Below are 55,278 nucleotides of genomic sequence, written 5' to 3'. Positions count from 1 at the left end.
CTTCGGTATTAGACCATTTTGCTGGCACGTCAGCCCAAAGAAACGGCTTCAAAGTCTTCGCCGAATAGATGCAGACGCCATCGACAGCGGCATGTTCGGCTTCGACATAACGCTCGAACCACCCTGCGGGCCAGCCATTCAGTTCGACCATCGGCGCAAGCTTCTGCCCGCCAAGAGGAACGCCGCTCAAGATGAGGTGTTCGAAGCCGAGATTTCGCACGGTCTCCAGCAGGTCGCCCAGCAGCGGCCCCGTCGCCGTGTGGTTTCTGCAGCGCTCGACAAAATCAAATACGTCTGCATCGATCATGTAAGCGATCCCTGCGGCACCCAATCCATATAAGTCTAACCTGAATTAGGAAATCCGAATACAGGATTTACAGAAATGTTCTCACGCGTGGAGAACTGCAGCTGCCTTAGAGACTAGTGCCGGCTCCAACCACTGCCGATCGCCTTTCTGACGACGCTGGCGCCAAGAGGAGGTATGCTCTCTATATCTTCGATGGTCCGCAGGACTGTATAGTGGTCGATAAATTCGGAGTAACGCCCGGGATTGACTCCAAACCCATAGAATACAGTAAATATGTGGTTTTCATTATGATAATCATCCTCATCGAACGTCACTATCAACAGACTGTTGTTTTTCCTCGACCAATTGGCGTAGCCACCCAGGTGATCTTTCAGCCAGGTATCGGCCTGCTTTATCGTGCCATCGTGCATGTCATTTTTGAGATTGGGGATCACGAAGCTAACGGATGGCAGCCTCGCATAATCGTACGGGAAGTCAGTCAAAGACGTCTCAAATCCCTTTGCGTCTGCAAACGATTCCCAAGGATTGTGTTTTCGCGGCGATCCGGCTTCGATATAACCTGCAAATGTCTTGCCATGGGCACGAAGACGAGCGGCCAAGTTCGGCCCAGCAAAGCTGTGCATGCCATCGTCATGGACCCCATGTGTCAAGCCGCTGAAGAGTGCGAAGTAATTGGGTTGGCTGGGATGAGCGACGCCATAGGAGTTCTCAAAAATCGCGCCACCCTTCGCTAGTCTTCCCAAATAGGCAGCTGATCCTGCCTGAGAAATCTGATCAAAGGAGTGGTTCTCCAGGATGACGACGACGACGTGGTCATATTTTGGGGGCCGGCTCGGCGAAGCGACAGCAATACCAGCGGCGCTCAGCGCGATGCTGATCGTTAGGACAACTATAGAGAACCGTTGAAGTGACGGGTACTCACTCTGCTCGCACATGGAATTCCCTCTCGATGATGCAGGTCGACGCGGTAATGCTGCTATGCATTGCCATTCATTTCGCGGTTCTCTTCGATTGTTTCCAACCACTCGCGAAACACTATCCGAATGAGATGTAACCTGGCAATTTTCGTTTCGGCAGCAATGGAGCTGAGGACGCTCTCAGTCGCCGGTTCCAACGGTAAGGCGCGGACATTTCTGGGCGGAGCGCCGATGCCGCTGAATCCGCCCTTCTGGGCTCGCACCAATCTTTCCGGGACTTCGCTCGCGTTTGCAGCGCAACGGCTGCCAGTTCTTTAGCGTCAGTGGATGTGAAAAGATGTCCCATGCCGGGTATGCCCTCCATCATTCGAACGCGAAGCCCCCCTCCTCGAAAAACTCTCGTGCCGTTTCATCGAAATGACCGTCCGCGATCGCATCGAGGTCTAGATGGCCGCCTCCCACAGCTGCCTGCAGATCACCCATCAAGGTAAGCTTCTCCGCCGCCCAACCAAGGCTGGGAAAGAGCTGTCCGCGCTTGAATTTCTTGCCCAGCTTGCGCCAGGTCGAATACACCTCCTTCAATAGCCAGCGTTTAGGATGACGCGAGTAGAAATCGACCCGATCGAAGATCGACCACTCAGCGAACCGCAATCTTGGTGGCAAAGCCCGGTTCATGAGCTTTGCAAACTCGATGGCCGCACCCGGTCCACTGCGCTGGTCGTCGTCTGTCGACGGAGGCATGAACCGCTCATCCAGAGCCGCCTGAAGAATGAAGGCATGCCGATGGTCAATAGTGTCCTGCGTCTGCTTGGCGCTTTCCTCGTCGAACGGCCCGATGATGAGTGCGCCGCTCTCGTCGTCGAAGATGATGTCGTCGGGGTGCGGTACAATAATAGGTTCGCTCTCACCTTTTGCCCTTGCTTCGGCAATGAGCTCACGGGCAACCCGTTGGTAGGTCCGCCAATAATCGCGAGATTCCCTGATCTCTCGAGCCTTGACTTCGTCGGCCGTTCGCAACCAATCACCCAATAGGCCTTGAGAGCGAGCATTGCCATTTAGGGCGTTGGCATACACCGAGTGTACAAACGCCGCACGCGCGGGAACCTGCGTGACCTTGCCACCCTCGCGCATAGTGACCTTTTTGTCGGCCCCTTTGAGCACGGCTTCAAGCATGGGTTGCTCAGCAAGTGACAGATCGGGCGGTGCCTTACGTGGTCGACCCTTTGGGTTTGGCGAGGGGGCGCCTTTCTTGAAACGCGTATGTTCTGGTGGACTGCCGTAGCCGGCGCCGAAGATAATGCGTTGCGTGATCTCATTCTGGACATCCTGGCTGAGCTCAGCCGATTTTGCCTTCTTGGAGGCGCCTTTTCCCTTCTCAGCGGACATTGGAGCGCCTCCGTTTCGAGACTTGGCCGTTGGCGCTGATAGGAGACACTCCGCGCTGGCTCGCAACAGTGTCGAAGTCGGCGCCATTGTCGCCCGTCAACGCTCGTTTGCCGGTGTAGTTTTGCCAGCGCGTGATGATGGTGTCGCAATAGGCGGGATCGTACTCGATGAGCCTAGCCTGCCGTCCGCAGCTCTCCGCGGCAATCAAAGTGCTGCCTGAGCCGCCGAATAGATCGAGGACGATCTCGTTGCGCCGCGAGCAGTCCTTGATCGCATCCGCGACCAGTGCGACCGGCTTTACGGTCGGGTGCATAGAGAGTTCGTCAAGGCGATTGGCCCCCAGGCTGCTGATACCTGCATAGTCCCAGACATTCGTGCGGTATCGCCCCGTCTCGCCAAGGCCAAAGCTGTTGGTGTGCGGAGCAGTGCCTATCTTGAAGACGAACACCAGCTCATGCTTCGAACGATAGAAGCTGCCCATGCCGCCATTCGACTTATTCCAAACACAGAGGTTTTTCAGTTCGGTGAACGCCACCTCGCCCGCATCCTGAAGCTCGCGCATATGGCGCCAGTCCATACAGACAAAGGCGATGGCGCCATCCTTGGCAACACGCGAGGCATTCGACAGCGTCGCTGTCAGGAACTCGGTGAATTCGGCACGGCTCATTTCGCCGGAGGCGAAGGCAAACTCGCGGTGTCGGACGGATCCGAGGCCACCGACATTGCCATCGATGGCGACGTTATATGGTGGGTCTGTGAAGATCAGATCCGCTGTCTCGCCTCTCATCAAGCGAGTGACATCGTCGCTCGACCGGGCATCGCCGCAGATCAGCCGGTGGCGGCCGAGCAGCCAAAGGTCACCCTGCTTCGAGACCGCCTCGCCTAGAAGTTCGGGAATGAGATCGGCAGCATCATTTGCGGCCGCGGAAGCCTGTTTCGCCTGGTCGAGTGTCAGGTCGATTTCCGCGAGCGAGAAGCCGGTCAGCGTTAGATCGAACTCAATATCGATCAGTGCCTGCAACTCGATTGCCAGGATCTCCGTGTCCCAGCCGGCGTTCAATGCAAGTTTGTTGTCAGCCAGAACGTAGGCGCGGCGTTCCTCGGTACTAAGGTGTGAAAGCCTGAGCGTCGGTACAGCTGCAATACCCAACTCCTTCGCGGCCATGACACGGCCATGACCCGCGATGATCTCACCGGCGTCACTCACCAGGACCGGATTGGTGAAGCCGAAGCGCGAGATGCTTTCGGCAATTTGTCGGATCTGCTTCTTTGAATGCGTTCGAGCGTTGCCGGCATAGGGCCGAAGGGCCGCAACAGGCTGCATTTCGATCGATGGAGAATTCATCTCTAAATATCCGCTCGGCTGATTACATAGTAGATGCGGAAATGGAGACGAGGGCGGCGGAAAAAATCAAGGCTTACTGATCAAGATGGCGCCAAAAGGTTGATTTTTACTGTATTGCCCGTTTAATACCGATTTAAGAACACCTTCTCGCCACGTTTAATGAGTGCAATTGTTGCACTCATTTCAAAAATGCGACCTAAGCCGAATCAGTCACCTGACTTCTCCCCGGCGCTCGTTTCAAAAACGCTGCTGGAAAACAAGCAGAGGAGGCACTGCACCGGGGCGCAACACCTGGACGGAAGCTATTCCTTTTTCGGTCGAACGCCTGATCCGATCGAGATCCTCCTTTGTAACAGGATCGCACGATTTTGGGTCGGTTTCGTCCCATAGGTTCTTGGCGACAAAAGAGTCCACGGCGGTATAGATCGCCGAGGGCGCCGCCTCTCGCTTCGGCACCACATTCTGTTTGATGAGCGCAGAGATCACCCCAGCGAGTAGATCAGCAGATTGCCTGAATGTCACTTTCGAGACGATCTTGGCCTCCTCAGCATCTCGTGGATCCAGTGCCCCAGCCTGACTGGTGGACAGACAGTGGTGAGCTGCGAACAACCAGTCATGGACAATGTAAGCCGGACCGTAGCCCCAGGGTGATAGCCCCGCGAGACCCCGCACCAGGGGCGGGATTGAACCTCCGTCGGTGTAGTGCAAACCGGCTCGGATTTCAGAGACATTGAGATCCTGTCGTAGTTTCTCCGGGAGGTGATAAATGAGGGGTTCGCCATTGTAGGGGTAGTAGACGAATCTGTCTTCGCCGACCCAAAAGATCATCAAATTCCCGGATATCTTGCCCGGGTCCTTCAGATCGATGCTTGGGCTCGCGCAGCTGACAAGCGCGGTCAGGGCAGTCGCGAACCACCAAAGCTTTCTGGATCGCAATACAGTTAGCTTGGACAACACCCTTAACTTCGACATTGAGCCTCCGAAAACAATCGCATTCCAGAAATTTTGCGACAGTTTCGTTTTTCTTGCTCAATTTCACAATACGACAAATACATCCCAGTCAGCCGCACTCCCCATTCGGGAGTGCGCAAACAGATTCCACCAATATTCAATTCGCAACCGCACTCGTCCAAAGGTTGCTCGCGAAACAGTAATGGATTCCCAGCTAAGGACAATTCGATCCCGCGAAACGACAATGGCATCCCGCGGAATGGCAACGCATTTTCCCTGTTAAATGCTGCAGCCCACAGAATTTGCCTGATATCCAATCGAATTTCCCCGATTGGCGGCGCAGGAATTCCCCGCTAAATGATTGAAATCAAACAGTAATATCACAAACTTATCCGCGGCGGGTAGTGTGTTTCGCAGAAATTCCCTGTTTTTTCCTGTTATCAGGGAATATCAAACGGAGACTGGTTCGCCCGTGACTGCTCGGTTCACCAACGTTTTCAAACACTTAGCGAAATTGTCGCCGTACTTTTTTGCGAAGTTTTTGCGAAATAAGTACGGCGAATTTCGTGGACCTTCAGACTCCGGACACGCAGCTTGCCGGGTCGTGAAGACCGCCTACTCATTCGACGCTCCCTTGAACATCGTGGTCGGTCTGCCGATTTCCTGGTCAGAAGCCTTGATCCCAGTCAAGAATTCGGTGAGTGCTGTTACTAAACTCGACATCGGCTATTTGTGCTTCGCCACCCGCAGTCTGTATTGACGCGCGCCGGCCGTTTGGGTCCAGGAGACTTCCGCTACGCCAATAGCAGAAGAATGCCTCTTAGTGGGCCTTGAGATGTAGCGCTCTCCAGCTACCACACTTCCCCAAGATGATCCCTGGCCGTCATGCTTTTCAGCGGCGCAAAAGCCAAGGCCTGAACGCCAATAGACTTAGGTCTCGCGCGACCTCATCCGCTCCGACCGACGGTGGCATGTGCAAGGCTGGTTGTACGAGATTGCGCACCTTGCCGGCCATGACAATCGCGTTGCGATCCGACACGCCGCGAACATCGAGCAGCCTTACGTCAGCCCAAACATTGTTCAATTTTGCGGCGACGCGATCGGGCATCAGATCAAGGTCATGGCCCGCATGAACATTGGCGAACAAACAGCCGGAAGCATTTTTCAGGCGCGTCTGAACAAGGCCGAAAAATGTCTCGGCGCATAGGTGCTCTGGAATGCGTCTTCCGGAGTACGCATCGAGGACAATCGCGTCGTAGCGATGCCGGTCGGCACGCAGGAAATTGCGCCCGTCAGCAGCATGACAATCGACCTCACGAGGAAGCCCGAAATACTTGTGAGCGATCCGAAAGGCGCTTGGATTGATGTCAATTATCGTCACGTGCACGCCGGCTCTGTCCAACATAGTGGCCAGACTGCCGCCGCCACAACCGATCATCAACACATCCGATGCTTGCATTTGCGCGAGAAGGCCAAAGATCGCGTGTATGTAAGGGACGACACTTACGCCATCTGGGTCGCACTCGCTTTGATAACAGCCACCCTGCCGATAAATGAACGAGCCGGTGTCCTTCGCGCGAAGAACTTCGATATTGCCGAAATCGCTGTGATATTTTGCTATCCGGATCATGATTTAGCCATCGTAGCCAGGGTTCCAAATCCTGAAGTTCAACCAAGCATGGTCTTGATCTTGAGGAAGACTTTTGAGGGCTGGGGTCCTTCAAGGGTACGCGCCCCGGTTTGCGCCGTCTGCCTGGAATAGCCAGCCATCCAGGACTGACATCAAAAAATGATATCTAAAACATCATTTATTGACTGTAGCACATTTCAATGTATGCTGCAACGCGTAGGGCTTATGTCTCAGAGCTGAGAAAGGGGCGATTTGTGATAACTGCTCCGCAGTTGCGCGCCGCCAGGGCGCTGCTCGGCATCGATCAGCGCAGACTTGCCGAATTGTCCGGCCTTTCGGTGCCGACAATTCAGCGCATGGAAGCCAGCGAGTGGATGATCCGGGGTAATGTCGATTCCCTGATGAAATTGATCGCGGCGCTTGAGGCTGCCGGCATCGAGTTGATCGGGGAAGGTGCGACCAGCCAGGCTGGCGGGCGTGGGGTGCGGCTCAAGGTGGGCTTCAACCCAGCCAGGATTTCCGGCGCCGACGATGCGGAGACCGGCTCCGGCGAGAGCCTGCCGTGACGCCGATCGTTGCCCTTCCCTTGTGGGGCGTCGCCGCGCTTCTGGGAACCGCCATAGGGGCTGTCGCGGTCAGCCGGCGCGGTTCGGCGACACGTCTGGTCTATGGCGCAACGCTTGGCATCTCGGCCGCCCTGTTCGTGATCGTCACAAGCGCGCTGGCAGGCGATCCTGCCGGCGTCTCAACCGTCACGCTGCCACTTGGACTGCCATGGATCGGTGCTCACTTCCGTCTGGATGCGCTGTCGACTTTTTTTCTCGTCGTCGTCAACCTCGGCGGTGCGCTCGCCAGCCTCTACGGACTGGGCTACGGTCGCCATGAGGCTACTCCACACCGGGTGCTGCCGTTCTTCCCGGCGTTCCTTGCCGGCATGAACCTTGTCGTGCTGGCCGATGACGCCTTCACCTTCCTGTTGTGCTGGGAATTCATGTCGCTCGCGTCGTGGGCGCTCGTCATGGCGCAGCATCGCGAACAGGACAATACGCGGGCAGGTTACATCTATCTGGTGATGGCAGGCTTCGGCACGTTGGCGCTGCTGCTCGCCTTCGGTCTGCTGGCCGGACCGGCCGGAACCTACACATTCGACGCGATGCGTGCCGGCGAGCCAAGCCGGTTCGTCGCCGCCGCGGTCCTTGGCCTCATGCTACTCGGCGCCGGCTCCAAGGCCGGCCTTGTCCCTTTGCATGTCTGGCTGCCGCTCGCGCATCCGGCGGCGCCGAGCCATGTCTCCGCCCTGATGAGCGGCGTCATGACCAAGGTCGCCGTCTATGGCTTCATACGCGTCGTTTTCGACCTGCTCGGCGAGCCGGCCTGGTGGTCGGGCGTCGTCGTGCTCTTCCTCGGCGGCCTGACCGCGGTTCTCGGCATCCTCTACGCATTGATGGAAAAGGATCTCAAGCGGCTCCTCGCCTACAGCACGATCGAAAACATCGGCGTCATCTTCATAAGCCTTGGCCTCGCGCTTGCCTTCAAGGCGAACGCGATGCCGTTGGCTGCGGCGCTGGCGCTTACCGCCGCGCTGTTCCACGTTCTCAACCATTCCTTGTTCAAGAGCCTGCTGTTTTTCGGCGCCGGCGCCGTGCTCACGGCGACCGGCGAGCGCAACATGGAGAAACTGGGCGGTCTTATCCACCGCATGCCGCTGACCAGTTTTGCCTTTCTCGTCGGTTGCGTTTCGATCTCCGCGCTTCCGCCCTTCAACGGCTTCGTCTCCGAATGGCTGGCCTTCCAGGCCATCCTGCAGAGCCCTGACCTGCCGCAGTGGGGTCTGAAGGTCATGGTGCCTGCCGTTGGTGGCCTGCTGGCATTGTCGGCGGCGCTGGCGGCGGCATGTTTCGTGAAGGCGTTCGGAATTACATTTCTCGGCCGGCCCCGGACCGCCGTGGTGGAGCGTGCGCACGAGGTCGATCGCTATTCGCTCGCGGCAATGTTCATCCTCGCGGCACTTTGCCTGCTTGCCGGCATTCTGCCGGGCCTCGTCATAGACGGTCTTTCACCGGTAACGCTTTCGCTCATCGGCAACCGCATGCCGGTGCAGATGGCCCAGCCCTGGCTGTCGATCGTACCGGTCGCCGAGAGTCGCAGCTCCTACAATGGCCTGCTGGTGTTCCTTTTCATCGCTGCTTCCGCATCGGTCGCGGCAGTCGTGATCCACCGCTTCGCCTCGCATGCGCTCCGCCGAGCCCCCGCCTGGGGCTGTGGTTTCCCGGACGTTACGCCGGCCGCGCAATACACGGCAGTCAGCTTCGCGCAGCCCATTCGCCGCGTCTTCGGCACATTCGCGTTCCGGGCCAGGGAAACGGTAGAGATGCCACCGCCCGGCGCGACTGGCCCGGCGCGTTTGACTGTCGAAATGCACGATGTGGTCTGGGAGGCTTTTTATCAGCCGATCGCTGGCGCCATCGATTTTGCAACCCTGAGGCTGAACCGCCTGCAGTTCCTGACCATTCGACGCTATCTGACTCTCGTTTTCCTCTATCTCGTCACCTTGCTCACGGTGCTCGCGCTATGGCCCTGATCCTTCAGTTGGCTGTCCAGGGCGCACAGATGATGCTCGTGCTTTTGCTTGCACCGCTGCTGACCGGCTTCGTGCGCAAGGTGAAGGCGAGACTGCTGCGGCGCCAGGGGCCCTCCCTGATCCAGCCCTACCGCGATCTGTTGCGGCTTATGCGTAAGGAAGTCGTCCTGGCGGACAACGCATCCTGGCTGTTTCGCGTCATACCCTACCTGATCTTCGCCGCCACCTGGCTCGCTGCCGCGCTCATCCCGACATTCGCAACCGGCCTCACCTTCAGCTGGACCGCCGATCTGATAGCCATCGTCGCGCTGCTTGGCAGCGCACGCTTCTTCCTAGCTCTGGCAGGGATGGATGTCGGCACCAGTTTCGGCGGCATCGGTGCAAGCCGCGAGGTCATGATCGCTTCGCTGGCCGAGCCCGCTATGCTTCTGATCGTGTTCAGCCTGGCGCTCGTCGCCGGCGCGACACAACTTTCCACGGTCGCCACCTTCATGAGTTCACCCGAGGTTGGTCTGCGGGTATCGCTCGGCATGTCGCTCATCGCCCTCGTAATGGTGGCGATCGCCGAAAACGCCCGCATACCCGTCGACAATCCGGCGACCCACCTGGAACTGACGATGGTCCATGAGGCGATGATCCTGGAGTATTCCGGCCGCCATCTGGCGATGATCGAGTTCGCCGCATTCCTCAAGCTGCTGCTCTATGTCTCGCTGATTTCCTGCGTCTTCGTTCCCTGGGGACTGGTGACTGCTCAGCCCGGGCCGGCGTCCTACGGCCTGGGCATCGTCGCCTATGTCGGCAAGCTTGCCGTCTGCGGCATTCTCCTTGCCGTATTCGAAACCGCCATCGCCAAGATGCGTGTCTTCCGCGTTCCGGATTTCCTCGGCGCGGCGCTCATGCTTGCCCTGCTCGGCACACTCTTGCTGTTCGTCTCACGGAGCCTTTGATGAACGGTCTCACCTTCGACATCGCTCATCTGCTTGCCGGCGGCCTGGTGCTGGTCAGTTTCATGATGCTGTATCAGGATCGCCTCTTTGCGCTGATCAACGTGTTTGCATTGCATGCGGTCGTCCTCGCTCTGTCCGTGGCCTGGCAGGCATACATCCAGGACGCCCATCATCTCTACGTGACCGCCGCGATCGCCCTCGTGTTCAAGGCGATCGTCATTCCCGTCGGGCTTCACCGCATCATTCAGCGGCTCGGCATCCATCGCGACATCGAGACCGCCGTCGGCATCGGTCCGACCATGCTGGCGGGAATTGGTCTGGTGACGCTCTCCATGGTCCTGATGCTGCGGGTCACCCCTGAGGCCGATCCGCTGGCGCGCGAGGATCTGGCCTTCGCGCTGTCCATCATTCTGCTCGGGCTGCTGGTGATGGTCACCCGCCGAAATGCAGTCAGCCAGGTTGTCGGCTTCATGTCGCTCGAGAACGGCCTGGTGCTGGCCGCCACGGGCGCCAAGGGCATGCCGCTGGTCGTCGAGATCAGCGTCGCTTTCTCGATTCTGATCGCCTTCATCGTCATCGGCGTCTTCCTGTTCCGCATCCGCGAAAGGTTCGACTCGGTGGATGTTGGTGCGCTCGACGACTACCGGGGAGAACGCCATTGACTGGGTTTTCCTTCGATGCGGTGGCCGCCATTTTGCTGATACCGCCAGCGGCTGCGGCACTCATGGCCATGCTACCGAACTATCGGGTGACGGCACGCCTGAATGTCGTCGCCAGCTTCCTGACCTTGCTTGCCGCGCTGTCGCTTCTTGTCACCGACCGGCCGCAGCCGGGGCAGTATCTGCTGGTCGACGATCTCAACATCGTTTTCATCGTGCTCAACACATTCGTCGGCTTCACCACCAGTGTGTTCAGTGCCTCCTACATTGCGCACGAGTTGGACACCGGCCGGCTGACCGCAACGAACTTGCGGTTCTACCACGCCATGTACCAGGTCATGATGTTCGGCATGAACCTGGCGTTCGTGTCGAACAACATCGGTCTGATGTGGGTGGCGGTGGAACTTGCCACGCTGACCACCGTGCTCATGGTCGGCATCTATCGCACTCATGAAGCGCTGGAAGCCGCCTGGAAATATTTCATTCTGGGAAGCGTTGGCATTGCGCTCGCCCTCTTCGGCACCATTCTCGTCTACATGGCCGCACAACCAGTGGTCGGCGAGGGCACGAACGCCATGGTGTGGACCGTGCTGATCGAGCATGCCGCCCGCTTCGACCCGGCTCTGCTCAACGTCGCCTTCGTCTTTCTGCTGCTCGGCTACGGCACCAAGGTCGGCCTTGCCCCCTTGCATGCCTGGCTGCCCGACGCGCACGCGGAAGGCCCAACGCCGATTTCCGCGGTGCTGTCGGGCTTGCTGCTGAATGTCGCGCTCTATGCCGTGCTGCGCTTCAAGCTGTTGCTGGCCGCAAGCCCGCAGGCGATACCCCCGGGACCGTTGATGGTCACGATGGGGCTCACCTCCCTCATCTTCGCCGCTTTCATGCTCTACCGCCGCCGCGACATCAAACGCCTGTTCGCCTACTCTTCGATCGAACATATGGGCATCATCGTCTTTGCTTTCGGCATGGGTGGTCCGCTCGCGAACTTTGCAGGCCTGCTGCATATGGTCATGCACAGTCTGACCAAGTCGGCGATCTTCTTTGCGGTCGGCCACATCGCGCAGGTCAAGGGGACACAAAAGATCGCCGACATAAGAGGGCTGACGGAAAGCCATCCCGGGCTTGGCTGGGCGCTGGTCATCGGTGTCGTCGCCATCGCCGGCCTGCCGCCGCTCGGCATCTTCATGAGCGAATTCCTGGTCGTGAGTTCGACTTTTGCCAGGCAACCGCTTCTGGCGATCCCTTTGGTGTTCGGGCTTCTGCTCGCCTTCGGCGCCCTGCTGCTGCGGCTGACCGGCGTCGCCTTCGGCGAGCCGCGCGGCGGCACCGCGCCCGTCGAGGCATCCTACGTGCCGATGTATTCCCATCTGGCGTTGGTATTTGGCGCCGGCGTATATCTGCCATCACCCCTGGTCACGTGGTTTCAGCATGTCGCGGCCATTCTGGGATGAAGCGGATGAGCAAAAGAAGCATGCCGGCGCTGGTTGACCTCATCGAGGCCGGCCGCTCCGCCAAACATCACGCGCCTTCAAGGCGGGCCGTGGTGCCCCCGAAAATCTGGAGCCTTGCCGTCGAGCAGCTCGCTGAGGGCCGCTGGAGCCTCCTCGGCCTCTGGGGGGAGCCGAACACCGTCCACATGGCGCTTCTCGACGAGGTTCGCGACATCGGCGTCATTAGTCTGCAATGCCTTGGCGGCCGCTACCCATCGGTCGGCCAGCGGCATCCGCCCGCTTTGCGGCTTGAGCGTGCTGCCGCGGACCTTTTCGGGTTGCTGCCGCAGGGGCTTCCCGATACCCGTCGCTGGCTTGACCATGGCCATTGGGGGGGCAGCCATCCCCTGGCGACTCGGCCACAGCCTCCAGCCGCGGCGTCTTCCTACCGCTTCCTTGCCGCGGACGGCGACGGCCTCCACCAGATTCCGGTCGGGCCCGTGCATGCCGGCATCATCGAGCCTGGGCATTTCCGATTCACCGCAAGCGGCGAAACGGTGGTGCGGCTGGAAGAGCGTCTCGGCTATGTTCACAAGGGCATAGAAGGTTTAATGGCGGGTTCGCCCATCGATCGCGCCGCCGGACTGGCAGGCAGGACCTCCGGCGACAGCACAGTGGCCTATTCGCTTGCCTTTGCCCGCGCGGTCGAAGCAGCGCTCGGTGTCGAGGTCCCGCCGCGTGCCCTCTGGCTGCGGGCACTGATGGCCGAGCTGGAGCGGCTTGCCAACCATCTCGGCGATATCGGCGCCATCTGCAACGACGCGGCCTTCGCACTCATGCACGCCCATTGCGGCGTGCTGCGCGAACGCGTTTTGCGCGCCAGCGATGCCGCCTTCGGCCATCGTTTGATGCGCGATTGCATCGTGCCTGGAGGGGTGGCAAGCAACCTGCGCGAAGAGGGAGAGCGCGCGGTTCGGTCGGTGATCGCGGAGATCAGGCAACGCTTTCCTCGCCTGATTGAACTCTACGACAACACCGCCTCGCTGCAGGACCGCACCGTCGGAACCGGCCGACTCAAGGTGGAGCTTGCCCGGCAATATGCAGCCGGCGGCTATGTCGGCCGCGCCTCCGGCCGTCACTTCGATGCACGGCGCAGTCCGGGCTACCCCCCTTACGACGAACTCACTTTCGACGTACCTGTCCTTGAGGAGGGCGACGTGAATGCCCGCGTCTGGATCCGCATTCGCGAAGTCGAGCAGAGCTTGTCGCTGGTCGAGCAGATCCTGCAACGGCTGCCGGGTGGCGCCGCGGCGCGCGCCAATGTCCCCTCTACGAACGGCCCGCGTGAAGGTATGGCGCTGGTCGAAGGATTCCGCGGCGACATCCTGGCCTGGCTGCGCATCGGCGAAGGCGGCCTGGTCGAGCGCTGCCACTTGCGTGACCCGTCATGGTTTCAATGGCCGCTTCTTGAAGCGGCGATCGAAGGCAACATCGTTGCCGACTTTCCGCTCTGCAACAAGTCGTTCAACTGCTCCTATTCCGGCCATGATCTCTAAAGGCACGCCATCATGCGCAAGCTTCTCTTCGACAGCCTGATACGCCCCCCGCTCACCGAGCGCCCACCCTTGGCACGGGAAGCCGCGATCGACGAGCTCGCCCACGCCCTTGATGGTGCCGCTCGCAAACGGCTGGGACGTAGCCTGTCGATCCGGGCGGTCGACGCCGGTTCCTGCAACGGTTGTGAACTCGAAATGCACGCGCTCAACAACGCTTTCTACGACATCGAGCGCTTTGGATTCCGTTTCGTCGCGTCGCCGCGCCATGCCGATGTGCTGCTTGTCACAGGGCCGGTCACAAAGAACATGCGCGAGGCATTGAAGAGGACCTGGGATGCGACACCCAACCCCAAATGGGTTGTGGCACTCGGCGACTGCGCCAGGAACGGCGGCTGTTTCGCCGGCAGCTATGCCGTCGTGGGCGGCGTGTCGGAGGTGCTGCCAGTCGATCTGCATATTCCAGGCTGCCCGCCGCCCCCAATCGAGATTCTGAAGGGTCTGCTCGCCTTGATTGAGGTGTGAATGCAACGACTGGTGCGCGGCAACGAAGAAGATAACGCAGATCATCTGAACGTGGGGAAAGGCGGTAGCGCTCTACCGACCCGAACCCCGGAACACGTTTGAAGCCGTTAGTCCTTCCTGATCATCAGTTCAGAAGGCATGCGTCTGGCTGGAAGCGTGGGCCAAGCGGCAGTGCGAAGCTCCGATTCCTTCTGTCGTGAGCGACCCGCGTCGAGCAATCTGTAGGTCACAGGTTCGATTCCTGTCTGAATCGACAATATTTTCAATCGCTTAGCGAACTACCGCCGTACTTTTCTGCGAAATAGGTACGGCGAATTTCGAGGACCTTCAGACTTTGGGCACGCCTGCCCTAGGGACGAAATGGCCGAAATCTGAGATTCAGTCTGAAGAGTGGAGTGTCAGCTTTTGGCCAGAGCTTCCGCGCTTTCAAACCTCCGCCGGTATTGAGATTGATCTCGCACAAGGACGAAAGGCTCTTGATGGCTACGTTCCGCGCATGATCCTAAATCTGTTCATCGGCACCATCGTCATAAGCCTGACGGTCTTGATCCATACCTTTGGTCTGATCGCCGTCACACACGCGATGGGACACCTAGTCGCCCGGTTTCGCATGCACGGGCGCCGCAGCCGGATTGTCGCGATGATCAGCGTCGTTATGGGGCTCTTCACCGTCATGACCGCAGAGGTGTGGCTCTGGGCAGGACTGTACCGGTTGCTTGATATCTTCGCCGATTTCGAAACCGCACTGTACTTTTCGACCATCACCTTCTCGACGGTCGGCTACGGCGACATTGTGCCGGCCCATGCGTGGCGTGTCCTGGCGGCGCTCGAGGGCGTAAACGGGTTCTTGCTCATCGGCTGGTCGACCGCCTATCTGGTCGCGGCAGGCACCCGCATCGGCCCATTCAAGGCCGGCGAACATTTCTGACCGCAGCCGATGCTCGGGTTTGCTCCTGATCAATGAACGCGCGCCATTCTGTTGGTAGACTTTCTCGATGGAGCAGCCGTCGATTGGCCAATGATGGGCAAGAGGGAGAGATCTGCGTCTACTTCTTTCGACGAATTGACTATGTGCCGATCGAACCGCAGACCGGTCGGACCGGGAGGAACGACACCAGGGCTGGGAGGATAAGTATGGGCGAAGATCTATACGGTCATCATGCTGACCGCATCCAGGCCGCGATCGCCTCGGATGCTGCAGCGAAGTCCGCGCTGGTTGCCTCCTGGCGCCGGTCTTCCAATTTGCATCGGCTCGATCCGGCCGACTGTAGCCCCCCACATTATCTGACAGAGGCGGAACTGGGGGAGGCCCGGCAACATCTCGAACCACTCATCCGGGTTGCCCAATCGAGTCTCGACCGTCTCTATTTGGCGGTAGGCGGCGTCGGATGCTGTGTCCTGCTCGCTAATCGTGACGGTGTGCCGGTCGAACGGCGCGGCGCGCCCGTCGATGACGAGACGTTTCATTCCTGGGGTTTGTGGACTGGTTCCGTCTGGAATGAGGAAAGCCAGGGGACGAACGGAATCGGCACCTGTCTGGTCGAGCGGCGCGCACTGACAATCCACCGTGACCAGCATTTCCACACGCGCAACACGGGCCTGAGCTGCACCACTGCTCCGATCTACGATCATGAGGGGGATCTTGTAGCCGCGCTTGACGTCTCCTCCTGCCGGGCAGATCTGACCGAAGCCTTCGCCAATCTCATTTCAGTGGCCGTGACCGACGCGGCGCGTCGGATCGAGGCGGAGAACTTCAGGATGGCGTTCCCCAAGGCGCGAATTCTTTTGGCGCCGGTGACCGACAAGGGCTCCGGCGCGCTGATCGCGATTGATGCGGACGACCTTGTGGTCGGTGCGACCCGATCGGCTCGCCTGGCGCTTGGAATGACGCAACACTGTCTCGACAAGCCGATGCCTGCGGCCGATCTGCTCGGTTGGGCCCAAAGCGGCCCCGAAGTTCTCGCCGAGGCGGAGCGCGGCGTTCTCCAGCGGGCGCTTGCGCGGGCAGACGGAAATGTCTCCGCTGCGGCTCAGGCGCTTGGCATCAGCCGCGCGACGCTTCACCGCAAGCTCAACCGTTTGGATGTCCACCGGTCTCACTGACCTTCCAGGCTCTCGTGACTGTCGCAATTCTGCGACACATCATGCCCGACCGCGGTGACCGGTGGGGTGACAACTACAGGCGGAAATCGCAAGTCTCTTCCGAAGCGTCGCATCCCGCGACGTCAGCTTTGGGAGGAATGCACATGAACAAGGTTGAATTCTCACGCTCGGTCAAGGCGCCCTTCGACAAGCGCTATGGCAATTTCATCGGCGGCAAATGGGCCGAGCCGCAGTCCGGCCGCTACTTCGAGAACTACTCGCCGGTGAACGGTCAACTGTTGTGCGAGGTGGCACGCTCGGATGCCCAGGACATCGAGGCGGCCCTGGATGCGGCGCATGCCGCCAAGGACGCCTGGGCACGCACGAGCGTGGCCGAGCGCTCGCTCATCCTCAACCGCATCGCCGATCGCATGGAGGAAAACCTCGATCTCCTCGCATGCGCCGAAACCTGGGACAACGGCAAGCCGATCCGCGAAACGACCGCGGCCGACCTGCCTTTGGCCATCGACCATTTCCGCTATTTCGCCGGAGCCTTGCGTGGCCAGGAAGGCAGCCTTTCCCAGATCGACGACGACACCGTCGCCTATCATTTCCATGAGCCGCTCGGCGTGGTCGGCCAGATTATCCCCTGGAACTTCCCGCTGTTGATGGCATGCTGGAAGCTTGCTCCCGCGCTTGCGGCCGGGAACTGCGTGATACTGAAGCCTGCCGAACAGACTCCGGCTGCCATCTTGCTCTGGGCGGATCTTATTGGCGATCTGCTGCCGCCAGGCGTGCTCAACATCGTGAACGGCTTCGGCCTCGAGGCCGGCAAGCCGCTGGCATCCTCGCCGCGCATTGCCAAGATCGCCTTTACCGGCGAGACCACGACCGGCCGGCTGATTATGCAATATGCCAGCCAGAATCTGATCCCCGTCACGTTGGAACTGGGCGGCAAGTCGCCCAATATCTTCTTCAAGGATGTCGTCGCCGAGGACGACGATTTCTTCGACAAGGCGATCGAAGGCTTCGTCATGTTCGCGCTGAACCAGGGCGAGGTCTGCACCTGCCCGAGCCGCGCGCTCATCCATGAATCGATCTACGATACGTTCATGGAACGCGCCCTCAAGCGTGTCGAGGCGATCGTGCAGGGCGATCCGCTCGACCCGGCAACGATGATCGGTGCACAAGCCTCGTCCGAGCAGCTGGAAAAGATCCTGTCCTACATCGACATCGGCCGCCAGGAAGGCGCCGAACTGCTGACTGGCGGCGAACGCAATGTTCTGCCCGGTGATCTGGCCGGCGGCTACTACGTCAAGCCGACGGTGTTCAAGGGCCACAACAAGATGCGCATCTTCCAGGAGGAGATCTTCGGGCCGGTGGTATCGGTTACGACCTTCAAGGACGACGACGAAGCGCTCAGCATAGCCAACGATACGCTCTACGGGCTCGGTGCCGGCGTCTGGACGCGTGACGGCAACCGCGCCTACCGCTTCGGCCGGGCAATCCAGGCCGGCCGCGTCTGGACCAACTGCTATCACGCCTATCCCGCGCATGCGGCCTTCGGCGGCTACAAGCAGTCCGGTATTGGCCGCGAGACGCACAAGATGATGCTCGACCACTACCAGCAGACCAAGAACATGCTGGTCAGCTATAGCCCGAAGAAGCTGGGCTTCTTCTGACAGCTGCTTTGACTTACAGGCGCGGCTCCGTGAGGAGCCGCGCCCCAGGCTGGAAATCGGAAAACACAATGCAAACCAAGGTCACAGCGACCCCGGCAGCCCTTGACCTGATCGCGGAGATTGTCGCCGAGCACGGTCCGGTTCTGTTTCATCAATCGGGCGGCTGCTGCGATGGCTCTTCGCCAATGTGCTATCCGCGTGCCGGTTTCATCGTCGGCGACCACGATGTGCTGCTCGGCCACATCGGCGACGCGCCTTTCTACATCGGGGCCTCGCAATTCGAGGCCTGGAAACATACCGATCTCATCATCGATGTGGTGCCTGGCCGCGGCGGCATGTTCTCGCTCGATAACGGGCGGGAGAAGCGATTCCTGACGCGGTCGACGATCTGCGCTGTTCAGATCGGGATGTAGGCCTTCCCATCCGACTGCAGCCGATGCTCAGACCGCTACCGAATGCCTGGCCTTGCCGGTTTCGAAATATTTGTCGAACTTTGCCGCGATGCTCCTGACAAAGGGCCGGCTTTCGGTCGGTACGACGAAGCGGTCTCCGTCAAGCTCAAGCAACCGCGCAGGATCGTGGAGGGCCGTGGAGCTCGCTTTGACGAGAAGTCTTTGGCCGGCATCACCAAAGCGCTCAACCAAGTCGATGGCCGAGAAGGCAAAGTCACACATCAGCCGCTCGATGACCCAACCGCGAACGCGGTCGTCGTCGGAAAACGCGATGCCCCGAACAGCGGCCAGCCCGCCGTCATCAACCATGCGTCTATATTCGCTGGTTGAAGGCATGTTCTGCGCATAGCCCTGCCGAAACTGGCTGATGGATGACGGGCCGAGCCCGATCAAGGTTTCGCAGCAGTCGTCCGTGTAACCCTGAAAGTTCCGGTGCAATGTTCCGGCGCGGGCGGCAAGGGCCAGGGCATCGCCCGGTTTGGCGAAATGGTCGAGGCCGATTGCTTCGTATCCCTGGTCCATGATCGCCCGCGCCGCAAGTTGCGATTGAGCAAACCGCTCCGCGGGACCGGGCAGCCATGCCTCATCGATCATCGTCTGATGTTTCTTGAACCACGGCACATGCGCATAGCCAAAAAGCGCTATCCGGTCCGGCTCCAGGGTCAGTGCCTGCGCGACCGTGGAGGAGACGCTCTCCCGGGTCTGGTGCGGCAGGCCATAGAGCAGGTCCAGATTGACCGATTCGACACCGCGCGAGCGAACCCCGTCCACAACCGCCTTGGTCTGCAGAAAGCTCTGCTCGCGGTTGATTGCCTTTTGCACCTTCGGATCGAAATCCTGGACGCCGAGGCTCGCCCTTGTCATGCCGATCTCGGCCAGTGCATCGAGGCGAGCATCGTCCATATCGTTGGGTTCGATTTCGACACTGATCTTTGCACCGGGAACGAACGCGAAGCTGTTGCGCAGGACGGTTCCCAGCGCCACCATATCCTCGGGCTTGAGCATCGTCGGCGAACCGCCGCCGAAATGGACGGCACGCACGCGCCCCTTACCTGTGACAAGACTGGCGACGGTGGCGATCTCATCATGCAATGACCGCAGATACGCAGTCACCGGTTCGTAGTGGCGTGTCTGCTTGGTATGGCAGGCACAGAACCAGCAGAGCTTGTCGCAGTAGGGGATGTGCAGATAGAGCGAGATCTCGGCGCCCTCTTCGAGCGCCTGCAGCCAGTCACGACAAACGGCAGCGTCAACGCTTGCATTAAAATGCGGCGCGGTCGGGTAGCTCGTATAACGCGGCACGTTCTCACCAAGTCTGGCAACTAATTCTGGCCGCATGTCTTTGTCCGCTCCACTTTGCATGGAGCGACATTGGTCACATTGGACGCCGGCAGCCTTGATTTCGGTCAAAGCACTCTACGGACAAACTGCCGCAAGGATTTTCCTGCCGCCGATGCTATCTTGCCGGCACTTTGGGTCCTCGGACGATCATGATGACAATGCGTCAGGATGTTCACAACGCTGGCATTCCCGTGCTTTGCCAATCATGCGAAGCACGCCACCATGGCGTCTGCGGCGCGCTCGATCCTGATCAACTGGTGGGGCTGGCCAAGACCTCGTCGAAACACAAGGTTGAGCCGGGCGTAGAACTGATTGGCGACACCGAGACCGTCGACAGTTATTCGAACGTGCTTTCCGGCGTGGTGAAGCTCACAAAGAGCCTTTCAGACGGACGCCAGCAGATTGTCGGCCTCCAGTTCGCCCCCGATTTTCTAGGCCGGCCGTTCAAGGTAGAAAGCGCGATCAATGCCGAAGCCGCCACCGCCGTTTCCGTGTGTTCGTTTCCAAAGGCCGCCATCGAACGGATGATGAAGGAATCACCGGAACTCGAGCATCGTCTGCTCAAGCAGACGCTGAACGAACTCGACGAAGCCCGCGACTGGATGGTGACGCTGGGCCGCAAGAACGCTTCGGAAAAGGTGGCGAGCTTTCTCCTGATGATCGCCAGGAACATCGACCCCACGCTCGACCCAACCGCCCAGTCGACAAGCTTCGATCTGCCGCTGACCCGCGCCGACATCGCCGATTTCCTGGGTCTGACGATCGAGACGGTGAGCCGCCAGCTGACCAGGCTACGATCGGATGGCGTGATACGGATCGAGAACAACCGGGAAGTCACAGTCGACAACTTGACCCGGCTGCAGCGACGCTCTGGCGTCTAGGATCAATCGACGACCCCGATCATCGGCAAGACGTGCTCGCGTTCAAAGGCGATATGCCGGCGCAAGCTTTCGAAGAAGCCGCGCAGCATGAAGCCGACAGCTTCGGCATTGTCGACCGTCTCGCCATGGCCGATCGCCAGCAGGATTTCAGTCAACTCGCCGGCAAAACATTCATCCTCGACGTGTTCGGCGCGCAATCGCCGGATTGAAGCAAGGTTGGCGTTACCGCCGGAGGCAGCTTCATAGGCGGGAAAGATAATTGTCTCTTCGTACTGATGGATACTGCGCAATAACGGAACGATCGCGTTGGCCGCGCCAATACATTTCAGGCGATCCGCGGCCGGCAGCGCATCGGCGATCATTTCCAGGGCGTCACAGAGCCGCAGCTTTTCCCCATGGGCACGTTTCATCACCGCGCCAGGAAGGATCTCTCCATCGGACCGTCCGGCAGGCATGAAAATCTCACGGCGGGACAGTGATGATTTCCGCTCCTTCTCCCTGTTCAACGGAAGCCTCCTAATCTTTTTTCGAGATTGGACGCTGCCCAATCCAAAAGGACGTGGCTTTGACATGGATCAAGGCAGCCAGGCGGCGACTGCTGAATTGGTGTTAGGCGGATTGGCGTCCGCGCATCGGAATCGACGTCGGGGACATGTCATGAAGTTCGGCACGCAAATCTTCGCTTTGGCCCTTTTTACATTTGCGGCTCTTGTGGCTGCCGGGTTCGGTGTGGACGAGCCCTTCCGGCAGCATATGTGGGTGCTGTTCTTCGTGCTGCTGGGTTTTGTCGCCATCCTCATCCGCAACACGAATTTCGTAGTGCCCGCTCCGATCGACCCGTCCGCTTACATGGACGGCCCAATCCGCTACGGCGCCATCGCCACCATGTTTTGGGGTGTCGTCGGCATGCTGGTCGGCGTGGTCATCGCGCTGCAGCTTGCTTATCCCGATCTCAACATCCAGCCCTGGTTCAACTTTGGCCGTTTGCGGCCACTGCATACGTCGGGTGTCGTTTTCGCCTTTGGCGGCAACGCGCTGCTTTGCACGTCCCTCTATGTCGTCCAACGCACCTGCCGCGCCCGGCTGTTCGGCGGCGATCTCGCCTGGTTTGTGTTCTGGGGTTACCAGCTCTTCATCGTCATGGCCGCGACCGGCTACCTGCTCGGCATCACCGAGAGCCGCGAATACGCGGAACCCGAATGGTATGTGGACATCTGGCTTACCATCGTCTGGGTCGCCTATCTCATCCTGTTCCTCGGCACGATCCTGAAGCGCAAAGAGCCGCATATCTATGTCGCGAACTGGTTCTACCTTTCCTTCATCGTGACCATCGCGATGCTGCATGTGATCAACAACCTGTCGATGCCGGCCTCCTTCCTTGGTTCCAAGAGTTACTCCGCCTTTTCCGGCGTCCAGGACGCTCTGACGCAATGGTGGTATGGCCACAACGCCGTGGGCTTCTTCCTGACCGCCGGCTTTCTCGGCATGATGTATTATTTCGTGCCCAAGCAGGCAAACCGGCCAGTCTATTCCTACCGTCTGTCGATCGTCCATTTCTGGGCAATCATCTTTCTCTATATCTGGGCTGGGCCCCATCACCTCCACTACACCGCTTTGCCCGACTGGGCGCAGACGCTGGGCATGGTGTTCTCGATCATGCTGTGGATGCCGTCATGGGGCGGCATGATCAACGGCCTGATGACGCTGTCGGGAGCCTGGGACAAGCTGCGTACCGATCCCATCATCCGCATGATGGTGATGGCCATCGCCTTCTACGGCATGTCCACCTTCGAGGGTCCGATGATGTCGATCAAGGCGGTCAATTCGCTGTCGCACTATACCGACTGGACGATTGGCCACGTCCACTCCGGTGCGCTCGGTTGGGTCGGCATGATCTCGTTCGGCGCGATCTACTTTATGGTGCCGAAGCTGTGGAACCGTGAACGTCTCTACTCGCTGCGGCTCGTCACCTGGCACTTCTGGCTGGCGACGCTCGGCATCGTTGTCTACGCCGCCGTCATGTGGGTGTCCGGCATCATGCAGGGCCTGATGTGGCGCGAATACGACGAGCAGGGCTTCCTGGTCTACTCCTTCGCCGAAACCGTGGCCGCCATGCACCCCTACTATGTCATGCGCGCCATCGGCGGGGCCATGTACCTCTCCGGCGCCCTGATCATGGCCTGGAACATCGGCATGACCATTCTCGGATATCAGCGCGAGGAGGAGCCGATGGCCGGCTCTGTTCCCGCCCTTCACCCTGCCGAATAGGGAGCCAGAAAATGGCCTTGATGGACAAACACGCATTGATCGAGAAGAACGCTACACTGCTTCTCGTTGGCTCTCTTCTTGTGGTGACTGTCGGCGGCATCGTCGAGATCGCACCGCTCTTCTATCTCGACAATACGATCGAGAAGGTCGAAGGCATGCGGCCTTACTCGCCGCTCGAACTTGCCGGGCGCAACATCTATGTGCGCGAGGGTTGCTACCTCTGCCATAGCCAGATGATCAGGCCGTTCCGCGACGAGGTCGAGCGCTATGGACACTACAGCCTGGCGGCCGAGTCGATGTACGATCATCCCTTCCAGTGGGGATCGAAGCGCACCGGGCCGGATCTCGCCCGGGTTGGCGACCGCTACTCGAATGTCTGGCACGTCGACCACCTCTCCGACCCACGTTCGGTCGTGCCGGAATCGATCATGCCGAGCTACGCGTTCCTCAAGGACGCGCCGATCGACGTGAAGAACTTCTCGACGCATCTGGTAGCCAACGCGCGCGTTGGCGTCCCCTACTCCGACGACATGATCGCCAACGCCAATGCCGATTTGATGGCGCAGGCCGACCCCAACGCAGACACGTCCGGACTCGAGGCCCGCTACCCCAAGGCCAAGATCGGCGACTTCGACGGCAACCCGCAACAGGTCACCGAAATGGATGCGCTCGTTGCCTATCTCCAAATGCTCGGCACGTTGGTCGATTTCAAGAACTACGACGAAGCCGCCGGCTACCGTTGAGGAGTTTTATCCATGGATTACAATTTGATGCGGGAGTTTGCCGACAGCTGGGGTCTGGTTGCCATGGCGCTTTTCTTTGTCGGCGCTATCGCGTTTGCCCTTCGCCCCGGCAGCCGCAAGCTGGCCGATGAAGCTGCCCGGATTCCCCTTGAGGACGAGTGATCATGAGCGACGAGCACATCGATGAAATCTCTGGTGTTTCAACCACCGGTCATGAGTGGGACGGCATCCGGGAACTCAACAACCCGCTTCCGCGCTGGTGGATCTGGACGTTCTACATCACCATAGTCTGGGCGATCGGCTACACCATCGCTTATCCGGCATGGCCTCTTCTGCACACGGCAACCAAGGGTGTGCTCGGCTATTCCAGCCGCAACGATGTCGGAAACGAGTTGTCCGCGGCTGAAGCGGCCAAGGGCAAATATGTCGCCGCGATAGAGTCGAAAAGTGTTTCGGCGATCGCAGCGGACGACACGCTGCGCGAATTCGCCGTCGCCGCCGGCGGTGCCGCGTTCAAGCTCAATTGCGTGCAGTGCCATGGTTCCGGCGCCCAGGGCTCCAAGGGCTTCCCCAACCTCAACGACGACGACTGGCTGTGGGGCGGCAAGGCGGACCAGATCCAGCAGACGGTTACGCATGGCATTCGCTTTGCCTCCGATCCGGATACGCGCCTGTCTGAAATGCCGGCTTTCGGGGACATCATCACCGCAGACCAGATCAGACAGGTCAGCGCCTATATTGCCAGCCTGTCGCAGACCGTCAGCGATCAATCGCTGGTGACGCCCGGTGCCAAGGTTTTTGCCGAAAACTGCGTCGCCTGTCATGGCGACAATGCAAAAGGCAACAAGGAGCTCGGCGCTCCAGATCTGACCGACGCCATCTGGCTCTATGGATCAGGCGAAGCGGCCATTGCCGCCCAGGTCACCGCACCGAAACAGGGCGTGATGCCGTCCTGGGGCGCCCGCCTGGGCGAAACCAAGGTCAAGGAACTGGCAGTCTATGTGCATTCGCTAGGCGGTGGGGAATAGGAAGGGGAGCCTGTTCCCTGCCCTTCACCGCCCAAGCGACGAGGCCCGGCTCTGCCGGGCCTCGATCTGTTTGCGTGCAGGTGCCGATTGACCTGCATCAACGCGGCGCGATCCGATGGGCGGCACAATCCGATCAACGCTGTATCTCGCGACCTGTTTGCCCCAGCTAGGTCACGTGGCCGGCGAAATCACAAGCTCCGATGGGAGAAACCAGTGCTGGACCAAACGCAGGTAGAACGGCTCGAGGCTGAGGCGGTCAACTCCGCCAAGGTGCGCCAGCCAATGTATGCCGCGCGCAAGAAGATCTTCCCGAAGCGGGCCTCGGGCAGCTTTCGCCAGTTCAAATGGCTGGTGATGGCGGTCACGCTTGGCATCTACTACCTGACGCCGTGGCTGCGCTGGGACCGTGGCCCGTTTGCCCCGGACCAGGCGGTGCTGCTCGATGTCGCCAACCGGCGCTTCTATTTCTTCTTCATCGAGATATGGCCCCAGGAATTCTACTATGTCGCCGGCCTTCTGGTCATGGCCGGCGTCGGTCTTTTCCTGATCACGTCGACTGTTGGCCGCGCCTGGTGTGGCTACACATGCCCGCAGACCGTGTGGGTCGATCTGTTCCTGGTCGTCGAGCGGGCCATCGAGGGCGACCGCAACGCTCGTATCAAACTTGATGCCGGTCCCTGGACCCCCCGCAAGCTTGTGCTGCGGGTATCGAAACACGCCATCTGGCTGGTCATAGGCGCGCTGACGGGCGGCGCCTGGATCTTTTATTTCGCTGACGCGCCGACGCTGCTCGGCGAACTCTTCACCGGCACGGCGGCGCCCGTTGCCTACATCACCGTCGCCGTCCTGACGGCGACGACCTACACGTTCGGCGGGCTGATGCGCGAGCAGGTCTGCACCTATATGTGTCCATGGCCGCGCATCCAGGCAGCCATGCTCGATGAAAGTTCGCTCACCGTCACCTACAATGACTGGCGCGGCGAACCGCGCTCACGTCACGCCAAGAAGGTCCAGGCCGCAGGGCAGCCGGTCGGCGATTGCGTCGACTGCAATGCCTGTGTCGCGGTTTGCCCGATGGGGATCGACATTCGCGACGGTCAGCAACTCGAATGCATCACCTGCGCGCTCTGCATCGATGCCTGCGACGGCGTCATGGATAAGCTCGGCAAGGAGCGCGGGCTGATCTCCTACGCGACGCTCTCCGACTACAACGCCAACATGATGCTGGCCACCGCCGGGGGCGCCAGCTCCGTCAACCCGGCGCTGGTCAGGACCGATGACGGACTGTTTTCGGACAGGCTGGCGCATTTCCATATCCGCAAGATCTTTCGGCCGCGCACTTACGTTTACATGGCTATGTGGTCGCTGATCGGCATGGGCCTGCTCTTTTCGCTGCTGACGCGCGACCGGCTCGAGATCAATGTCCTGCACGACCGCAACCCCCAATTCGTGACGCTCTCCGACGGCTCGATCCGCAATGGCTACACCGTCAAGCTGTTGAACATGATCCCCGAACCGAGAACGATTATCGTCACCCTTGGGGGTTTGCCAGGCGCGGAGATGAGCATCGTTGGCGTCGACCTCCCCGCCGATCGCTCTTTTGCAGTCCAGGTCGAACCCGACCGGCTGAAGATGCTGAAGGTTTTCGTGCGCCTGCCCGCCGATCAGATTAATCGCGAGGCGCAGACCTTCACATTCCGCGTCGAAGACAAGGTCAGCTTCGAGTCCAACGAATACACCGCCACGTTCAATGCGCCGGAGATCGCCAGATGACCGCCACCACGCGAAGACCCCGCGAATTCACCGGCAGGCACATGTTGGCCATCATCCTTGCCTTTTTCGGCGTGGTCATAACGGTCAATCTGACGATGGCGACGCTTGCCAACACGAGCTGGACCGGCCTTGTCGTCGAAAACACCTATGTGGCGAGCCAGCAGTTCAACAGCAAGGCCGAGGAAGGGCGGGCGCAGGCAGCCCTCGGCTGGACCGGCAAATTGACCATCGGATGGGGTGAAGTTCGCTATGGCCTCATCGATGCCGTCGGCAAACCGGTTCCCTTGCATGGCGTGAAGGTGCTGTTTCGCCATCCCGCTTACGAGAAAGAGGATGAGTCCGTCACGCTCGCCCTCGCCTCGGACCAGGAGTTCGCAGCACGGCACATGCCAAGGGATGGCGTGTGGATCATCGAAATCGACGCCGATGCCGGCTTGGCAAGACCTTATCGCGACGTGCGCAGGATCATGATTTCCAATGGAGCGCTGAAATGAGCTGCTGTGCACCGGGCGCTGAAATGGCGCTGGGTCTGGTCAGCCCCACTTCGATCCTGCCGTCAAGCCAAGAGGTCAAGCTGGCGAGCCGATCGCTTGGCGAGGACCTCCGTCAGACCGACCTTTCGGTACCGGCTGTTCACTGCGGCGCCTGCATCCAGACTATCGAGACGGCGTTGCGAAAGCTGGATCACGTCGAGGCCGCCCGCGTCAACCTGTCAACGAGGCGGGTGTCTATCCGCTGGCGCGGCGACGACGTTCCGCCATTCGTCGCTATGCTCGGGCGCCTGGGCTACCAGGCACATCTGTTCGAAGCCGACACCGATGCAAAGGACAAGACGCTGTCGGAGCTTATCCGCGCCGTCGCCGTTGCCGGCTTTGCGGCGGGCAACATCATGCTGCTGTCGGTATCGGTCTGGTCCGGGGCCGAAGGCGCGACCCGCGACCTGTTCCACTGGGTCTCGGCGCTGATCGCCATCCCCGCCCTCGCCTTCGCCGGCGGTATCTTCTTCAAGTCGGCGTGGAATGCACTGCGCCACGGCCGCATGAACATGGACGTGCCTATCGCCGTCGGCGTGTCGCTGGCCTACGCCATGAGCCTCTACGAGACGATCACCCATGGCGACCATGCCTATTTCGACGCGTCGGTATCGCTGCTGTTTTTCCTCCTGATCGGCCGCACGCTGGATCACGTGATGCGCGAACGCGCCCGCACCGCTGTGAAAGGCCTGTCACAGCTCGCCGCACGCGGCGCCATGGTGCTGCGCGGCGATGGTGCACGCGACTATTTGCCGGTTGGCGAGATCGAACCAGGGATGCAACTGCTCATTGCAGCCGGCGAGAGAATCCCCGTCGACGGCAAGATCATTCGTGGGGCGTCTGATCTGGACTGTTCACTGGTCACTGGCGAGAGCACGCCGCGAAACGTCGCGCCAGGTGAGGCCGTGCAGGCCGGTGTCCTCAACCTTACCGGCTCACTGACGATCGAGGCCAAAGCCGCCGCGAAGGATTCGTTCCTGGCCGAAATGGTTCGGCTGATGGAGGCCGCCGAAGGTGGTCGCGCCCGGTATCGCCGTATCGCCGACCGCGTGTCGGCACTCTACGCGCCCGTGGTTCATCTCACCGCCTTGGTAACGTTCCTGGGCTGGATGGCGGCGACCGGCGACTGGCACCGGGCGATGACGATCGCCATCGCTGTTCTCATCATCACGTGCCCCTGCGCGCTTGGCCTCGCCGTTCCAATCGTTCAGGTGGTCGCAGCACGGCACCTGTTCGAAAACGGCATCATGGTCAAGGACGGCTCGGCCATGGAACGTCTGGCGGCAATCGACACGGCGGTGTTCGACAAGACCGGTACGCTCACGCTTGGCCAGCCCACTCTGGTCAACGCGTCGTTGATCGATCCCGCCATGCTGGCAATCGCTGCCGACCTGGCCGCGCACTCGCGTCATCCATATTCAAAGGCCATTGCCGGCTTTGCCGTCAGCAGCAGCCTGCACAAATTCGATGCGGTGACCGAGCACCCGGGTTTCGGGATCGAAGCCACAGCCGCCGGTAGCACCTGGCGGCTGGGCAGACGCGGATGGGCTGGCTGGAAGGCTCGAACCGGCGGCGAAGGCAGACATGGCTATGGCGGAACAGTCCTGACGAAAAACGGGATGATTGTCGCGTCCTTCGTTTTCGAGGATGCGCTACGCATCGATGCCAGGGCAGCCATCGATCAACTGCACAACGCTGGTATGTGCGTGGAGATGCTGTCGGGCGACACCGCGAAAGCCTGCGCCGAGGTTGCCGACGCGCTTGGTGTCGATGACTTCGTTCCCTGCCTGCTGCCGTCCGGCAAGGTTGAACGCATCGAGAGCCTGGCGAGAGACGGGCACAAGGTTCTGATGGTTGGCGACGGGCTCAACGATACGCCGGCGCTGAGCGCTGCGCATGTCTCGATCGCACCCTCCACGGCCGCCGACATTGGCCGCAATGCAGCCGACTTCGTTTTTTTGCGCGAAAGCCTCTTGGCGGTCCCGCTGGCGCTGGACGTGTCGCGCAAGGCGGGAAGTCTGATCCAACAGAACATAACGATTGCGATCGTTTATAATGCTGTTGCCGTGCCGATCGCCATTCTGGGCCACGTTACGCCTCTTATCGCGGCGGTCGCGATGTCTGCCTCGTCATTGCTCGTGATTGGAAATGCCATGCGTCTGCAAGGCTTCGCAATGGGCGCGTCGTCCAAAACCGCGCGGCGAGACAGGCGCGCGCGGGCCGGCGTCTTGGCCGAATCGTCATGACGACGCTCGTCTACCTCATCCCGGTAGCGCTATTCCTTGGTGTAATAGGCCTCTCCGGCTTCCTGTGGGCGTTGAGAAGCGGCCAGTACGAGGATCTCGATGGCGCGGCGGAGCGCATTCTCATCGACAGCGACGACGGCGCGGAGAATGCTCCCCGGTCCAAGTGACTCAGATCAAAGCGCCGCGGGTCGGGATGTCCTATCGTCGTCTGACGAAAAATCAGGAGGGTGAGGATGCAAGCCGAAGCCATAATGACGAAGCCGGTCATTACGACGGATGCGAACGCGACGATCGCCGAAGCGGTCGAGCTCATGCTTTCAAATAAGGTCAGCTGCCTGCCGGTAACGGACAGCGTCGGTGCCCTGGTTGGCATTGTAAGCAAAAGCGACTTCTTGCGCCGAGAGGAACTTGGGACTCAGCGGGTGCGTCCTCGCTGGCTGGAGTTTGATCTTGGTCCGGGCACAACCGCCAATGACTATGTGCGGTCGAACGGACGGATCATCCATGAGGTGATGACCACAGCCGTCATTTCGGCGCCTCCAGACGCCTCGATTCCTGATATTGTAAACTTGATGATGCAACACCGCATCAACAATGTGCCGATTGTCGATCGCGAAAGGATCGTCGGCATCATCACGCGAACTGATTTGCTGCTTGTCCTGATCCGCGCCATGCCGCAACAGGACACCACGCCAACCGATGACGAACTGATCCGCAAGGCTATACTTGCCGAGCTGCAGCCACAAACTTGGGGCGGTGGTGACTTGATTGATGTGAGGGTGAGCGACGGCGTTGTCGAACTGAAGGGGGCGATTGTCGACGAGCATCAACGGAAGGCAGCGATCGTTGCGGCTGAAAAGGTTGCCGGCGTCGGGCAAGTCAAGGACGRCCTCTTCCTCACTACGGATCCGTTCTCGGTGATGGTTTCGTAGCTGCGAAAAAGCGGACGCGAAGCAGAGTCCCATTGGGTTCTGCTCCCATCCCACATCCCTTGGACATGAGGCCGTCTGCGAGTTCCTCCGGCGTATAACGCCCGTCCTCGTTGGCGAGCACGCTTTCGGCAGCGAAGACGCCTGTCCTGACGGAAATGCGATGGCCGTTGCCCTTTTCTTGGTGGGCCTGGCCACCGAGCGAATTCTGATCTTCTGTAAAGGCAATGGCGGCCGCTGATCTTCAGGGAGCCAATGACTGCGGACGCTTGCAGAAACCGCGACACCAAACTGCTGCATCTCAAACTTGGCGCACAAGATTGCCACTGTCCAAGGGCTGTTGCTCCTCCAATTAACACTCACCAATTTGCGCCAGCGCAAAGAAACGCCGCGTCAGGTCAGTTACCTTCTGCTCATCCGCAACGGTAGAGATAGGAGATTGATATGATCACGCGACGCGAAGCCCTCTTCGGAGCAGCGATTGGCGCTGCCGCCGTGGCGGCACTGCCCGCACTGTCGGCAACAGTGACGAAAGCAGACATTCGAGGACTTCCCCGCGAGAAGATCAAGCTCGTGGCACCGCCTTTTGTGCATCCGCACGACCAGATCGCCCAAGGCGGTCCGAAGGTCGTCGAATTCACCATGACGATCGAGGAGAAGCCGATGGTCATCGACGCCGACGGGACGCAGCTCAATGCAATGACTTACAACGGCTCGATCCCAGGCCCGCTGATGGTCGTCCACCAGGACGATTATGTCGAACTGACGCTCATCAACCCGGACACCAACACGCTAGCCCACAACATCGATTTTCACGCAGCAACAGGCGCGCTGGGTGGCGGCGCCCTCACCTTGATCAATCCCGGCGAACAGGTGACGCTACGCTTCAAGGCGACGCGAACGGGAACGTTCGTCTATCACTGTGCCCCCGGCGGACCGATGATCCCGTGGCATGTCGTCTCCGGCATGAACGGCGCCATCATGGTGCTGCCGCGCGACGGGCTCAGGAACGACAAGGGCGAGCCGGTCAAATACGACAATATCTTCTATATCGGCGAGAGCGACTTCTATATTCCGCGCGATGAGAAGGGAAACTTCAAGAGTTACGAATCGGCCGGTGATGGGTATGACGATATCGTCAAGGTCATGCGCGGGCTGATCCCGACGCATGTGGTGTTCAACGGCAAGGTCGGTTCGCTGACCGGCGACAACGCCATGAAGGCGAAGGTTGGCGAGACCGTGCTGATCGTCCATTCGCAGGCCAACCGCGATACGCGGCCGCATCTGATCGGTGGTCACGGCGACTATGTCTGGGAACAGGGCAAATTCGCCAACCCGCCGGCCAAGGATCTGGAAACCTGGTTCATTCGTGGCGGCTCTGCCGGATCCGCGCTCTATACGTTCCTGCAGCCCGGCGTCTACGCCTACGTCAATCACAATCTGATCGAGGCCGTGGAACTCGGGGCGACCGCTCATTTCATGGTCGAGGGCGAGTGGAATGATGATTTGATGACGCAGGTCGAGGCGCCGAAACCCATCGCCACCAACTGACGGCACTCCAAATTGCCCGGACAGCGTCGCTGTCCGGGCACGGACAACAGCCATGTCTCGTTACATCCTGAAGATTCTCGCGGTCGCCATGGCGGCCACTTCTGTGCCGGTGGGTCTGTCGATAAAGGCGGCCAGTTGGGACCGGCAGCCTCACTCCGCCGCAGCCACGACGACCTTGCAATCCGGCTCCATAATCTATCCGGCACCTGGCGAGTTCATGAAGGACGGCCGCCCGCAAGGCAATCCCCGCCTCAAGCGCCAGCTCAACAAGCCGCTCGAAATCATGACCTATCAGGTCAGCGCTGACGACTATGCGGACTGTGTGTCGGCCGGAACCTGTCAGCCGGCACAGGAGACGCGCGCAATCCCGAGCAATGCTCCCGTGACCGGCGTCAGCTACCTCGATGCGAATGCCTACGCCAGGTGGTATTCGCAAGCGACCGGTGACGACTGGCGATTGCCGTCCGACGAGGAATGGGCGTTTGCCGCGGCGGAACGGTTCGCGGGTGAGTTCGAGGGTGTCGAAAACGACGCCAACAACCCCGCCAGACGTTGGCTCACCAGCTACAAGGCCGAGGTGGACCTCAATCGCAAACCGGATCCATTGCCCAGGAGCCGTGGCTCGTTTGGTTTCAATTCCCTCGGGCTCGCCGACTTTTCCGGCAACATCTGGGAGTGGACTTCGACCTGCTACGTCCGCACCACGCTGGCTGAGGATGGAAGCGGTGTTGCGAGTTCGGTCGACAATTGCGGCGTCCACGTCCTTGAAGGACTTCACAGAGCCTACATGTCGAACTTCGTCGGCGACGGAAAAAGCGGCGGCTGTGCCGTTGGCACGCCTCCCGACAATCTGGGTTTCAGGCTGGTCCGGGCCCACCGGGGGTGGGCGAACCGTTTCCGAGGCTACCTCGGCATTGCCTGACAAATCAGAAGCGGCTTGTCCATTCACGTTTGGGCGGTCGCGTGCTCTCCTGCCGCCTCACCGCGCCTTTGGCCTCATCAACGCAGTTCCATAGATCAGACTGAAGCCGGCAAATGCCGCCACCCATGCGGTGCCGGCCATGTCGATCGCCACGTCAAAGGGGACGAAAGCAGCCAGGATCCTCAATGATCCTGCGAGGAGGACGCTCACGAAGATGAACAAGGCGCCTTTCCCAGCTTTGAGCTCTTGCCCGGTATGCCCGAGCGTCGCGCGGGTCATCACGGCGAGCGTCATCGCGCCGACCGCACCAGTTCCGAGCGCATGGAGTCCTGCAGCGGCCGGGACGATGGCAGGATAGAAGATCGACGCCGAAACGAAGGCAAGACCGACAGGCACAAAGGCATATGCAAGATGGAGGATGAGCACCAGCGGATCCCCCAAGGTGCGGTCGCCGGCCCAGCGCGACAGACGCCACGCCTGGCAGACTGCCGCGACGGCCATGAGCGTTCCTGACGCGCCGTGGTCGGGAGCGAACGTCCACGCTCCAAGTGCCATGACTGAGATGACAAGCGATGCGATGTCGAAACGATCGAACGGCGCAGGCAGCCGCCCAGGATTTTCGCGGACGAGCCAGTTGCGGGTGAAACTTGGAATGATGCGCCCCCCGATCAGTGAAATGAGCATGATCGCGGCGGCCATGCCGAGCCTGCGACTGACATCGGATGTGCCGTGAAGGTGGGCCTCGATGTGGAACGCCCCGTTGGCGCCGGCCAGCACGGCAAGCGGCAGCAGCACGTTGAGATTGCGCCAGTTCCGTCCGGCGACGATTTCGCGTGCCGCCGCAGCACAGACCGCAAGCAGAAAAGAACCATCGATCAACGCGGCTGCTTGCCAGGCAATATCGGCTGAGAAGAAGACAGCGGCACGACCGGCGAGCCACAGGACAACCAGCGCCAGCAGCGGCAGGCCTTGCACCGGCAGCCGGCCGGTCCAGTTCGGGATGGCGGTCAGCAAGAACCCGGTAACGATCGCCGGCAGATAGCCGAACAACATTTCATGGATGTGCCAGTCGACCGGGACAAACGCACTGTGGGCATCGAGTTCGCCGGCATAGATCGGCAGCCAAAGCAGAACGGACAGCGCGGCATACAGCGACCCGAGTAAAAAGAAGGGCCTGAACCCATAGGAAAGGAGTGCAGGCCCGGCGTAGGCCCGCAGGCGTGGAATTCCCATGATTTGTGTCTCCAAAATGAACAGGGCCGGATGAACCGCCGCCCCTCGGTCCGTCCGGCCCGTGCCCGCCCTTTATGCGGCAGGCATGCCTGTATCGATTGCTGTCAGTTGGCAGGAACCTGGGTGAATAGGTCGGCGAACATCGTTTTTGCCTTCCCGGGATGCTTGACCGCCTTGGCGGTATCGAGATTGACCGGCTTGCCGACAACGATGAGTGCAACCATCCCCATGCCGTAGTGAGGCGCGCATTTGACGCCGTAGACACCCTCCTTTGTCAGCGTGACGGTGATTTCCTCATTGGTTTTTCCCTTGAAAGGCTCAGCGCCATCCGGGATCATACCCTTGATCGACTCCGCATCGTGGCCCTTGTCGGTTGGCACGAACTTGACGGTGTCGCCGGGTGCCGCCTGGACGAAGGCCGGCTGGAAGACCATGGCGCCTTTTTCGCCCTTGTTGAGCATTTGCACCACGTGCTCTTCCGCGCTTGCGCCGCCGGCGAGCGCGAGGATGGAGATTGCGGCGGCGAGGATGGAGAGTTTCATCGGTTTGTCCTTTGTTTCGTCTTCGCGGCAGTGCGCCGTTCCATGCCATTTAGCCTGATGCGGCACGGGACAATTTGCGCTGGCGCAAACTCGGGATAAGAAAGGTCTCCCGCATGACTGATGCGGAACCGTAGGGCTGTGAGGGATCCGCTTGGCTGCGCTGGACCGATCGCTGATATCGCGGCTGCCCCTCTTCCAAGGGATGGCGCCCGAAGAGCAAAGCGAGATTCTCAGAAGTGCCCGATCGTCACGCTATGCCAAAGACTCAACGATCTTCGAGCAGGAAGCCGAAGCCCATTCCTTCTTCGTGCTGATCGCCGGGCACATACGGGTGGTCCGCACAACGCCGGACGGACAGCAGGTCATCGCCAGATACATCAGCGAAGGCGAGATCTTTGGCGTCGCCGCGGCCCTCGGCCGGACGACCTACCCTGCCAGCGCAGTCGCGGCGGTGGACTGCGTGGTGCTGGCCTGGTCAAACGATCTGTGGCCTGATCTGTCGAGACGCTTTCCCCTGTTTGGGGCAGCCACCTACAGGACGGTTGGAAGCAGGCTGCAGGAGACGCAGACGCGGGTGGTGGAGATGTCCACGGAACAGGTGGAGCAGCGGGTTGCGCATGCGCTTCTGCGACTGGCTAACCAGACCGGCCGAAAGACCGACAGTGGCATTGAAATCGACTTCCCGATTTCGAGGCAGGACATTGCGGAGATGACGGGAACGACGCTGCACACCGTCAGCCGGCTGCTCAGCAAATGGGAAGAGAACGGAATAATTGTCAGCGGGCGCCAGAGGGTCACGGTCAAAGATGCGCATCGCCTTGTGGTTCTCGCGGAGAACCGGGAAAAGGACTGACAGTCATCGTTCTCCTCGAATGGCAAATTCGAGTTCGACCAGAAAGTCGCCCTCATCGACTTGATGTTCCCGGCATGCCTCGGTCACCGTATGGAAAGCGCCTATCGGGCAGCCGACGCAGAGCATCTTGTGTCTCAACACCACAGCGACCGTTGCCGGCCATTTCCTCATGATTTCGTCGACGACCATATCGGGGTCGATCGAACTGCGCTGTTTCATGATGACGTCTCCGCGATTTGCGAAGCTTCGTGATATCTCCCCTCCGCGCCGCCTTCGTTGCGCTTTCACAACTTCATAGAACTGGCGCCGAACCCTCTCGGGATTATTTTGCGGGAGAACGGGCGCCTCCGGCATACGCTGGGATCAAGGTCGCAGGACCGTCAGATGGCAGTCCCAACAACGGCACCAATACCTGCGGTCAGCGCCATTGCCAGCGCCCCCCAAAAGGTGACGCGAACAGTTGCCCTCAACACATTGGCGCCGCCAGCTTTGGCCCCAATGGCGCCCAGAACCGCCAGGAACAGGAGCGAGGCAACAGACACCGTTGCGGCAAGCCAGGCGGCCGGCGAAACAAGCACCATCGCCAATGGCATGGCCGCGCCAACCGAAAATGCAGCCGCAGAGGTCAGCGCGGCCTGGATCGGCCTGGCCGTCGTCACCTCCGAGATGCCAAGTTCGTCGCGAGCGTGGGCGCCGAGCACATCCTTCGCCATCAATTGGTCGGCGACCTGCAAGGCCAGCGTTGGCTCCACGCCACGTTGGACATAGATGTCCGCAAGTTCCTGTCGCTCGAAATCTGGCTGCGTCGCCAGTTCCCTTCTCTCCCGCGCAAGGTCGGCTTGTTCGGTATCGGACTGCGAGCTGACCGAGACATACTCGCCGGCCGCCATCGACATCGCACCGGCGACCAGTCCGGCGACGCCGGCCACCAGAACGTTGGAGGCCGCGGCATTGGCTGCCGCCACGCCAACGATCAGGCTGGCTGTCGAGACGATGCCGTCATTGGCGCCGAGAACGGCGGCGCGCAACCAGCCGACGCGCGATACGAGATGGTTTTCACTGTGCAGGCGGCTCATGGCATCACGGCGCACGCCGTCCAGCAGGCCGCAGCATCCTGACCAGCACATCCGATTTCACATAGAAATGTTGCCACAGCGCCGCCGCGGCATGGAGGCCGACGACAATGATGATCACCGGCTTGGCGAGTTCGTGAATCTCCCCCATCGCTCGAAAGCTGAAGTACCATGCCAGCGCCCCGGTAATCGGCATCCCGAAAATGAAAAGATAAAGCAGGAAATGCGCGGCCGCAGCAATCCGCTTCAGCAGGATGCTCTCTTCGGGAGGCGCCACCGGCACGCCATCCCGTAGACGGATTGCAAACCGCCAGATCGCCAGTACGAGAACGGCCAAACCGACATAGACATGAATGTTCGCGTTGAAGATGTCGCCAGCTGCCGGCTCGGTACCGCGCGAGAACGCCCGGTAAGCCGGCTTGATGTCCTCACCGATCACAAGCTGCAGGACGATCAGCGCCGCGATTGTCCAATGCAGAAATATCTGGGTTCCGGAGTATCCGGCCGGCTCGTTGGCAACAATCACAGGCAGCTACCTCGTTCAGAGAACCTTCCTACCTCGCTGCTTATGCGACGATCTTGATCTAGGACAAGTCAATTTGTCGTCCCTTGAGCTTTCGCGGCGCCCTCGCAGCTCAACCTCGGCTGACAGCCAGTTGTCAGCTTGGTCGTGGGATATTGCATCCGCAGCGCACCAGATGGGGTCGCCTCTGCAAGGTTCAGTGTGGAAACGAAATTCCGATGAAACAGATTGCCCTGTCACTTTTGGTGATCGCCGCCTCGGGCGCTTATGTCTGGGATCAGACCGGCAAGGGTCCGGCAAACGATATGCTCGGCGAGGCGCTGCCGGCCGACGCAGCCGAAGCGCCTTTCGTGCAGCCAAAAGAGCCCGCATCCGCTGCGGCTTTGCCGATGCTCCGCACCTCGCCGGCGCCCCTCGACCCCCGGTTCAGAACAAGGTTCCCGATTGCCCGGGAAACGACGGCTGGCATAGCCGTGCCCGCCGAACGGCCGAATGATCCAGTCAAGCAGACAGTGGTTCCAGTGGCACCACAACCGTCGCCAACGCTGCCGGCGCAGCCAGTGCCGCCGGCTGTCGCCGATCCTGCGTCATCAACGCCTTCATTCGCCGTAACACCCGCCATCTACATACCAGTCCCGCAGCCGAGGCCGGCATATCCGGATGCACCAGCACGTGTCGCCCGGGTGGGCATGAAGCTCGCCGCAAAGGGCTATGCCGATGGCGTCTACACCGGCCCCACGGCCGATGCCTACTACGGCATCATCCAGATTGAGGCCCTCGTACAGGGCGGGCAGCTTTCGGCGCTGAAAGTACTCAAATATCCATCCGATCGCCGCACCTCCATCAGCATCAACAGGCAGGCGCTGCCCATGCTGCGCGACGAAGCGATCCGCGCCCAAAGCGCCAATGTCGACATCATTTCAGGTGCGACGCTGACCAGCCGGGCCTTTATCCAGTCGCTGGGCGGCGCGCTGAAGAAAGCATCGTCCTAGTTCCATGCGTGAGACGCGTATTTTGATGGGAATGCCCATTACGGTCGACGTCGGCGGCGCGTCGGGCGGTGAGCTGATCGAGACGGTCTTCGGCTATTTCGAGCATATCGACCGGCGCTTCAGCACATACCGGGTCGACAGCGAGATCACGGCTATCAACCGCGGCGACGTTCCGGTCATCGACTGGAGCGGCGAGATGACGGAAGTGTTCGCTCTCGCCCAACAGACGAAAAACGAGACGGCCGGATACTTCGATATTCGCAAGCCCGACGGGTCGTTAGATCCTTCCGGCATCGTCAAGGGCTGGGCCATCCGCAATGCGGCAGGCATCGTTCAGCGAGCCGGCATCAGCGATTTCTTCATCGAAGCGGGAGGCGACGTCCAGTCATGCGGCAAGAATGCTTCGGGCCATGATTGGAGCGTCGGCATCCGCAATCCCTTCAACGCCCACGAGATCGTGAAGATCGTCTATCCCCGCGGTCGCGGAGTGGCGACCTCCGGAACCTATGTCCGCGGTCAACACATCTACAACCCGCATGGAATTGGCAGTCCGATCCAGGACATCGTCAGCCTGACCGTCATCGGCGCCGACGTGCTCGAAGCCGATCGTTTCGCCACTGCTGCCTTCGCCATGGGCCGGGACGGCATTCTCTTCATCGAGCAGACGCCAGGCCTCGAAGGGTATGTCGTCGACGCCAATGGCCGCGCCACGCCGACAACCGGATTCGGAGCCCTTTGCCTGCCATGATCAAAACCATCGACCGAGTTCTCGATCATCTGACCATGTACCGGCTGGTCCTCTACTATCTGATGGCGCTGGTCGGCGCAGCGCTCGTGCTCGGCTTCGCCAAACTCGTTCCGCATGATCCGATTGCGCTTGCCTACACGACGGCTTTGGCGCTGGCCGCCTGCTGGCTCACCAACAAGGTCTTTGCGCATGTCTTTGCGGTCCCGGCCAACAGCGAGTCCGTCTACATCACCGCGCTCATCCTTGCGCTTATTCTCGATCCGGTAGCCACCACGGACATCAAGGGGATCGCGGCGGTGGCATTCGCGTCCGTCTGGGCGATTTCGTCCAAGTTCATTCTCGCCATCGGCCGGAAGCACCTTTTCAATCCGGCTGCACTGGGCGTGGCGCTGTCAGCGCTTTTGCTCGACCAGCCAGCCACCTGGTGGGTTGGCGGCAACCTGCCGCTGCTTCCACTCGTGCTCTTCGGCGGCATCCTCATTGTCCGCAAACTGCGCCGGCTTGATCTTGTCTCGACCTTTGTTGTCGTGGCGCTGGCGACCATTCTGGCAACCACAGACCCATCTCAATACTGGACCGCGCTTGCTGAGACCCTGGGTTCGTCGCCTCTGCTGTTCTTTGCCTTTGTGATGCTGACCGAGCCGCTGACTGCGCCGACGATGCGCTGGCCGCGTATCGCCTTTGCCGCCATCGTCGGCTTTCTGTTTGCTCCCAACATCCATATCGGCTCGTTCTATTTCACGCCGGAACTGGCGCTGCTGGCCGGCAACCTGTTCGCCTATGCGGCAGGACCCAAGGGCCGCTTCGTGCTGACGCTCGAGCGCATCGAGCAATCGGCCGTCGACAGCTTTGACTTCGTCTTCCGGTCGCCGCGCAAGGTCGCCTTTGAGGCCGGCCAATATCTTGAATGGACGCTTGGCCTCGATCGTGCCGACAATCGCGGCAACCGCCGTTATTTCACGGTGGCCTCAGCGCCGACGGAGGAAACGGTCCGCCTCGGCGTCAAATTCTATCCGCAATCAAGCGCCTTCAAGCGCGAATTGATGACCATGAAGCCAGGCAGCACGATCCACGCCGCGCAACTGGCCGGCAACTTTACGCTTCCCCCCCGGCGTGAAACCAAGATCGCTTTCCTGGCAGGAGGCATCGGGATCACGCCATTCCGCTCGATGCTGCAATATCTGCTCGACCGCAAGGAGCGGCGACCGATCGTCATCCTCTACGGAACAGAGGGGCAGCAGGACATCGCTTATCGCGACGTGCTTGGCGCGGTCAGGCAGGAACTTGGTATCAAGACGGTCCACGCTGTGGCGCGCGGGGGCGAGCGCGGGCAGTATCCCGGCTACATCGACGAGCGCCTGATACGTCTGGCCATACCCGACTACCTTGATAGGATTTTCTACATTTCCGGGCCGCAGGCCATGGTCAAGGCGCTGCGTCAGAAACTGCTGGCCATGGGCGTTCGCCGTTCGAAGATAAAGGTCGACTACTTCCCGGGTTTTGCCTGAAGCGCGCTCAACTGTGTCGCGGCAAGGAAATGGTCACCACCAGACCCGGATCGGCATTGGCCATGGCAAGGCGTCCGCCATAGGCTTCAACGATGTCGGAAACGATGGCCAGGCCAAGGCCGCTGCTGCCGCCCTTGCGGTCGAGCTGGACGCCTCGCGACAAGGCGGATTCGCGATCCGCATCCGGTATCCCGGGTCCGTCATCGGTGACAGCGATGATCACCTCGCCAGCGGCCGAGGATGCATCGACACTGACTGACAATTTTGCGTAGCGCGCGGCGTTCTCGACCAGATTGCCCAGAATTTCCGACAGGTCGCCTTCGTCGATTGGCGCCGTCAGACCCTCCGGGACGCCCATCTTGAATGAAAGCTGCTTGCCGCTTGGCGTGCGCTTGACGACTGCAATGACGCCAGTCGCGACCTCCGATACTCGGCAGGATGCCTCGCCGGAAACGCCGGGCGCGAGGCGGGCGCGCGCGAGCTCCCGCTCGACATGGCGCCGGATCGCTCCTGCGCTCTTCTCGATCTCGTCGGCCAGATCCGTCTCGCCTTTCTTGCGCAAGGCACGGATGTCGGCCGACAGGACTTGCAGCGGCGTCTTGAGGCCGTGCGCCAGATCGGTGGCGCGCGAGCGGGCTCGCGCAAGGGCCTTCTCCTGGGCATCGAGAAGACGATTGATTTCGTTCGCGAGCGGCTGCACCTCGCTTGGTGCCACCACATCAAGCCGTGCCGCTCGCTGCCCGATCACGCTTCCTACGGCGACCCGCAAGGTCTCCAGCGGCGCAAGGCCGATGGTGATCTGGACGAAAAACGCGGCCATGAGAACTGCCGCAAGCATCAGGAGAGCCGGGGCAAGATCGCGAACATATTCGCTTACAGACACCTCAACGGTTCGATGATCTTCCGCCACGATTGCGCGAAAGGAATGGCCCCCGGCATCGATGATCGTGCGCTCGACCGCAATACTGAGTTCTCCACCAGGGCCCTTGAACTCCTCGACAGCTCGCAGCTCACCAGTTGCGCTCCGCGCAGGCAGGACCAGCTTGGCGTCCCACAAAGATCGTGAGCGCTCGAGGCCGCCGGTGGCGATGTCTTCGACCTGCCAGTAGTAACCGGACAGCGGATTGGCGAAACGCGGGTCGGTGAGCACCGGGGCCACCATAAGGTGACCGTCGCTTGTGAAGGTCGTTGCGCCGATCAGCTCATTGAGGTCGACCGTCAGCTCGCCCACAACGCGCCGCTCGACGTGAAGTTCGAAGAGATAGCGCAAGCCGGCGCCGGCGATGCCGAGTGCGACGAGAATCGAGATGGTTGCCGCCAACCACAGCCGGAAGCGGATCGAGTTGCCCATCAGGCGGCATCATCGGGCATCAGATACCCGAACCCTCGTCGTGTCTCGATGACATCGCTGCCGAGCTTGCGCCGCAGGCGCGCGACGATTACTTCGATCGTGTTCGGATCGCGGTCGTTGCCTGAATCGTAAAGATGCTCGGCAAGTTCGGTCGGTGCCACCACCCGGCCGGCGTGGTGCATCAGAAACGCCAGGAGCCGGTATTCGAGCGGCGAAAGCGCAACGGGAATGCCGCGCAGCGAAATCCGCATCTGGCGTGTGTCCAAGAGCAGTGGCCCGGACTTCAACACGGGTGCCGCCTGCCCTGCCGAGCGGCGCAGGATGGCGCGCAACCGGGCGAGCAGTTCTTCCATTTCAAAAGGCTTGGGAAGATAGTCGTCAGCACCGGAGTTGATACCATCCACGCGTTCCGTCCACATCCCCCTTGCGGTCAGGATGAGAACCGGAAACCTGCGCCCATTGGCTCGCCAACGTTTCAAGACCGTAAGACCGTCGAGCTTGGGCAATCCGAGATCCAGAATCGCCGCGTCATAATTCTCGACATCGCCTGCGAACCAGGCAGCTTCACCATCCTTTACGATATCGACCGCCATTCCGGATGCCTTGAGGGCGGTCGCGATATCGGCAGCGATACGGGGCTCGTCTTCGGCGAGGAGTATCTTCATCAGTCACCCTCGCCATCGCGCATGATGACGCCGGCACCGGCGTCGACGTCTACGGTCCTTCGCCGGCCATCGGCACCGACGACTTGGAAACGGTAGACCCATCTGTCGGCCTTGCGGATGAGATCGACCGCAACAACATCGCCGGGAGCTTTGGCGCGGACAACGTCCAGTATATTGGCAAGGCCCTTGATTTCGCCGCGTTCGTACAAATCCCGCGCCCGGTCATGATCGCCGTCATCGTCCTCATCGGCGCGGGCAGCGAGAGGCATTGCCAGGACAAGTCCAGCGAGACCAAGCACCGCCAAACGCTTCAACTGGCTTTTCATCGGCAAGGCATGTCGCACGTTCAAGCTTTCAATTTGCTGTCAATCATCCTCAGCCATCAGCAAGCGAAGGGTCCATATCAAGGCACTATCGCGTCCAATCGTGGCCGCGCCGAGAAGGATACCAGACCATGCGCAATTCCATGCTTGTCCTTGCAGCACTTGCAGGCCTCACAACCTTCGCCCTCCCCGCGGCTGCTGAATCGGACGAAGGATCATGCGGAGCGCCATCGTCCGTTGTCCCGTCCGGCCCGATCGACCTGCAGGCCATCCCGATGCAGGACGCCACCACTTCGAAAGCCATCAAGGGTGATGACGATGCGTGTGACGACCGGCAGGGCGATGAGGCCGACGAAAACGACTAGATCTCTCGCTCGCAGTGCGCGGCCCGTCACAGCACATAACGCTCACAAATGTTGTCGGCCACGGCTCGCTGCAAGGCTGGCCATTGTCCTAAGTCCCTACCAATTTCTGGAGAGTTTTCGTGGTTCCCATTCAGCACATCCACCCCAGTCTTGTTCATTTTCCTATTGTTCTGATCTACACCCTTGCAGCTATCGACCTTGTGGCGCTGGCAGGCGGCAGCGCCGTCACCAGGAAATCGGGCGTCGGCACGATCTCAACCTTTGTGGCCCTGGCTGCCGGAGTGTTCGCCATTGGGACCTGGTTCTTCGGCGGTCTCGCCCTGGATCACGCCGAAGCGGCCGGCTTCAGCAGCGATATCGCGGAAATCCACGAAAGCCTGGGGGGCATTACCGCCTTTGCCTTCCTGATTTGGGGACTTGTGCGGCTCGCACTTTGGGTACGGAATCGCGAGTTTCGTGCTGTAACGATGGCCATCCCTTTGATCGAAATTTGCGGAGCGATTCTGGTCACTGCGACAGCCTATTATGGTGGACTGCTTGTCTACGAACTTGGCGTGAATGTCGCCAAGACCGCTATCGCTGGTTGACCGGCAGGCGCCCATTCGTGACCCCAACTCTGGACCATATGCCTCGATGGAAAAATGATTCAGATCAAGGTGCTTCGAGCATGTGAAGCCTAAGAAGCCGGAGGTTTGGAAAAACTCCGGAGAGCCAACATGCAAGCCGCAGCCATAATGAGCAAGCCAGTCGTCGGCATAGACCCGTCCGCATCGATCGCTGAAGCGGCCGGGACCATGCTCGTCAAAAGGATTAGCGGCTTGCCCGTCATTCGCGGCGACGGCACCCTGGTGGGGATCGTCAGCGAGGGCGATTTCCTACGTCGCGGGGAACTGGGCACGCAGCGCAAGCGCTCGCGCTGGCTGGAGTTTCTGGTCAGCCCCGGAAAGGCCGCCGATGAATATGTCCACGCAAATGGGCGACGGGTCGAGGAGGTGATGTCGCAAGATGTCGTCACGACATCCCCTACCGCATCGCTTGACGAGGTCGTCGAGTTCATGACGCGTCACCATGTCAAACGCATCCCTGTCGTCGACGCTGGAAAAGTCGTCGGCATCATCACCCGCTCCGATCTTCTGCGGGCATTGATCGGCGTGCTTCCGGATGCAGCCTCTGCAGCCATCAAAGACGAACAGATCCGGCAGAACATCATTGCCGAGCTTGCGGCTCAGAAATGGGCCGGCAAGGACTTGATCAACGTGACGGTGAACAATGGCGTGGTGAAACTGAGCGGGGCCATCTTCGACGAGCGCGAGCGGCAGGCAGCCATTGTCGCGGCCGAAAACGTCGCCGGCGTCAAAGCTGTCGAGGACGATCTCTTCTGCGCCGATCCCGTATCCGTCATCCTTGTTTCGTAGCGAAGGCCCGACCACCAACGGGTTGGTGTCGCGAGCCGCCGTGCCAGCGGGGCTTAACAGTGCATTGGAGGATGGCCTACCAGCGAAACAGGTTCACGCTTACGCTTCGCTGCGCTCAGATCGCGACTAGAAGTATCAATGGCCGAAGGAGCAACAGGGCGAATGCAACAAGCGCCGCGCCGGCAACTCTCTCTACCATTCTTTTGCCTCCGCTGAAGCGCCGACCTAGCAACAGCCACAACGATCCTGTGGCAGCTGTCATCATCAACAGCGCAACCCAGAAGATCCCCAGCGCGCGCGGTTCGGTGTTTAGCGGCACGATAGCCAGGCAATAAATAAAGGCCTTTGGATTGAGAGCACTGGTCGCCGCAACCGAAATGGCGTCGCCGCTTTTGGAAGAGTTGATCCGGGCGCTCGCTGTCAGACGCAGGCCCAGAATTATGAGCCATCCGGCTGCCACCAGCCTAAGTATTTGAATGGCCTCGGGCGGCATCAAGGGACGTAGCGAAAACCAGCACGCGCATGCGATCCCGTATCCGCAAGCCTGAGCGGCCAAAAGCTTGACCGAGTTCTCTAGCTTGACCGCCCCCGCCATCAAAAGAGCGTTGGTAGGCCCTGGCGCGACAAAGAGCAGAAATGCCTCCAGAAAAAATAAATTGTCCAAGCTGCCTGGTCCCGTGGAATGCAAACTTATCAACCGCAAAAATCTGGTCTGTGTTGACTCTCATCAGAACACGGACGGCACGACCTCGTCGAGGCTGACAGCTCGATGTCCTAGCGTTGCCCGGCCGCATGCTGCAGTCGAGCGATAAGGTCGCTGTTGCGGCAATAGTCTGGCGGCTCGCTGGCATGCTCGTGTTCATCGAGCCAGGTCATGCATTCGTCCTGATGGCCGCAGGCACGGCAGCGGTTCACCGCCCGATTGGTGACTGCCGCATGGTCTGCCACGACCTTCAGTTGTCTGTCGACGCCGAGCTTCTGCATCATTCGATCCATTAGAGCCGTTCTGGCATCGACCGAAATCAGGTAATCGAGAAAGGTCATGTTGATCACTCCTGCCTACTGGCCAATCTTGCCGCTGTTGGCGACGGGTGGCGTTGATCTCGATCAACAGGCGGCATCCTTGCCAACCCCTGAGCCCTGGAAAGGAAGCATGGCGCGCTAAACAGAAGTGACGAGCCGGTCGATAAAGGGCCGCTGACCGGCAAGCAGTTTTGCCCGGGCCAGGTCTCGATCCAGCCATGCACAGCGATCCACCTCGGGAAATGACTGCATGCGGCCGCTGCGTCGTGGCCATTCCATCTCAAACATGTTGCTGCGCAACGTCGCGGTATCGAAATCGCCTTCCAACGCGAAAGCAGTAATGAGTTTGCTCTTTCGCTGGCGCAGCTCACCCAGATTGACCAGGGGCCCGTTGGGCTCCCAACCTGTCTCTTCCTTGAATTCGCGCCGCGCCGCGGCTTCTGGCAGCTCGCTTTCGTCGAACTCGCCCTTGGCGATGGACCAAGCGCCAAGGTCGCGGCTTTGCCAGAAGGGGCCGCCCGGATGGACAAGCAGCACCTGCAGCCCATTGCTCGATCTGCGATAGGGCAGAATGCCCGCGCTTCTTTTCATCACCGCTTCAAGCCTCCCCACACGGCCTATGATCTCGGGTAGGCCGCATGAGGCTTGGGCCCTTTGTCGAGCAGCTGCCCCGCCCTCTTCCCGTGCGACTGGCGGCTCTCTTGTCCGAAGAACCAGCGCTTGGTCGCCTCCGAGGCCAGGAGATAGAGCGCGGTGATTGCAACAAGCCCGGCAAGCACGGGCAGCGGCAAAGGCACGAAGCCGAACCAGTCGGCAAACGGCAGATAGGGGATCATGATCGCGGCGACCCCTACACCCAACGTAAGCCAGGCCAGCAACGAGCTCGGACGGCTCGTCCAAAAAGCTCTGTGCGTGCGCACAATGAGCACGATGGCAAGCTCTGTCAGCAACGACTCGACAAACCAGGCAGTCTGGAATGCGGCCTCCGTGACATGGGCGAAGAACAGCAGGAACGCGAACGTGGCGAAATCGAACAGCGAGCTGACCAGGCCAAAGCTGATCATGAACCGCCGCACAAAACGGATGTCCCAGTGACGAGGCCGACGCAGTTGGTCGGCATCGACGTTGTCGCTCGCGATGGCGAGCGAAGGAACATCCGAAAGGAAATTGTTGAGCAGGATCTGCTTTGCCAGAAGCGGCAGGAAAGGCAGGAACAGCGAGGCGACAGCCATGCTGATCATGTTGCCGAAATTGGCGCTGGTGGTGATCGAAATGTACTTCATCGTGTTGGCAAATGTCTTGCGGCCGTCGTCGACGCCGCGCACGAGCACGCCCAAATCTTGCTTGAGCAGGATGATATCGGCCGCTTCGCGCGCGACATCGACAGCGGTGTCGACCGAGATGCCTATGTCTGCCTCATGAAGGGCGGGCGCATCATTGATGCCGTCGCCAAGGTAACCAACGACATGGCCCCTGCTCCGCAAGGCCTGGACGATGCGCTCCTTCTGGTTGGGATCGATCTCGACGAAGAGATCGGTGTGCTGCACGCCCGCAAAGAGCGCGCTCTTGGTCAATTTCGAAAGCTCCTCACCAGTCATGATCCTGTCGGCGCGCAAGCCGATCGCTTGTGCAAGATGCGCGGCAACGTAACGGTTGTCGCCTGAAATGACCTTTACCGCGATGCCGCGGTGGGCGAGCTCGGCAAGCGTCTCCCTGACGCCTTGCTTTGGCGGATCGAGGAAAAGCAGGAAGCCCACGAAGGCGAGATCGATTTCGTCTTTCCTGCTGAACGTTTTCCGGCTCTCAAGCCGACGGATTGCCAGGCCCAGAACGCGGTAGCCGTCCGCGCTCCAGCGCCGGAATTTCTCGTCGATCGCCGCACGCTGCTTCTCATCGAGGGGTTCGAGCCCATTCGTCGTGGTGACGAAGCCGCACGTTTCGAGGACATTCAGTACGGCACCTTTGGTGATCAGAAGATCTTCGGCATCCTTGGTCCGCACAACAACGGATAGGCGCTTGCGGATGAAATCATAAGGAATCTCGTCGACCTTGGTGAAAGCGGCTAACGATGCGCCCTCGCCCGGCGCACCGGCGATGGCTTCGTCCAGCGGGTTCTTCAGTCCGGTCTGCAGGGTTGCGTTGAGACGTGCCCAAAGCAGGATGTTGGTTGACGGATTGCCGTCGACATCAAGCCATCCGTCAAGGTGGATCACGCCTTCCGTCAGCGTGCCGGTCTTGTCGGTGCAAAGCACGTCCATGCTGCCCAGATTCTCGATGGCGTCGAGACGGCGCACGATGACGCCATTGGCAGCCATCGCCCGAGCCCCTCTAGCCAGCGTCACACTGATAATGGCCGGAAGGAGTTCCGGCGTAAGACCAACCGCCAGCGCCAGCGAAAACAGCAGCGATTCAATCAGTGGGCGATGCAGCATCAGGTTGGCGAAGAACACCAGGATGACAATCGCCAGCATGATCTCGGTCATCAGATAGCCGAACAGTCTTATGCCCCGGGCAAACCCTGTTTCGGGGATTTGCCGCTCCAGGGCCGCAGCGATCGATGCGAATTCAGTGCTGGCGCCGGTCGCTGCCGCAAGCACGGTTGCAGTGCCGCTGCGAACCGAAGTGCCCGTGAAAACGGCATTGCTGCGCTGTGCGACGGAAGCCTCTGGCGCCGACCGCCCCGGTGCCTTCACGACGGGAAAGGTTTCGCCGGTCAGCACGGCCTCGCTGACGTTGAAATCGCGCGCGTCCAGAATGATGCCGTCCGCGGGAATGAGGTTTCCGGCGGAAAGGCGGATCAAGTCGCCCGGCACGATATCTTCGGCAGCAACCGAGCACTCGACGCCATCACGCAACACTATAGCCTTGCGCGAAATACGCTGTTTCAGTGCCTCGGTCGCCCGCGACGCACCATATTCCTGGGTGAAGCTCAAGACGCAGCTCGCCAGAACGATCGCGCCGATGATTGCAGCCTCCTGGCCCTCTCCGACGAAAGCCGACACGCTGGCTGCGAAAATGAGGATCAGGACCAGCGGGCTCCGGAACTGGCGGGCAAACACGATCAGGGCCGACGCGCTCGACTTCGACGCCGGTGTGTTTCGACCGAATCTTGCGAGCCTCGATGCGGCCTCGGCAGCCCCAAGCCCCGAGGCAGACGTCTTCAGGCGTCGCAGGAGGTCATTGGCCTCGATCGACCAATAGGCACTACCGTCCGGCGAGACGGATTTCTGGTCAGCTTCGCTTATCATCAATACGACATGAAGCGGCTGATGCCGCTCTCTTCGATGAGCGTGCGGGTGACGCCGCCGAACGCCCATTCCCGCAAGCGGCTATGGCCATAGGCGCCCGAGACGATCAGGTCCGCATGGATCGAGCGCGCGTAGGTCAGCAACCGGTCGCCGTCAGCCTCGCCGGCGATCAGTTCGGTTCGCGCCCTAATGCCGTGGCGGTCGAGAAAGACGGCGACATCGTCGAGGCTGTCACGGCTGGTTTCGTCGCGGTTGCTGTCTATCGTGGCCACAACAACTTCGTTGGCCTTTGCCAGAAAAGGCAACGCATCTGCTAGCGCACGCCGAGCCTCCCTGGTGTCCTTCCAGGCAACCAGCACGGTTTTTGCGCGAATATGCTCGATATTGCCAGCAGTGACCAGGACCGGCCGCCCGGCACCGAGTGCGAGGCTGCCGGCATCCACGGCGCGAAAGACGTTGTCTCCATCCACGCCGCCGGTGACGATGAGGTCGGCGGCCCTGGCCGAAACGCTGAGGAACCGGGTCGGACTGCAGACGGCTTGTCCCCATTCGCTTGTGATCGAAGCGGGTACCAGCGTCTCGAACACGTCACGCAATTCGGCAAGCCGCTTCTCGATTTCCGTTCGCTGGATCTGCATGACCTCGCCTTCGTAGACCATGCCATCGCCTGTCGCGACCAGAGGCGGGACATCAGCTGCCGCCAGGCCGATCAGATGCGCTCCAAATCGTTCGGCAAGTTCGATCCCCACCTGCACAATGGGTGCGGGCGTCGCATCGATGGCGAGGTTGACGATGATTGACTTGTAGGACATTGCGGGTGCCTTTCGCTGGAGCGGTGCTATGCGTGATGGATCGCACGCGCCGGCGCCTGATGCCTTGACGCGCGTCAAAGACCGCCAATTGCGCCCGCCAACTGAATCTCTTGCGGAAACGTCGTCTCGATCTGTTTTGCCTGTGCGACGAGAAGTGATAGTAGCGCGGGTAGCACCGTCTCGAACCCAGGAATTTCAGGTGATCAAAGACGAAGAGCTCAGTCTGTCGCCCGGCGGGATGACATTGAAATCACTTTTGTCACGAATGTTCGATCAGGCTCCGGGCTTTATAGCGCTCATGCGCGAGCCAGGTCATGTTTTCGAACTGACCAATGCCGCCTACCAGCGGTTGATCGGCGACAGGCAAGTGATTGGAAAGTCCGTGCGGGACGCCTTTCCCGAACTCGAAGGACATGAGTTTTTCGAACATCTGGACCACGTGTACACGACCGGCGAGCCCTATATCGGCCACGGGGTGAAGGTTGGTCTTCGCAACAAAGTCGACGGGCCAGTCGAAGAGCGCATCCTTGATTTTGTCTATCAGCCGATCAAGGCCGACGATGGCCGTATCACCGCGATCTTCATTGAAGGCACGGATGTCAGCGAACTCTCCTTTGCAAACGCAGCACTTCGGCTGCGTGAGGACCATTTGCGATCGATCCTGGCAACAGTGCCTGATGCAATGGTCGTCATCGACGAGCAGGGCGGGATTCAATCCTTCAGCACTGCCGCCGAGACTCTGTTCGGCTACCAATCAGGTGAAGTCATTGGTCAAAACGTGAAAATGCTGATGCCTGCGCCATATCGTGATGAGCATGATGCCTATCTGCTTCGCTACCTGACGACGGGCGAGCGCCGGATCATCGGGCTCGGCCGCACCGTTACCGGGGCACGCAAGGATGGCACGACTTTCCCGATGGAGCTTTCCGTCGGCGAGATGCATCCGGGAACCGGACGCTTCTTTACCGGCTTTTGCCGCGACCTCACCGAACGGCACCGGGCAGAAGCAAGAATCCAGGAGCAGCAGCAGGAGCTCCTCCATATGGCGCGTTTTACCGCACTCGGCGAAATGGCCTCGACGCTCGCCCATGAGATCAACCAGCCGCTCACCGCCATCACGAACTACCTCAAGGGCAGTCGTCGGCTGCTCGAGAAAAGCACGGAAGAGAACGCGCCCATGTTGCGGGATGCCGTGGACAAGGCAGCTGAGCAGGCCCTGCGGGCAGGAGACGTCATCCGTCATCTGAGGGATTTCGTGGCAAGGGGCGAAAGCGAGCGTCAGGTCGAACGACTGCCAGCGCTGATCGAGGAAGCCTCTTCACTGGCCCTTGTCGGCGCGAGGGAGATAAATGTCCTTGTCAGCTACACGCTTGACCCTGCCGCCGAACTGGTCTTGACCGATCGTATCCAGATTCAGCAGGTTCTGCTCAACCTGATGCGCAACGCGGTGGAGGCCATGCAGGACGTGCCCCGCCGCGAATTGAAAGTCACAACCGTTGCCCGCGGTGATGGGATGGCCGAGGTGAGCGTGATCGATACCGGCCCGGGTCTCGCACCAGAGGTCTCGGCCCAGTTGTTTCAGCCATTTGTCACCACCAAGAAGCAAGGCATGGGTGTTGGCCTTTCCATTTGCCGCACCATCGTCGAATCGCACGGCGGTCACATATGGGCCGAAGCAATGCCGGCCGGTGGAACCGCTTTCCGGTTCACCTTGCGCATCGTAGAGAAAGAAGAGGTCACAAATGCCCAACAGTGATCTGGTGCACGTGGTCGATGACGACGTCGACGTTCGTAAGTCGCTCGGTTTTCTTCTGGCCACAGCAGACTTCGCTGTGCGCCTGCACGAATCGGCCACAGCTTTTCTATCGACGGCGACGGACAATCTCGACGGCTGCATCGTCACCGACGTACGCATGCCGGGCATAGACGGCATCGAGTTCCTGCGCCAGCTCAGAGCGGGTGGGCATACAATTCCAGTTATTGTCATGACGGGCCATGCCGATGTGGCGCTCGCCGTTCAGGCGATGAAGGAAGGCGCCTCCGATTTCATCGAAAAGCCATTCGACGACGAATTGCTGATCGACGCGATCCGCTCCGCTCTCGCCAACCGCAACCAGGTCAATGCAGCGCATCCGCAGTCGGCGGATATCCGCGGGCGTCTGTCGACCTTGTCGGAACGCGAGCGGCAGGTACTGGACGGGCTTGTCTCGGGTCTGCCGAACAAGACGATCGCCTATGACCTTGGAATCAGCCCGCGTACAGTCGAGATTCATCGTGCCAATGTCATGAGCAAGATGGGCGCAGGCAGCCTGTCACATCTTGTGCGCATGGCGTTGATCGTGGAAACCAGACCCTAGGGAGAGCCTTCGAGAGGGTTGCCAATTCTGGCCTGAACCTTCTCCTCCTCCCAATCGCGCCAGTGCGTCGGCCGGATGTCAACACGGGCGCCGGTGGTGGCGTTCTTCCAGCCTTCTCGACTCCTTACGCACGGAAATACGAGCGCATGCGTCCCCTCTTCGTCGAAGACGGCGAGTTCGAGGTCGCGACCATAGGGTGCGCTTAGGATTGAGTTCCACATCGTCTTAGCTTTGACGGAAACAGCGCGGCGCGCTTTGACCTGGATCATTTTCAAGAATTGCTGAACCCTTGTCCGCAAGACGGCACTTGCCTTTGATCGTGATCAAGGACGCACCCGGTGCGCAGCCTATCATTCCAGTTCAAAGGAGAATTGCGATGCAATACATCAAGGTCGACGAAGCGCTATGGGCGTCCAGCATGCTGCCCGAGGGCATCCTGGAGCGTTGGTTCATTGCCAGCGGCGACACAATCAAGGCCGGCGAGCGAATAGCCGAAGTTCGCGTCGAAGACGCGCTTCACGAGATTGTCGCGCCGGCAGGTGGCCGCGCGACGATTGTCGCCGCAGCAAATGCCGTCATCGAACCCGGCTCGATCCTGGCAACGCTGGAGTTCCAATCCGCGTGAGGCATTCGACCCCTCACCGCGACGATTGCGCTCATCAACAACAACTCAAGGACGTATAGACATGCAGACCCAACATGCCGTCGCCTGGCTGGACCATCGCGAAGCCAAGGTGTTTTTCTTCAACCGTGAGACAGCCGAACGCGTAAGGCTTGCCACCACACTGACGCATCATCAGACCCATAACAAGGCAGGCACCGTCGACGGCAAGCGTGCGCCGGAAGACGATGCCTTCTACCACGATGTCGTGAAAGCCCTGCAGCCGGCGAAGGAATGGCTGATCGTGGGACCAGGATCGGCAAAGGATGAACTGGCCAAGCATATCCGCGATTACCACCCTCACCTGAAGGATCGCATTGTCGGCGTCGAACCGGCGGATCATCCCACGGAGGCCCAGATCGTGGCGCATGCGCGGACGTTCTTCCGTGCCGCTGACCGGATGTTGCCCTAGCTCAGTCAGGAGTTGCTTCGTTGGCATCCGCAATCGGCAGCGATGTCGATTGCATGTTACAGAGCGGCTTGCATGAACTCCGATCGCGCAGCGAGCTGCCAGGCTCGGTCGGCTGCTGCGGCAGTGACCTCGATCACGGTTGCTGCAAGCTGCTGATGTAGGCGATGATTGCCTCGATCTGGTCAGGGCTCGCAACCCACTCGGGCATGTCCGGGTGGCCGGTCGAAATGCCCTCGGCGAGGGCTTCCTCGAGATCCGTGATCGGATAGCGCTTCGACAAGGTGCGAAACGCCGGCGCGTCGGGATGGGTGCTTTTATCGGTTTTTCCAATGGCGTGGCAGCGGGCGCAATTGAACTCGACCAATGCCTGACCGCGTTCCGTCAGGCTGTTGGCCTGTGCAGGCACGGATCCAAGCAGCACCGCCGCAAGTGCGCAAACCCATCGACACCGGCGACGCCCATTGCCCATATAGCTGCTCATGGTTGCAGGCCTCCGCCTTTCGATCTACGCAACCGTCTTCGCCGCTGCGTCCTCGATTGCGGTTCTGGCTTCCTTGCGCACGCGCCTGGCCGTTTCCGATGCGAGCTTGGAGGTCAGGCCCACGACCTTGCCGGCTTCGGTTGTGTATTCCAATGTCGCGTTCTGCAGGAAAGTGGAGAAGATGTCGAAGGCGTCATTGAACTCAGCGCCGTCGATCAGGTCACCGGCCAGCTTTACATCCTGCTCGTAGCGATGTTTCAGAAACCCCAGCGTTTCGATGTGATAGCGCATCATCACCTTGAAAGCATGTGCCTGAAGAGACGCCGCAGCGAGGACGACCTTCTGGCCATTCTCCACCATCGGCAATAGTTGCATGCCGAATTGCGACGGTTGGGGATGGGTCTGCATGATCGATACTCCATTGTGAATGGTACAAACAAAAGTGTTCGCCATACGACGCTAACGCTATTCGTCGCCAGGTCGTTGATCCGGATCAATCGGGCGCACCGATATCGTTCCCGCGTTTGACACGCATCAAGGTCGTTGCCCGTTCTTCGTGGCCAGCTCGCCTCAACGCAAAAGAGGCTGCAGCGATGGCTTTCAAAACGATCATGGTTCATTTGGACGTGGACGCCATCGCCGCGCCATGCATCTCCATGGCTTGGGATCTTGCTCAACGGCATGATGCCAATTTGATCGGCTTCTGTGCAGCCGAGCCGCATTTTGTCATGCCAACCGGCACCAACGACCAGGCCGTCACGAAGGCGATGTGGGCTCAAGTGGAGCAGATTGAAGGTCGCCTCGACAGCTTGAGAGAGGAATTTCTAAGTATCGTCGACGGCAGCAGTCGTGCCTCGTGGCGTGGCGAAATTGGCAATCCGAACGGGCAGCTTGCGCTCAACGCGCGTGCCGCCGACTTGATCCTCACTGGCTCGCCGGCGACCGATCTGGTGGTCGACCATCACCGCACCCTGGACACGGGGAGTCTCATCCTTGCAGCCGGCCGCCCAATGCTTGTGGCGTCACAAACCTATGCCTCGATCGACGCCGAAAGGATCCTGATAGCATGGAGCGACACGCGGGAAGCGCGCCGCGCTGTCGTCGACGCCATGCCCTTCCTGATCACGGCCAGGGATGTCGTGATCGCCATAGTGGACCATGGAAGCCCCGCGCCTCACGACAATGTGGCGGACGTCGAGATGTTCCTGGCGCGCCACGGCGTGAAAGCGCGATCGGAAGTTCTGGACGCGCGCCACTGCGAACCGGCGGACCGGCTCCTCCAGATTGGTCGGGAGATTACGGCCGATCTGATCGTTATGGGTGGCTACGGTCACAGCCGCGTCCGGGAAATGGCCCTTGGCGGCGTGACGCGTTCTGTACTGCGCAGCGGATCATTGCACCGCTTCATCTCGAACTGAGCAAGAAGACATCTCAGGCTCCGTGATGTTGACATGAATCAAGGTCGGCCTTTCCCGCAAACAGTTAAGGCTAGCCCCTGCCAAGTTGAGTGTGGCTGATGAGGTGCGGGCGCAAGACATCGCAGGCAAACGCGGGCGTGAAGAGCAACTGTCATGCAGGCAGTAAGACTTGGCAAGGGGCCGCCGCACCGGCCTTACGTCAATAGATGAAAATCCAAGCAGCATGGGCGGCGCGGCGGCACCAGCGATTGCTAAACAGGCAAAGGAATTTCGGACATGAACTATCAGCGGTTCTTCGAGGAAGCGATCGACCAGCTCCATGCCGAGCGGCGCTACCGCGTCTTCGCCGACCTCGAGCGCATCGTCGGCAAGTTTCCGCGCGCCATCTGGCGTTCCAACGGCCGCGCCGAGGAAATCACCGTCTGGTGTTCCAACGACTATCTCGGCATGGGCCAGCATCCCGATGTCATCGCCGCGTTGCAGAACGCGGCGGGCAAGATGGGCTCGGGCGCCGGCGGCACCCGCAACATTTCCGGCACCAGCAACCCGCTGGTCGAGCTCGAAGTGGAACTTGCCGACCTGCACGACAAGGAAGCGGCCCTGGTCTTCACCT

Annotated in this window: 61 protein-coding genes (1 of these 61 only partly in view); 37 read left to right on the top strand and 24 right to left on the bottom strand. The window is 60.3% G+C overall.

Annotated features, from left to right (window positions below; translation table 11 throughout):
- The 5 genes from AC1D1L_RS21365 to AC1D1L_RS21345 all read right to left on the bottom strand — a co-directional run.
- Positions 1–307: the 5' end (the start) of a LuxR family transcriptional regulator gene (locus AC1D1L_RS21365; protein ID WP_477343432.1), read on the bottom strand. 416 nt of this gene lie to the left of the window's left edge; 307 of the gene's 723 nt are visible here — the first part of the coding sequence; its start codon is at positions 305–307; the stop codon falls past the left edge of the window.
- Positions 308–420: 113 nt separating this feature from the next.
- Positions 421–1,242 carry an alkaline phosphatase family protein gene (locus AC1D1L_RS21360; RefSeq protein ID WP_477343431.1) on the bottom strand — a complete coding sequence of 274 codons (822 nt, stop codon included), beginning with the start codon at positions 1,240–1,242 and terminating at the stop codon, positions 421–423.
- A 345-nt stretch (positions 1,243–1,587) separates the two neighbouring features.
- Entirely contained in the window at positions 1,588–2,610 is a 1,023-nt protein-coding gene (locus tag AC1D1L_RS21355; RefSeq protein WP_477343430.1) for a DUF5681 domain-containing protein, read from the bottom strand.
- Entirely contained in the window at positions 2,600–3,955 is a 1,356-nt protein-coding gene (locus AC1D1L_RS21350; protein WP_477343429.1) for a site-specific DNA-methyltransferase, read from the bottom strand. The genes AC1D1L_RS21355 and AC1D1L_RS21350 overlap by 11 nt, the downstream gene beginning before the upstream one ends.
- 237 nt (positions 3,956–4,192) lie before the next feature.
- Entirely contained in the window at positions 4,193–4,927 is a 735-nt protein-coding gene (locus tag AC1D1L_RS21345; RefSeq protein ID WP_477343428.1) for a hypothetical protein, read from the bottom strand.
- A 451-nt stretch (positions 4,928–5,378) separates the two neighbouring features.
- Between AC1D1L_RS21345 and AC1D1L_RS21340 the strand changes: the two genes are divergently transcribed.
- Positions 5,379–5,666, top strand: a complete 288-nt coding sequence (locus AC1D1L_RS21340; protein ID WP_477343427.1) for a hypothetical protein — start codon at positions 5,379–5,381, stop codon at positions 5,664–5,666.
- 132 nt (positions 5,667–5,798) lie between these two features.
- Here AC1D1L_RS21340 and AC1D1L_RS21335 read toward each other — a convergent pair whose 3' ends face one another.
- Positions 5,799–6,536 carry a spermidine synthase gene (locus AC1D1L_RS21335; RefSeq protein ID WP_477343426.1) on the bottom strand — a complete coding sequence of 246 codons (738 nt, stop codon included), beginning with the start codon at positions 6,534–6,536 and terminating at the stop codon, positions 5,799–5,801.
- Positions 6,537–6,790: 254 nt separating this feature from the next.
- Here AC1D1L_RS21335 and AC1D1L_RS21330 point away from each other — a divergent pair, with 254 nt between their 5' ends.
- From AC1D1L_RS21330 to AC1D1L_RS21280, 11 genes are all read left to right on the top strand, one after another.
- Positions 6,791–7,102 carry a helix-turn-helix domain-containing protein gene (locus tag AC1D1L_RS21330; RefSeq protein WP_162712162.1) on the top strand — a complete coding sequence of 104 codons (312 nt, stop codon included), beginning with the start codon at positions 6,791–6,793 and terminating at the stop codon, positions 7,100–7,102.
- Positions 7,099–9,117 (top strand): hydrogenase 4 subunit B, encoded by a 2,019-nt coding sequence (gene hyfB / locus AC1D1L_RS21325; RefSeq protein WP_477343424.1) that lies wholly within the window; start codon positions 7,099–7,101, stop codon positions 9,115–9,117. The genes AC1D1L_RS21330 and hyfB overlap by 4 nt, the downstream gene beginning before the upstream one ends.
- Complete coding sequence (locus AC1D1L_RS21320) at positions 9,108–10,064, top strand: respiratory chain complex I subunit 1 family protein (protein ID WP_477343423.1); 957 nt, start codon at positions 9,108–9,110, stop codon at positions 10,062–10,064. The genes hyfB and AC1D1L_RS21320 overlap by 10 nt, the downstream gene beginning before the upstream one ends.
- Positions 10,064–10,726: a hydrogenase-4 component E gene (locus AC1D1L_RS21315; RefSeq protein ID WP_477343422.1), complete on the top strand. Its 663-nt coding sequence runs from the start codon at positions 10,064–10,066 to the stop codon at positions 10,724–10,726. The genes AC1D1L_RS21320 and AC1D1L_RS21315 overlap by 1 nt, the downstream gene beginning before the upstream one ends.
- The gene (locus AC1D1L_RS21310; RefSeq protein WP_352557685.1) at positions 10,723–12,174 is read left to right on the top strand and encodes a hydrogenase 4 subunit F; all 1,452 of its coding nucleotides are present in this window, start codon (positions 10,723–10,725) and stop codon (positions 12,172–12,174) included. Before AC1D1L_RS21315 ends, AC1D1L_RS21310 begins: the two co-directional genes overlap by 4 nt.
- Positions 12,175–12,194: 20 nt before the next feature.
- Complete coding sequence (locus AC1D1L_RS21305; protein WP_477343580.1) at positions 12,195–13,709, top strand: hydrogenase large subunit; 1,515 nt, start codon at positions 12,195–12,197, stop codon at positions 13,707–13,709.
- 12 nt (positions 13,710–13,721) lie between these two features.
- Entirely contained in the window at positions 13,722–14,231 is a 510-nt protein-coding gene (locus tag AC1D1L_RS21300; RefSeq protein WP_112562182.1) for an NADH-quinone oxidoreductase subunit B family protein, read from the top strand.
- A gap of 334 nt (positions 14,232–14,565) precedes the next feature.
- Positions 14,566–15,159 (top strand): potassium channel family protein, encoded by a 594-nt coding sequence (locus tag AC1D1L_RS21295; RefSeq protein WP_477343421.1) that lies wholly within the window; start codon positions 14,566–14,568, stop codon positions 15,157–15,159.
- A gap of 206 nt (positions 15,160–15,365) precedes the next feature.
- Entirely contained in the window at positions 15,366–16,334 is a 969-nt protein-coding gene (locus tag AC1D1L_RS21290; protein ID WP_477343420.1) for a GAF domain-containing protein, read from the top strand.
- A gap of 143 nt (positions 16,335–16,477) precedes the next feature.
- Positions 16,478–17,995: an aldehyde dehydrogenase gene (gene adh / locus AC1D1L_RS21285; protein ID WP_477343419.1), complete on the top strand. Its 1,518-nt coding sequence runs from the start codon at positions 16,478–16,480 to the stop codon at positions 17,993–17,995.
- A gap of 68 nt (positions 17,996–18,063) precedes the next feature.
- On the top strand, positions 18,064–18,408 hold the full coding sequence (locus tag AC1D1L_RS21280; RefSeq protein ID WP_436261575.1) for a DUF779 domain-containing protein: 345 nt from the start codon (positions 18,064–18,066) through the stop codon (positions 18,406–18,408).
- 27 nt (positions 18,409–18,435) lie between these two features.
- On the opposite strand, the gene hemN is transcribed toward AC1D1L_RS21280, so the two are convergent.
- Positions 18,436–19,785 carry an oxygen-independent coproporphyrinogen III oxidase gene (gene hemN / locus AC1D1L_RS21275; protein WP_477343578.1) on the bottom strand — a complete coding sequence of 450 codons (1,350 nt, stop codon included), beginning with the start codon at positions 19,783–19,785 and terminating at the stop codon, positions 18,436–18,438.
- Positions 19,786–19,940: 155 nt separating this feature from the next.
- Between hemN and AC1D1L_RS21270 the strand changes: the two genes are divergently transcribed.
- Positions 19,941–20,669 carry a Crp/Fnr family transcriptional regulator gene (locus AC1D1L_RS21270; protein WP_112562304.1) on the top strand — a complete coding sequence of 243 codons (729 nt, stop codon included), beginning with the start codon at positions 19,941–19,943 and terminating at the stop codon, positions 20,667–20,669.
- Positions 20,670–20,671: 2 nt separating this feature from the next.
- Here AC1D1L_RS21270 and AC1D1L_RS21265 read toward each other — a convergent pair whose 3' ends face one another.
- The gene (locus tag AC1D1L_RS21265) at positions 20,672–21,079 is read right to left on the bottom strand and encodes a hemerythrin domain-containing protein (RefSeq protein ID WP_112562178.1); all 408 of its coding nucleotides are present in this window, start codon (positions 21,077–21,079) and stop codon (positions 20,672–20,674) included.
- Between the two features lie 247 nt (positions 21,080–21,326).
- Here AC1D1L_RS21265 and ccoN point away from each other — a divergent pair, with 247 nt between their 5' ends.
- The 11 genes from ccoN (at position 21,327) to AC1D1L_RS21210 (ending at position 32,662) form a co-directional block, all read left to right on the top strand.
- Positions 21,327–22,937 carry a cytochrome-c oxidase, cbb3-type subunit I gene (gene ccoN / locus AC1D1L_RS21260; protein WP_477343418.1) on the top strand — a complete coding sequence of 537 codons (1,611 nt, stop codon included), beginning with the start codon at positions 21,327–21,329 and terminating at the stop codon, positions 22,935–22,937.
- Positions 22,938–22,948: 11 nt separating this feature from the next.
- A complete protein-coding gene (gene ccoO / locus AC1D1L_RS21255) occupies positions 22,949–23,680 on the top strand; it encodes a cytochrome-c oxidase, cbb3-type subunit II (RefSeq protein ID WP_477343417.1) in 732 nt (243 codons plus the stop codon).
- Between the two features lie 12 nt (positions 23,681–23,692).
- The gene (locus AC1D1L_RS21250; protein WP_023759205.1) at positions 23,693–23,842 is read left to right on the top strand and encodes a CcoQ/FixQ family Cbb3-type cytochrome c oxidase assembly chaperone; all 150 of its coding nucleotides are present in this window, start codon (positions 23,693–23,695) and stop codon (positions 23,840–23,842) included.
- Between the two features lie 2 nt (positions 23,843–23,844).
- A complete protein-coding gene (ccoP, locus tag AC1D1L_RS21245) occupies positions 23,845–24,708 on the top strand; it encodes a cytochrome-c oxidase, cbb3-type subunit III (RefSeq protein ID WP_477343416.1) in 864 nt (287 codons plus the stop codon).
- Positions 24,709–24,921: 213 nt separating this feature from the next.
- Entirely contained in the window at positions 24,922–26,481 is a 1,560-nt protein-coding gene (gene ccoG / locus AC1D1L_RS21240; protein WP_477343414.1) for a cytochrome c oxidase accessory protein CcoG, read from the top strand.
- Positions 26,478–26,975, top strand: coding sequence for a FixH family protein (locus AC1D1L_RS21235; protein WP_477343413.1), 498 nt, complete (start codon positions 26,478–26,480; stop codon positions 26,973–26,975). The genes ccoG and AC1D1L_RS21235 overlap by 4 nt, the downstream gene beginning before the upstream one ends.
- On the top strand, positions 26,972–29,260 hold the full coding sequence (locus tag AC1D1L_RS21230; protein WP_477343412.1) for a cation-translocating P-type ATPase: 2,289 nt from the start codon (positions 26,972–26,974) through the stop codon (positions 29,258–29,260). Before AC1D1L_RS21235 ends, AC1D1L_RS21230 begins: the two co-directional genes overlap by 4 nt.
- Positions 29,257–29,427, top strand: coding sequence for a cbb3-type cytochrome oxidase assembly protein CcoS (gene ccoS, locus AC1D1L_RS21225; protein ID WP_477343411.1), 171 nt, complete (start codon positions 29,257–29,259; stop codon positions 29,425–29,427). Before AC1D1L_RS21230 ends, ccoS begins: the two co-directional genes overlap by 4 nt.
- A 66-nt stretch (positions 29,428–29,493) precedes the next feature.
- Positions 29,494–30,192, top strand: coding sequence for a CBS domain-containing protein (locus AC1D1L_RS21220; RefSeq protein ID WP_477343410.1), 699 nt, complete (start codon positions 29,494–29,496; stop codon positions 30,190–30,192).
- Between the two features lie 441 nt (positions 30,193–30,633).
- Positions 30,634–31,740 (top strand): copper-containing nitrite reductase, encoded by a 1,107-nt coding sequence (gene nirK, locus AC1D1L_RS21215; RefSeq protein ID WP_477343409.1) that lies wholly within the window; start codon positions 30,634–30,636, stop codon positions 31,738–31,740.
- 52 nt (positions 31,741–31,792) lie between these two features.
- Positions 31,793–32,662, top strand: coding sequence for an SUMF1/EgtB/PvdO family nonheme iron enzyme (locus tag AC1D1L_RS21210; RefSeq protein WP_477343408.1), 870 nt, complete (start codon positions 31,793–31,795; stop codon positions 32,660–32,662).
- Between the two features lie 57 nt (positions 32,663–32,719).
- On the opposite strand, the gene AC1D1L_RS21205 is transcribed toward AC1D1L_RS21210, so the two are convergent.
- On the bottom strand, positions 32,720–33,895 hold the full coding sequence (locus AC1D1L_RS21205) for an NnrS family protein (protein ID WP_477343407.1): 1,176 nt from the start codon (positions 33,893–33,895) through the stop codon (positions 32,720–32,722).
- A gap of 104 nt (positions 33,896–33,999) precedes the next feature.
- Positions 34,000–34,437: a pseudoazurin gene (locus tag AC1D1L_RS21200; protein WP_477343406.1), complete on the bottom strand. Its 438-nt coding sequence runs from the start codon at positions 34,435–34,437 to the stop codon at positions 34,000–34,002.
- 151 nt (positions 34,438–34,588) lie between these two features.
- Between AC1D1L_RS21200 and AC1D1L_RS21195 the strand changes: the two genes are divergently transcribed.
- Entirely contained in the window at positions 34,589–35,290 is a 702-nt protein-coding gene (locus tag AC1D1L_RS21195; protein ID WP_436261586.1) for a Crp/Fnr family transcriptional regulator, read from the top strand.
- Positions 35,291–35,293: 3 nt separating this feature from the next.
- On the opposite strand, the gene AC1D1L_RS21190 is transcribed toward AC1D1L_RS21195, so the two are convergent.
- From AC1D1L_RS21190 to AC1D1L_RS21180, 3 genes are all read right to left on the bottom strand, one after another.
- A complete protein-coding gene (locus AC1D1L_RS21190) occupies positions 35,294–35,509 on the bottom strand; it encodes a DUF1858 domain-containing protein (RefSeq protein WP_112562164.1) in 216 nt (71 codons plus the stop codon).
- A gap of 161 nt (positions 35,510–35,670) precedes the next feature.
- Positions 35,671–36,366, bottom strand: a complete 696-nt coding sequence (locus AC1D1L_RS21185; RefSeq protein WP_436261587.1) for a VIT1/CCC1 transporter family protein — start codon at positions 36,364–36,366, stop codon at positions 35,671–35,673.
- A gap of 4 nt (positions 36,367–36,370) precedes the next feature.
- The gene (locus tag AC1D1L_RS21180; RefSeq protein WP_477343404.1) at positions 36,371–36,889 is read right to left on the bottom strand and encodes a cytochrome b; all 519 of its coding nucleotides are present in this window, start codon (positions 36,887–36,889) and stop codon (positions 36,371–36,373) included.
- Between the two features lie 215 nt (positions 36,890–37,104).
- Here AC1D1L_RS21180 and AC1D1L_RS21175 point away from each other — a divergent pair, with 215 nt between their 5' ends.
- Genes AC1D1L_RS21175 through AC1D1L_RS21165 form a run of 3 tightly spaced genes read left to right on the top strand, consistent with a single transcriptional unit; the run spans position 37,105 to position 40,134 of the window.
- Positions 37,105–37,878: an FMN-binding protein gene (locus AC1D1L_RS21175; RefSeq protein WP_477343403.1), complete on the top strand. Its 774-nt coding sequence runs from the start codon at positions 37,105–37,107 to the stop codon at positions 37,876–37,878.
- Positions 37,879–37,903: 25 nt separating this feature from the next.
- Positions 37,904–38,626: an FAD:protein FMN transferase gene (locus AC1D1L_RS21170; RefSeq protein ID WP_477343402.1), complete on the top strand. Its 723-nt coding sequence runs from the start codon at positions 37,904–37,906 to the stop codon at positions 38,624–38,626.
- Positions 38,623–40,134, top strand: coding sequence for an RnfABCDGE type electron transport complex subunit D (locus AC1D1L_RS21165; protein ID WP_477343401.1), 1,512 nt, complete (start codon positions 38,623–38,625; stop codon positions 40,132–40,134). The genes AC1D1L_RS21170 and AC1D1L_RS21165 overlap by 4 nt, the downstream gene beginning before the upstream one ends.
- A gap of 7 nt (positions 40,135–40,141) precedes the next feature.
- Here AC1D1L_RS21165 and AC1D1L_RS21160 read toward each other — a convergent pair whose 3' ends face one another.
- The 3 genes from AC1D1L_RS21160 to AC1D1L_RS21150 are packed head-to-tail and all read right to left on the bottom strand — an operon-like array spanning position 40,142 to position 42,494.
- Positions 40,142–41,485: a sensor histidine kinase gene (locus AC1D1L_RS21160; RefSeq protein WP_477343400.1), complete on the bottom strand. Its 1,344-nt coding sequence runs from the start codon at positions 41,483–41,485 to the stop codon at positions 40,142–40,144.
- Entirely contained in the window at positions 41,485–42,150 is a 666-nt protein-coding gene (locus tag AC1D1L_RS21155; RefSeq protein ID WP_477343399.1) for a response regulator transcription factor, read from the bottom strand. Before AC1D1L_RS21155 ends, AC1D1L_RS21160 begins: the two co-directional genes overlap by 1 nt.
- Complete coding sequence (locus AC1D1L_RS21150) at positions 42,150–42,494, bottom strand: PepSY domain-containing protein (RefSeq protein WP_477343575.1); 345 nt, start codon at positions 42,492–42,494, stop codon at positions 42,150–42,152. Before AC1D1L_RS21150 ends, AC1D1L_RS21155 begins: the two co-directional genes overlap by 1 nt.
- A gap of 110 nt (positions 42,495–42,604) precedes the next feature.
- Between AC1D1L_RS21150 and AC1D1L_RS21145 the strand changes: the two genes are divergently transcribed.
- From AC1D1L_RS21145 to AC1D1L_RS21135, 3 genes are all read left to right on the top strand, one after another.
- Positions 42,605–42,838, top strand: coding sequence for a hypothetical protein (locus AC1D1L_RS21145; RefSeq protein WP_436261594.1), 234 nt, complete (start codon positions 42,605–42,607; stop codon positions 42,836–42,838).
- A gap of 119 nt (positions 42,839–42,957) precedes the next feature.
- The gene (locus tag AC1D1L_RS21140; protein WP_436261595.1) at positions 42,958–43,425 is read left to right on the top strand and encodes a DUF2231 domain-containing protein; all 468 of its coding nucleotides are present in this window, start codon (positions 42,958–42,960) and stop codon (positions 43,423–43,425) included.
- 129 nt (positions 43,426–43,554) lie between these two features.
- Positions 43,555–44,253: a CBS domain-containing protein gene (locus tag AC1D1L_RS21135; RefSeq protein ID WP_477343398.1), complete on the top strand. Its 699-nt coding sequence runs from the start codon at positions 43,555–43,557 to the stop codon at positions 44,251–44,253.
- Between the two features lie 115 nt (positions 44,254–44,368).
- On the opposite strand, the gene AC1D1L_RS21130 is transcribed toward AC1D1L_RS21135, so the two are convergent.
- The 5 genes from AC1D1L_RS21130 to AC1D1L_RS21110 form a co-directional block, all read right to left on the bottom strand.
- A complete protein-coding gene (locus tag AC1D1L_RS21130) occupies positions 44,369–44,917 on the bottom strand; it encodes a hypothetical protein (RefSeq protein ID WP_477343397.1) in 549 nt (182 codons plus the stop codon).
- Positions 44,918–45,027: 110 nt separating this feature from the next.
- On the bottom strand, positions 45,028–45,297 hold the full coding sequence (locus tag AC1D1L_RS21125) for a DUF6455 family protein (protein WP_112562303.1): 270 nt from the start codon (positions 45,295–45,297) through the stop codon (positions 45,028–45,030).
- Positions 45,298–45,414: 117 nt separating this feature from the next.
- Positions 45,415–45,870, bottom strand: coding sequence for an NUDIX hydrolase (locus tag AC1D1L_RS21120; protein ID WP_477343396.1), 456 nt, complete (start codon positions 45,868–45,870; stop codon positions 45,415–45,417).
- Between the two features lie 23 nt (positions 45,871–45,893).
- Complete coding sequence (gene mgtA / locus AC1D1L_RS21115; protein ID WP_477343395.1) at positions 45,894–48,524, bottom strand: magnesium-translocating P-type ATPase; 2,631 nt, start codon at positions 48,522–48,524, stop codon at positions 45,894–45,896.
- Positions 48,524–49,336, bottom strand: a complete 813-nt coding sequence (locus AC1D1L_RS21110) for a universal stress protein (protein WP_477343394.1) — start codon at positions 49,334–49,336, stop codon at positions 48,524–48,526. The genes mgtA and AC1D1L_RS21110 overlap by 1 nt, the downstream gene beginning before the upstream one ends.
- Positions 49,337–49,574: 238 nt before the next feature.
- Between AC1D1L_RS21110 and AC1D1L_RS21105 the strand changes: the two genes are divergently transcribed.
- Positions 49,575–51,092: a PAS domain S-box protein gene (locus AC1D1L_RS21105; protein ID WP_477343573.1), complete on the top strand. Its 1,518-nt coding sequence runs from the start codon at positions 49,575–49,577 to the stop codon at positions 51,090–51,092.
- The gene (gene fixJ, locus AC1D1L_RS21100) at positions 51,079–51,693 is read left to right on the top strand and encodes a response regulator FixJ (RefSeq protein WP_477343393.1); all 615 of its coding nucleotides are present in this window, start codon (positions 51,079–51,081) and stop codon (positions 51,691–51,693) included. Before AC1D1L_RS21105 ends, fixJ begins: the two co-directional genes overlap by 14 nt.
- Here fixJ and AC1D1L_RS21095 read toward each other — a convergent pair.
- Entirely contained in the window at positions 51,690–51,962 is a 273-nt protein-coding gene (locus AC1D1L_RS21095; RefSeq protein ID WP_477343392.1) for a hypothetical protein, read from the bottom strand. The genes fixJ and AC1D1L_RS21095 overlap by 4 nt on opposite strands.
- 50 nt (positions 51,963–52,012) lie before the next feature.
- Between AC1D1L_RS21095 and AC1D1L_RS21090 the strand changes: the two genes are divergently transcribed.
- Together AC1D1L_RS21090 and AC1D1L_RS21085 are read left to right on the top strand one after the other, a co-directional pair.
- A complete protein-coding gene (locus tag AC1D1L_RS21090) occupies positions 52,013–52,318 on the top strand; it encodes a lipoyl domain-containing protein (protein WP_477343571.1) in 306 nt (101 codons plus the stop codon).
- A gap of 61 nt (positions 52,319–52,379) precedes the next feature.
- Positions 52,380–52,766: a translational machinery protein gene (locus AC1D1L_RS21085; RefSeq protein ID WP_477343391.1), complete on the top strand. Its 387-nt coding sequence runs from the start codon at positions 52,380–52,382 to the stop codon at positions 52,764–52,766.
- Between the two features lie 133 nt (positions 52,767–52,899).
- Here AC1D1L_RS21085 and AC1D1L_RS21080 read toward each other — a convergent pair whose 3' ends face one another.
- Both AC1D1L_RS21080 and AC1D1L_RS21075 read right to left on the bottom strand, forming a co-directional pair.
- Positions 52,900–53,247, bottom strand: coding sequence for a c-type cytochrome (locus AC1D1L_RS21080; protein WP_477343390.1), 348 nt, complete (start codon positions 53,245–53,247; stop codon positions 52,900–52,902).
- A gap of 24 nt (positions 53,248–53,271) precedes the next feature.
- A complete protein-coding gene (locus tag AC1D1L_RS21075) occupies positions 53,272–53,655 on the bottom strand; it encodes a phasin family protein (RefSeq protein ID WP_477343389.1) in 384 nt (127 codons plus the stop codon).
- Between the two features lie 185 nt (positions 53,656–53,840).
- Here AC1D1L_RS21075 and AC1D1L_RS21070 point away from each other — a divergent pair, with 185 nt between their 5' ends.
- Together AC1D1L_RS21070 and AC1D1L_RS21065 are read left to right on the top strand one after the other, a co-directional pair.
- Positions 53,841–54,665 (top strand): universal stress protein, encoded by an 825-nt coding sequence (locus AC1D1L_RS21070; protein ID WP_477343388.1) that lies wholly within the window; start codon positions 53,841–53,843, stop codon positions 54,663–54,665.
- Between the two features lie 276 nt (positions 54,666–54,941).
- Positions 54,942–55,278 (top strand): aminotransferase class I/II-fold pyridoxal phosphate-dependent enzyme (locus AC1D1L_RS21065; RefSeq protein ID WP_477343387.1); only part of this gene is annotated, 337 nt, incomplete at its 3' end.

This window comes from Mesorhizobium sp. P2_D6, from assembly GCF_056404315.1.
Note: the sequence above shows the minus strand (reverse complement) of the source record. Positions and strands in the feature narration are given on the sequence as shown.

Bases quoted from the DNA above. Each gene is read 5' to 3' on its own strand.
- AC1D1L_RS21080 (WP_477343390.1), bottom strand. From the start codon at position 53,247: ATGAGCAGCTATATGGGCAATGGGCGTCGCCGGTGTCGATGGGTTTGC.
- ccoP (WP_477343416.1), top strand. From the start codon at position 23,845: ATGAGCGACGAGCACATCGATGAAATCTCTGGTGTTTCAACCACCGGT.
- AC1D1L_RS21235 (WP_477343413.1), top strand. From the start codon at position 26,478: ATGACCGCCACCACGCGAAGACCCCGCGAATTCACCGGCAGGCACATG.
- AC1D1L_RS21270 (WP_112562304.1), top strand. From the start codon at position 19,941: ATGACAATGCGTCAGGATGTTCACAACGCTGGCATTCCCGTGCTTTGC.
- AC1D1L_RS21315 (WP_477343422.1), top strand. From the start codon at position 10,064: ATGAACGGTCTCACCTTCGACATCGCTCATCTGCTTGCCGGCGGCCTG.
- AC1D1L_RS21210 (WP_477343408.1), top strand. From the start codon at position 31,793: ATGTCTCGTTACATCCTGAAGATTCTCGCGGTCGCCATGGCGGCCACT.
- AC1D1L_RS21190 (WP_112562164.1), bottom strand. From the start codon at position 35,509: ATGAAACAGCGCAGTTCGATCGACCCCGATATGGTCGTCGACGAAATC.
- AC1D1L_RS21345 (WP_477343428.1), bottom strand. From the start codon at position 4,927: ATGTCGAAGTTAAGGGTGTTGTCCAAGCTAACTGTATTGCGATCCAGA.
- AC1D1L_RS21305 (WP_477343580.1), top strand. From the start codon at position 12,195: ATGCCGGCGCTGGTTGACCTCATCGAGGCCGGCCGCTCCGCCAAACAT.
- AC1D1L_RS21185 (WP_436261587.1), bottom strand. From the start codon at position 36,366: ATGAGCCGCCTGCACAGTGAAAACCATCTCGTATCGCGCGTCGGCTGG.
- adh (WP_477343419.1), top strand. From the start codon at position 16,478: ATGAACAAGGTTGAATTCTCACGCTCGGTCAAGGCGCCCTTCGACAAG.
- AC1D1L_RS21280 (WP_436261575.1), top strand. From the start codon at position 18,064: ATGCAAACCAAGGTCACAGCGACCCCGGCAGCCCTTGACCTGATCGCG.
- AC1D1L_RS21350 (WP_477343429.1), bottom strand. From the start codon at position 3,955: ATGAATTCTCCATCGATCGAAATGCAGCCTGTTGCGGCCCTTCGGCCC.
- AC1D1L_RS21110 (WP_477343394.1), bottom strand. From the start codon at position 49,336: ATGTCCTACAAGTCAATCATCGTCAACCTCGCCATCGATGCGACGCCC.
- AC1D1L_RS21320 (WP_477343423.1), top strand. From the start codon at position 9,108: ATGGCCCTGATCCTTCAGTTGGCTGTCCAGGGCGCACAGATGATGCTC.
- AC1D1L_RS21155 (WP_477343399.1), bottom strand. From the start codon at position 42,150: ATGAAGATACTCCTCGCCGAAGACGAGCCCCGTATCGCTGCCGATATC.
- ccoN (WP_477343418.1), top strand. From the start codon at position 21,327: ATGAAGTTCGGCACGCAAATCTTCGCTTTGGCCCTTTTTACATTTGCG.
- AC1D1L_RS21360 (WP_477343431.1), bottom strand. From the start codon at position 1,242: ATGTGCGAGCAGAGTGAGTACCCGTCACTTCAACGGTTCTCTATAGTT.
- hemN (WP_477343578.1), bottom strand. From the start codon at position 19,785: ATGCGGCCAGAATTAGTTGCCAGACTTGGTGAGAACGTGCCGCGTTAT.
- AC1D1L_RS21170 (WP_477343402.1), top strand. From the start codon at position 37,904: ATGGGAATGCCCATTACGGTCGACGTCGGCGGCGCGTCGGGCGGTGAG.
- AC1D1L_RS21335 (WP_477343426.1), bottom strand. From the start codon at position 6,536: ATGATCCGGATAGCAAAATATCACAGCGATTTCGGCAATATCGAAGTT.
- AC1D1L_RS21095 (WP_477343392.1), bottom strand. From the start codon at position 51,962: ATGATCCAGGTCAAAGCGCGCCGCGCTGTTTCCGTCAAAGCTAAGACG.
- fixJ (WP_477343393.1), top strand. From the start codon at position 51,079: ATGCCCAACAGTGATCTGGTGCACGTGGTCGATGACGACGTCGACGTT.
- AC1D1L_RS21075 (WP_477343389.1), bottom strand. From the start codon at position 53,655: ATGCAGACCCATCCCCAACCGTCGCAATTCGGCATGCAACTATTGCCG.
- AC1D1L_RS21145 (WP_436261594.1), top strand. From the start codon at position 42,605: ATGCGCAATTCCATGCTTGTCCTTGCAGCACTTGCAGGCCTCACAACC.
- AC1D1L_RS21355 (WP_477343430.1), bottom strand. From the start codon at position 2,610: ATGTCCGCTGAGAAGGGAAAAGGCGCCTCCAAGAAGGCAAAATCGGCT.
- AC1D1L_RS21200 (WP_477343406.1), bottom strand. From the start codon at position 34,437: ATGAAACTCTCCATCCTCGCCGCCGCAATCTCCATCCTCGCGCTCGCC.
- ccoS (WP_477343411.1), top strand. From the start codon at position 29,257: ATGACGACGCTCGTCTACCTCATCCCGGTAGCGCTATTCCTTGGTGTA.
- AC1D1L_RS21165 (WP_477343401.1), top strand. From the start codon at position 38,623: ATGATCAAAACCATCGACCGAGTTCTCGATCATCTGACCATGTACCGG.
- AC1D1L_RS21085 (WP_477343391.1), top strand. From the start codon at position 52,380: ATGCAGACCCAACATGCCGTCGCCTGGCTGGACCATCGCGAAGCCAAG.
- mgtA (WP_477343395.1), bottom strand. From the start codon at position 48,524: ATGATAAGCGAAGCTGACCAGAAATCCGTCTCGCCGGACGGTAGTGCC.
- AC1D1L_RS21105 (WP_477343573.1), top strand. From the start codon at position 49,575: ATGACATTGAAATCACTTTTGTCACGAATGTTCGATCAGGCTCCGGGC.
- ccoO (WP_477343417.1), top strand. From the start codon at position 22,949: ATGGCCTTGATGGACAAACACGCATTGATCGAGAAGAACGCTACACTG.
- AC1D1L_RS21250 (WP_023759205.1), top strand. From the start codon at position 23,693: ATGGATTACAATTTGATGCGGGAGTTTGCCGACAGCTGGGGTCTGGTT.
- AC1D1L_RS21265 (WP_112562178.1), bottom strand. From the start codon at position 21,079: ATGAAACGTGCCCATGGGGAAAAGCTGCGGCTCTGTGACGCCCTGGAA.
- AC1D1L_RS21230 (WP_477343412.1), top strand. From the start codon at position 26,972: ATGAGCTGCTGTGCACCGGGCGCTGAAATGGCGCTGGGTCTGGTCAGC.
- nirK (WP_477343409.1), top strand. From the start codon at position 30,634: ATGATCACGCGACGCGAAGCCCTCTTCGGAGCAGCGATTGGCGCTGCC.
- AC1D1L_RS21135 (WP_477343398.1), top strand. From the start codon at position 43,555: ATGCAAGCCGCAGCCATAATGAGCAAGCCAGTCGTCGGCATAGACCCG.
- AC1D1L_RS21205 (WP_477343407.1), bottom strand. From the start codon at position 33,895: ATGGGAATTCCACGCCTGCGGGCCTACGCCGGGCCTGCACTCCTTTCC.
- AC1D1L_RS21290 (WP_477343420.1), top strand. From the start codon at position 15,366: ATGGGCGAAGATCTATACGGTCATCATGCTGACCGCATCCAGGCCGCG.
- AC1D1L_RS21160 (WP_477343400.1), bottom strand. From the start codon at position 41,485: ATGGGCAACTCGATCCGCTTCCGGCTGTGGTTGGCGGCAACCATCTCG.
- AC1D1L_RS21125 (WP_112562303.1), bottom strand. From the start codon at position 45,297: ATGACCTTTCTCGATTACCTGATTTCGGTCGATGCCAGAACGGCTCTA.
- AC1D1L_RS21175 (WP_477343403.1), top strand. From the start codon at position 37,105: ATGAAACAGATTGCCCTGTCACTTTTGGTGATCGCCGCCTCGGGCGCT.
- AC1D1L_RS21300 (WP_112562182.1), top strand. From the start codon at position 13,722: ATGCGCAAGCTTCTCTTCGACAGCCTGATACGCCCCCCGCTCACCGAG.
- AC1D1L_RS21070 (WP_477343388.1), top strand. From the start codon at position 53,841: ATGGCTTTCAAAACGATCATGGTTCATTTGGACGTGGACGCCATCGCC.